Source organism: Vallitalea maricola (assembly GCF_036985595.1).
GTDB classification, from domain to species: Bacteria; Bacillota; Clostridia; order Lachnospirales; family Vallitaleaceae; genus Vallitalea; species Vallitalea maricola.
In genome coordinates this window covers 1-57,671 of record NZ_BTPU01000025.1, presented here as the reverse complement: position 1 = coordinate 57,671, position 57,671 = coordinate 1, and the positions used below count along the sequence as shown (strand labels likewise).

Below are 57,671 nucleotides of genomic sequence, written 5' to 3'. Positions count from 1 at the left end.
GTCTACAGGGATGTTATATTCTTTTGCAATTCTAATAATAATATTTTTTACGGGACATGCGTCTCCATCAACAAGTATTTTGATAATAAACCTCTCCTTAAAAAAACAATAAATTCATCTTTAGTATTTGTATTAGGTATAGGATAATAATATTATTATACAATAATATTAGATTGTTTGCTATAATATAGACAAGCCTATTTAAATAATTGCTATAGAGCCAGCAAATATTTAGTTCTAATAGGCTTATAAATGCAAGGGAAATATATTGAACTTATTGAAATGGGTGTATTGAAATGTCTTCTAATAAATTAAGTATATCAGTAAGAGAGCTCATAGAATTTGTTCTACGTTCTGGTGATATAAAGTCAGTTTTCTTAAGCTCAAGCAGAGCGGTTGATGGTATAAAAGCACACCAGAAGATTCAGAAGAGATTTAGTAAGGAATATGATGCTTATGAATCAGAAGTACCGGTAAAAGATAAAGTATTAATAGATGATATAGAATTAGAAATAAATGGGCGTATTGACGGCATTATTTTTGATGATATAATAATTATTGATGAAATAAAATCAGTAAACAAATCATTGGAAACTATTGATGAAGATTACAATAAGCTGCATATAGCACAAGGTAAGATGTATGCATATATATATGGGAAACAAAATAATATAGACAAGCTGATAGTTCAATTAACATATGTTGAGCTTGGAAGCTATGCCATAAAACAATTTCAGAATGAATTTACTCTTAAGGAATTAGAAGAATTTTATTTTAGTGTAATAAATCTTTATATAGATTTTGCTAAGAAGATAATCAGTTATAATAAGTTAAGGGATGAAAGTGTAAAAGGTCTTCAATTTCCATTTGATTCTTTTAGAAAAGGTCAAAGGAAATTTATGAATAGTGTATATAAAGTGATAATGGAAGATGAGAAATTATTTGCTAGAGCTCCTACAGGGATAGGAAAAACTATGGGTACTCTTTATCCTGCTATAAAATCAATGGAAAAGAAGAATTCCAAGATATTTTATCTTACAGCTAAGACTATTGGAAGAGATGTAGCAGAAAAAGCCATTAAGCTCCTTGAGGGCAATGGACTAAAGTTAAAAAGGGTTCTTATAACTGCGAAAGATAAGATATGCTTGAATGAAGAGAAAAAATGTGACAGTAAATATTGTAAATATGCAAAAGGACACTATGATAGAATAAATGGGGCTATTGGTGAGATGTTGACAGCAACTGATAATTACAACAGGGATACTATTTTAGAGTATTCTAAGAAATATCAAGTATGTCCTTATGAATTAACTCTTGATTTAGCGCTTTTTAGTGATTGTATCATATGTGATTACAATTATGCTTTTGACCCTAGTGCAGTACTCAAAAGATTTTTTGTGGAAGGTAACGGTAGCTATCTATTTTTAATAGACGAAGCCCATAATCTGGTTGACAGAGCAAGAGAAATGTATTCTGCTACTATGTACAAAAAGCCTATATTAAAGTTAAGGAGAATAGTTAAGGATATAGATAAAACCCTTTATAGATATTTGGGGAAATTGAATAGTTTTATGATTGAAAAGAGACGTGAATGTGAGATTGTAGGAGATTTCATGGTAGAAGAATATTATTCAGAGGATTTTGTAGATATACTTAGAGGTATCATACACAGAACTGAAAAGATATTTGTCAATCTGGTAGAATGGGAACACATGGATGAATTACTTGACTTCTACTTTGACAGCTATGATTTTGTGAAGAAAGCAGAACTCTATGATGATAGATATATAACATATTATGAAAAGATACAAGATGATGTATTGATGAAGCTTTTTTGCTTGGATCCATCAGGGAATCTAAGGGATTATATGGGAAATGCAAAGTCTACTGTGCTTTTTTCGGCTACCTTAACGCCTATGGATTATTTTGTCAAGATACTTGGAGGCAATGAAAAGAATTATGGATTGACTCTTGAATCGCCTTTTGAACAAAAAAATCTATGTTTATTAATAAATAATAAGGTATCTACAAAATATAAGAACAGGCAGAAAACCTATATAAATGTTGTAGAGACTATCTACAATACAATTAAGGGGAAAAAGGGGAACTACATCATATTCTTCCCTTCCTACAAGTATATGAATGATGTGTATGACACTTTTATTAATATAATAGAAGATGATGATATAAATATCATAAAACAAGAAAGAGGACTAAGCGAAAGTGAAAAAGATGATTTTCTAGGAGAGTTCCATAATGAGAGAGAAGATTCATTTGTAGCTTTTGCAGTATTAGGGGGTATGTTTGGTGAAGGTATAGATTTAACAGGAGAAAAACTTAGTGGTGCAGTTATAGTAGGGGTTGGGTTACCTTCTATATGCAACGAAAGGAATCTTATCAAGAATTACTTTGACAATACATCTGATAACGGTTTTGAGTATGCTTATATGTATCCGGGGATGAATAAAGTTATGCAGGCAGCAGGAAGGGTCATAAGAACAATGAATGACGTAGGCATAGTAGTCCTTATAGATGAAAGATTTGGCAGTAATCATTACAAAAGGATTTTTCCTTATGAATGGAATCATGCTGTCTATGCATCTAGTGATTTGTTGAAGGAAAAGGTTGATGATTTCTGGGAGAATTTATAATCAAACAAAAATATAAGTAAGAGGTAATCAAGGGAAATGTATTGAACTTTCTAAAATGGGTGTATAGATGTTCAAGTTCAATATATATAGTTGAAAGGATGGGTTTTAGATGAAAAAAGTAGCATTGATTTTTACAGGTGGAACAATATCCATGATGGTTGACGAAAGGCTGAAGGCTGCTATACCAGCACTATCTGATAAGGATATAATTTCAAAAGTGTCAGGTATTGAGAAAATGGCACAGATTGAGGTTATACACTATGGTGCTTATCCTGGACCACATATTGTTCCTAACATGATGTTGGACATTGCAAGAGTCACTAACGAACTTCTAAGCAGAGAAGATATAGCAGGAGTAGTAATCACACATGGTACTGATACCCTAGAGGAGACAGCATATTTTCTTGACCTTGTTATCAACTCGGAAAAACCAGTTGTTGTAACAGGTTCTATGCGTAATGGTTCAGAATTAGGCTATGATGGACCAGCTAACCTGGCTGCTTCAATATGTACAGTTTGTTCTGAGGAATCTAAGAATAAGGGTGTATTGGTAGTCATGAATAATCAAGTGAATGCAGCAGATGAAGTAACTAAAACTCATACATTAAGTCTTGACACATTCCAGAGTATGGACTTCGGTCCTCTAGGCATTGTAGACTCTGACCAAGTCATCTATTACAGAAACAGAAAAAAAGCTTCTAAGATTGTTACTGAAAAAATTGAGAACAGGGTTGCTCTTATTAAAGCTGTAGCTGGTCTTGGTTCAGAATTTATTGATTATCTTGTTGATAATGATTATAAAGGTATCGTCATAGAAGCTTTAGGTAGAGGAAATCTACCCCCAACCATGTTGGATGGTATACAGAGAGCTATTGACTTAAACATCCCAGTAGTCATAGTATCAAGATGCTCAAAAGGAAGAGTACTGGATTCATATGGATACCAAGGAGGAGGAAGACAGTTAAGGGATATGGGAGTAATATTGGGAGATAATCTATCAGGACAAAAGGCAAGAATCAAATTAATGATAGTCCTTGGAGTAACTAAAGATGTAGGTGAAGTAAGGCAGATTTTTGAGAAGGATTTATATAAAAAAATATAAGAAAAATGTTAAAAAATTGGGCTGTGCAAAAACTAGCTTTATTAGTTTGACCTTTTTGTATATAATTAAATGGGACATAAATTGATGAAAATATTAGTTGTATAATACTACTAATAAAAATAGTCAAATTATTGAAAGTTTATGCACACTTATTTCCGGGTTAATGCTATAATTATTATTGTAAAACCCCCCAATACAATATATATAAATAATAAAGTTTTTGCTACACCCCATAAGAACAAATACCTTCTCCTTAAAGAAAAAAGACAGCCGATCGGTAGGCTGTCTTTTTTGTTTTGCAGGAAAAAGCGACCTACATATACAAGGCGTAGCCTCTTTTCTTGTATGCTATGAAATCTTTACGGATATTTGGGAAGAATATAGTTAAGATAAGTTATTAAGACGACAATTATTAACTAAGCTATATTAACTTGTATAACTTATATCAGTAACGAATATAGTGTATAGAGGTGATATTAGTGAGAACTTATTATAAAAGCTGTTTTTTAAAAAGAAATAATTTTATAAAATTAATATTAAATGCTAATAATAAAAAAGTGATTGAAATAGGAAATGATGTAAGAAATAATGTAATAGTTTATATAAATACAGATGTATTTGCTTCAAAAAAAGAAGCTATAACAAAATATAATAATAGAATTGATCACTTATATAATTGGGGATATGACATTGTTGAAGATTAGTTCTAGAAAGATAAAATAAGGAGGTTTGGCTTAATCCTATGTTACATAAGACTTTTAGAAAACTTTCATTAGCACAAAAATTATTACTGTATATTGATAATAATAAACCAATACTAGATGAAAGAGCAGTTTTTAGTGATGGAACCAAGGAATATAGAATACCTTGTGAACCAAAAGCTAATGAACAAGTAAAAGTTAGGTTAAGGACCAAGAAGGATAATATAGATAAAGCTTTTGTAATCTGTAATGGCAATAGACTGGAATTGTGTATTGATGAAACTGATGAATTATTTGATTATTATGCTGGAGAAATCAGCCTTGAAAAAGAGATCATAGAATATTATTTTGAAATAAACCTCGGTAGTTTTAGATGTTATTATAATAAAAGAGGTATCAGCCGTGAACCTAATACCCATTTCAATTACAGGATATCACCTGGATTCAAAACTCCTGACTGGGCAAAAGGAGCCATATTCTATCAAATTTTTGTTGATAGATTTTATAATGGTAATGAAAGTAATGATGTTGTTGATAATGAATACTTGTATGTAGGTAACTTTACAAGAAAAATAAGTGATTGGTATAAGTACCCAGATGCTGATAGTGTAAGAGATTTCTATGGTGGGGACCTTAAGGGGATAATTGATAAACTTGATTATCTAAGTAATTTAGGTATTGATGTAATATATCTTAACCCTATTTTTGTTTCACCATCTAACCATAAATATGATACCCAAGATTATGACTATGTTGACCCTCATTTTGGTGTTATAGTCAATGATGGAGGGGAAGTTCTTAATGATGATAATCCATGTAATGAATATGCCACAAAATATATAATGAGAACTACTAATAAAGAGAACCTGGAAGCTAGTAATCAATTATTGGTGGAACTCATTGAACAAGTACATTCAAGAGGTCTGAAAATTATTCTTGATGGAGTATTCAATCATTGTGGTTCCTTCAATAAATGGCTGGATAGAGAGAATATATATAAGAATCAAACGGAATACGATATAGGGGCGTATGAATCAAAAAACAGTCCTTATACTAGGTTTTTTCATTTCCATTGTAGATGTGAATGGCCAAACAATACCAACTATGATGGATGGTGGGGTTATGAGACTTTACCCAAACTTAATTTTGAAGGATCAGCAGTATTGTATAACTATATAATGAATATAGCTAGAAAATGGGTTAGTCCACCTTATAATGCTGATGGATGGAGATTGGATGTAGCAGCAGACCTTGGGTATTCACAAGAATTTAATCATATGTTTTGGAGAGATTTCAGAAAATCTGTAAAATCGGGTAAGGATGATGCTATTATCCTTGCTGAGCATTATGATGATTCAAGGGATTGGCTTTTAGGAGATCAATGGGACACAATCATGAACTATGATGCATTCATGGAGCCTGTCACATGGTTTTTGACAGGGCTAGAAAAACATAGTGATGAATATAAAGGAGAATTGCTTAATAACCATAAAGCATTTTTTGATACTATGACTCATAATATGCAAAGCTTTTTAACTGGCTCGCTATTGACTGCCATGAATGAATTATCCAATCATGACCATTCAAGATTTATGACTAGAACTAATCATATGGTAGGTAGAACCAACAATCTTGGACCAGAGAAGGCTAATGAGAATATTAATAAAGGGATTATGAAAGAGGCAGTAGTAATTCAGATGACTTGGCAGGGAGCACCCACCATATATTACGGAGATGAAGCAGGTCTATGTGGATGGACGGATCCAGATAATAGAAGAACATTTCCATGGGGAAAAGAAGATCAAGAGTTACTTTCATTCCACAAAGAAATAATATCCATTCATAAGAGATATCAAGCCCTTAGGACGGGTTCATTGAAATATCTGTATGGAGAATGGGGAGTCATCAGTTATGGAAGATGGGATGACAATGATAAATTAGCAATTGCAGTTAATAATAATGATGAAGAAAGAAGCTTCCATATTCCTGTATGGGAATTAGGTATAAGGGATTCCCAGAGCATGGAAAGAGTTATACTTACGACTAGGGATAGTTTCAATACGGATAAGGAAAAATATGAAGTGAAAAGAGGAAAAATAAGATTAACATTACCAAAGTATAGTGCTATAATTATATCTGGTTAGAAAAAATTGGAAGGACCAGTTAAGTAATGCATATGGTTAATAACTTCCGTAAGATAGACTCTGTTCAGCTGTTTGGATTCTGAAACATTTTGTTTAATAAGAATCTGAAAATATTGCTGAATAGAGTCTATCTTACTAGTATATTAATGCAGTGTATTATTGATGGGTCTTTTTAATATATAGGAGGACTATTCATGAGTAGGATATTAATGGTTGAAGATGACTTTTCTCTAGGTATGGGAATCAAATTTGCTTTGGAAAAAGAAAATTATAGAGTAATACACGCAAAAAGCAAGAAAGAAGCTGAAGCAGAAATATTGAAAAACAGTTTTGATCTAGCTTTATTGGATATAACATTACCAGATGGGAACGGATACGAGTTGTTCACTAATATACAGAAAGTGCAGGATATACCTGTTATATTCCTTACGGCATTAGATGAAGAGGTTAACATAGTTACTGGTCTTGATATGGGAGCGGATGATTATATAACAAAACCATTCAAGTTAAGAGAACTCATTTCAAGAATAAACGCAGTACTTAGAAGAACTTCAGTTAGAGAAAAAAAGGATACCCTTACTTCAGGTGATATGGTTTTATATCCAGATAAAATGAAAATATATAAAAATGCTGTAGAGATTGAAGTAACAAAAACTGAATATAAAGTGCTGAACTATTTTATGAAAAATGGTCAGCAGATATTAAGTAAAGAACAATTACTGGAACATCTATGGGATATAGAAGGAAACTATATAGACCAAAATACGTTAGCTGTATATATGAGAAGAATAAGAGAAAAAATAGAGGACAACCCCTCTAGACCTGATTACATACAAACAGTCAGAGGTGTAGGATACATATGGAATAAAAAGGTATTATAGAAAATTGTATAACAACATTATTATTGTAGCACTAATTCATATTTATATAATTTCAAATGGAGTTAATTACAGGAGGATAAAATGATAAGATATTTCAAAAAAGAACCTTTCATATATAATATTTCCAAGATATCCTTGGGTCTAATGGCAGCTATAATCATAGTATTTTATTTGATATCCAGCAACATGGTTGAGCAGTTACATAGACAGCAGATATTGGACGATTATAATATCATAGGTGGTTTAGCTACTTTGGTTCCTGATAAGGAAAAAGAAATCGCAAATATATTTTTAGAGGGAAAAAATGATCAATATATCATGGTAGGTAAAAAGCTATTAAATAAATATGGATACACCCAGGATATGGACATCAGTTACAGCAAAGATTTTTATACAAAAGCGAAAAGTATGATGACATATAACATAATAATGATTATTTTGATTTTTATAATTATCCTGTTTTATTTTTCAAAGAGCCTTATATATATCATGAAAAAAATAGAATTATTTTCTAGAGGAATAGATAAAGTAATGGATGGGGATTATTCTGTACATTTAGCTACCAATAATGAAGGAATAGTTGATAGGATAGGATATCAATTCAATCTTATGACTAGGAGATTGGAATTAAGTATAGAAGAGATCAAAAAAAGTCGAGAACAAATAAAATCTATAGTAACAGATATATCACATCAATTTAAGACACCTCTTTCTTCCATAAAATTATTTAATTCTTTGATGCTGGAAGATGAAGTTGATAAAGAAAATCAGATAAAATTCTTGGAAAGAAGCAAAGAAGAGATAATCAAGCTTGAATGGTTGATTAATTCACTTGTTCATATATCTAGATTAGAAGCAGGAATGATTCAATTAAAAAGAGAGAATAGGGATATTAAAAAAACTGTTTTAGATGCCATAAACGGGATATATCTGTCTGCTGGTGAAAAAGGTATAAATATTAACATAGAACAATTAATTAACATAGATATAAATCACGATAAAAAATGGACAAAAGAAGCCATATTCAATCTATTGGAAAATGCTGTAAAGTATACAGAAGACGGGGGGAGTATAACTGTAAACATGGAGAGGTTAGAGACTTCGATTAAGATAGTAATCAAGGACACCGGTATAGGCATTTCCAAAAAAGAGCAATTCAAAGTTTTTGACAGGTTCTATAGAGGAGAATCCGAAGAAGTACAGAGAAAAGAAGGTTCAGGTGTAGGGTTATATCTTACAAAAAGAATTATTGAAGAACAAGGAGGTACAGTTACAGTACGTTCAACATTGAATAAGGGTACAACATTTTGCATATTATTCTTCCTTACAGATTTGTAAGATAAAATGAAATAAAAACGTAAGCTATGGAGTATATACTATTCACATGAAGATAATTAAGTCTAGTTACTTATAAGATAGAGTCAATATATAGTCTATGGAGGAATAGAAATGAATGTACTAGAGACAAAAAATCTAAAGAAGTTTTATGGAAGAGAAAATATAGTAAAAGCGGTTAATAATCTCGATTTGACAATAAAGGAGAAAGAGTTTGTTGCAATAGTTGGAACTTCCGGTTCTGGTAAGAGCACATTACTACATCTGTTAGGAGGATTGGACAGACCTACAGACGGTAAGGTTCTAATTGAAAATCATGATATTTATTCAATGAAAAATGAGCAGTTAGCAGTTTTTAGGAGAAGAAAAATAGGGTTCATATTTCAATTCTTCAACTTAGTGCCAGTTCTCAATGCTTATGAGAACATAACATTACCTATTGAGTTGGATGGTAAGAAAGTAGATACTGATTATGTTCAAGATTTGATGAATACCCTAAAAATATATGACAGAAGAGAACACCTGCCAAGTGCCTTATCTGGTGGACAGCAGCAAAGAGTTGCAATAGCTAGAGCATTAGCCTCAAAACCATCTATCATATTAGCTGATGAACCTACAGGAAATCTTGATTCAAAGACAAGTGAAGAGGTTCTAGGACTATTAAAGCTATCAGTTAAAAAATATCATCAAACATTAGTTATGATTACACATGATGATTACATAGCCCGTATGGCAGATAGAATCATTAGAATTGAAGATGGGAAAATAGTTGAGGGAGGTAGATAGTATGAGTATAATGGTAAAATTAGCAAGGAAATACGGTAAAGCCTCTAAGAGTAAGTCAAGATTAATATTATTAGCTATCATATTATCTACTTGTCTAATAACAACTATAGCAACTTTTGCAGTAAGTATAAGACAGATGAATCTAAATAATGTCATTGATTCTTATGGAAAAGCAGAAGCTAGATTTACTAATGTCAATGAGAAACAGATTGATATGTTGAAACACCATATTCAATTAGAGAAAGCAGGAGTTTTTTCTAATGCAGCTGATGTGACAGATATGAATAATTATAGTTTGTCCTTATTATATGCTGATGAAGAAGGAGCAGACCTATTATCATTTAAAGTGGTAGAAGGTATATTTCCACAAGAAGATAATGAAATAGCTGTATTGCCTTCGGTATTAGAACGCTTTGAATTACCAGTAGAGTTAGGTCAGAATATTACTATGGAATATACTACAGGTAATGGAGATTCATATAATAATAAATTCAAGGTTGTAGGAATTCTGAAAGAAAATAATATGATGGCTGTCAATAAGACAGGGTTAGGATTGATATCTGAGAGTTTTATGAGGAAAATAGACCCCCAATTAGTACATAAGGATATAGCTCTTAAATTAAAGGATGATAGTGATGTTTATAACAAGATATTAAAGATGTCAATGGATTTAGAAATTGGGGATGAAAATATTTCGTTCAATGAGATGCTTCTTAATGAAAAACGAAAAAACATAACCAACATGATACCTTTTGCAATATTGGGATTAATGGTTATTATTGCAACTATAATAGTAATATACAATATTTATTATATTTCTGTTGTGGAGAGGATACAGCAGATAGGTATGCTGTCATCTCTTGGTACATCTCCAAAGCAACTAAGAAAGATGATTATATATGAAGGTATCATATCATCAATGAAGGGTATACCATTGGGGATATTGTTAGGATATCTGATTAGTAATATATTAGTACCTATGATACCTCTTAGCAATAATATAGAAATGGTATTTCCATTATATATTATTCTTATAGCTGCGGGTGTTTCCTTGTTCACAATAAGGCTGGCATTGGTAAAACCAAGTAAAATAGCAGCTAAAATATCTCCAATAGAGGCATTACGTTATTCACAGGTAAGTACAACAGGCAAAAAGACCACTAAAAAGACTAAGCATACTAGACTAGGTGCAGTTGGTAAAATGGCTTATTTAAACCTATGGAGAAATAAAAAACGTACAATAATGACTATGCTATCTCTAACTATGAGCGGAATATTATTTATTACATTCTCATCAATCTTTAACAGTATGAGAGTAGATAATCTTACAAGCAATTACGTAGCTGGAGATTTTGATATTGTTAATACTGATTCTGGAAAAGATAATATTGATGATATGAACAATATCATAGAGCAAGTTATGGAAATGGAAGATATAAAAAATATTGTTAAAACAAGACATAAGATAGTCACAATGAAATACGATAGTGAAAAGATGGATGAGCATAAGGAGCAATATGGTAATTATGATGGAACGGTCAACTGTGATGTTTATGGATATGAAGATGTCACTCTAAAAAAATTGGCAGGTAAAATCTTGGAAGGAAACTTGGATTTAGATAAATTAAATCAAGGTAGGTATGTAATATATTCAGGAGATAAAGATGAAGATAATTATCATACTGGAGACAAAGTATTATTCAATGTGAATAAGGGTGATGATACAAGTTTTACAGAAGAATTTACAGTGTTAGCATTTACAGATATATTACCAATAAGTAATAATAGACATAGTATAGGTCCTACTTGGATAGTACATGAAAAAATAGTTAAGGAATACCTAGGTGAGAATAATTACAAAAAAATAGCTGTCAATGTTAATGAAAATTCAGAAGAAGAGGTTAAAACAGAATTAGAGGCGCTACTGGCAGGGTATAATGATGTAGAGGTAATTGAATATAAAAGCCTTTTTGATGAGTACAACAGACAAAAAAATTCCATGCAGTTCATTGGAATGGTGCTTGTTTTCGTTATTGGATTAATTGGTTTGCTAAATTTGATTAATACTATGATAACTAGTATCTTGACTAGAAAAAAAGAGCTTGGTATGCTTCAAGCCATTGGATTATCAGATAAACAGCTAAATACTATGTTACAAGTAGAAGGAATGTATTATTCGTTGATCAGTGGAGTTTTGGCATCAATATTTGGTACACGTATTGCCAAAGTCTGTTTTGAAGTATTTAGCAAAGAAGCAACATATGCCAAATGGCAAAGTCCAATAAAAGAAATAATATTGATGCTAGTTGTTCTAATAATTGTCCAATATATTTTGACTTATTTTATAACCAAAAAGCTTAATAATGAGTCCATTATAGATAGAATAATACGCGTTTAGTGAAATAAAATAACTTTTTATAAAAAATATTAAAATATTTTTAAAAAACCCTTGATTTTTTTCTGAAATAGTATATGATTATATAGAACCTTGCATTATAAGTAAAAAATTATCAAGTTAATAAACGAGAATTATCTAATATTAGATTTAATAATATAGTTCGAATTTTTATTGATGAATTATTTACAAGTAATTTAAGGAAAAATAAAAATTCGGAGGTAAGAGATTATGACTGGTACAGTTAAATGGTTTAATTCAGACAAAGGTTTTGGTTTTATTTCAACAGATGAAGGAAATGACGTATTCGCTCATTATTCACAAATTCAAAAAGACGGATTCAAAACTTTAGAAGAAGGCGAAAAAGTTTCTTTTGACGTAGTTGAAGGAGCTAAAGGTCCTCAAGCTGAAAATATCGTAAGTCTATAATTATAATAAATCGACCTAAAGATTTTATCTTTAGGTCTTTTTTATTGGAAAATTTAGTGATATAATAGTTAAGTGTATTTGGAGAGATGTCCGAGTGGCTTAAGGTGGTGGTCTCGAAAACCGCTGTGCGGCACAACCGCACCATGGGTTCAAATCCCATTCTCTCCGTTTTTGAAGAAGGACGTCCTTGCTAAACCTTGTAGGTAAAGGGGAGAGGACGTTTTTTGTTTTGTAAAGGTAGATTGTCAAGAAGTAGCTAGTAGCCGCAGTTAGGTGGTATTTGCATCGGATTGTCGTCGGCAATTAGACATCAAATCGGCGGCAAAAAGTTTATATAATGGATATAGTTTACTTAATAAGTTATATTAATTTAGGATTATGAGAGGTGAACCGTATCATAAGTGACGCACATTTCGAGTGAGAATTAATTGTTATAATAAGTTTTTTTATGTTACCATATACGAAGCATGTGGAGACTATAGTAGCACTATGCAAAAAAGACTAATTGTATTTGCCCACATACCGCTAAAAACCAAGCTTTTCATGTTTAAGACAGATATAGCCAATTATCGCAATAAGGAACTGAAAGACGAAATTATAATAAGACTTGGCTTTTGGATGTGAAATGTAGGGATATAAGAAAAATATGATATTTTATGTCAAACGTTATAGCGATGACAAATTCTAAAAAATAAATATTAATGAAAAGTATTAAAATGATGATGTGTAAATATGAAATGTCCAATGTGTGATGATGAGATGGAAGAAGGGCTTTTACAAGGCATGCGGATTAGCATGGGTGAAAAAACAGCATAAAGTATCTCTACTTCCGAAACCTGGTGAAGTTTTGTTACAAAATAATGCATTTAAAGATGTTGTAATCTCTGCTTGGATTTGTAAAAAATGCAAAAAATTATTCTTGATTATTCGAATAAAGATATACAAGAGGGGTAGATAGGTGAGAAGAGATGAATTTAAGAGGATTTAGGTTTTGGGTTGGATTTGTTTCCATTATTATTTTTGTTTGTATTGGGATGGTATTACTTTTTAAATATGTAGGCCAGGAACCGGATTTATCCTTTCTTAATCTGGATAATATGCTTTCTTGAATAAGCGAACAGGAACAGGTAAATATTGCAGTGTCTGAATATGGAAACACATACGTTTCAGGAGTAGAATTTGCAAAATAGCTGGATATAGCTAAAAATGACTGGAAAATAAAAAACGTTTCATCTCCTTACGAGCTTTCGCCGGATATTATTATTCATGTGAATGATGATACAGGGGGATCCTTTCAAATTTTGGTTAAAAGCTGAATTTGAAAGGACGGTGGGAGGGGAACGGCATCGAGGAATCATACTTTTAAACGCAAAAATGCCCGATTGAAATTTTAAGAATCTCAATCGGGCATAGTGATGCCTATTTAGTTTTAAAAAAGCATGGCAAAATATCAGTAAAGCAAGGTCTTTATTCCGCTCTACAGTTTCACAACGTACAACTTTTAGGATATATTATTCTCATGTAAATCCTCCCCAAAAAAGACGGCTACCTCTAATCGGTAACCGTCTTTTCGGTATTTCACCGAAGATTGTATTATCGCTCTTGTATTACTTAGGAATTTTGAGCGCATCCCCAGGATGTATCATACTAAAAATGGTCTTGCCATTAATCTCTGCAAGTGTATACATACTGATATTGTGTTCATTGGCAATTTTCCAGAAGCTATCACCGGCTTTTACAGTATAAGTGCCATACTCTTTTTTCTTTGGATAATCAAGGGTTACACCATTTTTATCAAACTTATAGCTTTTGCCACCGATGTTCTTAGTCTGATTTTTTACAGGTGTTCCATTTTGGTAGTACATCCACTCACCACTGTCGTTTTTTATAAAACCCTTTGCCATGCTTTCAGAAATTGCAATCTCTACAAATCGCTTTAGCATCACAGATACCTCAGCTCTTGTGGCAATGCCTTGTGGGTCAAACTTATTATCTGATTTTCCTGCAAGGATTCCTGCTGTCTGCATTTCAGTTACAGCAACTCTTGCCCCAATGCTGAGACTTGCATCATCTTCAAAGGTAATTTCCTTATGGACATTTGGAAGGTCAAATCCGATTTCCTTTGCGTAGTTATAAAGGATAACCGCCATTTGCTCACGGGTTATATTACTGTTTGGTGAAAAAGTGGTGGCGCTTGTGCCATTTACAATGCCCGCGGTTTTTGCCCAAGCAACGTAAGGTGCAAAGTAATCAGTAGACTTCACATCGGCAAATTTATTTGTTTTGTAGCTTGCTGTGTTAACTTCTGCCAGTCTGCCAAGTGCTGTGACAAACATTCCTCTTGTCATAGCTGTGCTTGGGGAGAAGGTGGTATTGCTTGTGCCACTGAATAAGCCACGATTCACCACAAAGTATATATCTTCTTTTGCCCAATGGTTTGTTACATCGGTAAACTTCACAGGGTTTTTGTAGCCGATGCCAAAGACAGAGAAATGGTTTGTTTTAAACATCATTCTTCCAGTTTTAGCATCGTAAGAGGAGTTTTCAACTACGATTGCCTTGCCATTTTGATTAATGTAGTAAATTACAAGGTTTTCAGCTTGCTCGCCTGCTTGTAGCCTGTATGGGATATATACAGTTACATAGCCGTCACCAAAGTCTGTTACAGTTTTGTTGCCACTTATGGTGAGGTTAAAAACAGGTCTGTTGCCGATTAACGCTCTGTTTGCCTGTGATAAGTTAGAGGGTTTCGCAGCAGAAATATTGATATTTCCACTTGTTTGCTTGTCGATAACCTTTAGACTTTCCACATCTAAGTGAATATCCAGTAGGCTTGATTTTAATGTTAAGCCTCTGTTATCAACAATCAAATCGCCAATATTTTGCTCTGTAGCTTTAAAGGTTACTGTGCCTGTAGCAGTGTTTACACTGCCTGTAATCTCGGTCTTTGGTGGTGGGGTGTAGCTTCCACCAGAAGAACCGCCACCGCCGCTGGAGCTGTTTCTTCTGTATTCTGCTGTTACCGTCACATCGCTTTCAGGCATGGTGAATTTCACCGTTTTGCTTGTAGCGATGCCCTCTATTAAGGTTAAACCGTCAAGCCCACTCCAACCCGTGAAGGTGTATCCGATTCTGTCGTTGGCTGTGACAATAACTTCTTCGCTCTCGGCATAATCTCCATCGCCTGTACCGTTTGTTACATTTACAGTGTAAAACTTTTCATTGACTGTCAATGTGCCTGTTCCGATGGTGATGTTATAATTTTTCGTTACTGTAGCTCCAAAGATTGGCTCTGTGGTAAAGACGATATCAAAGGTGCCTACCTTGACCGTGGTTAGCGGTGCGCCGTTTTCCTGTGGCTGCATATCAATAGCCTCCGGATTGGTTGGTGTTAGGGTATCGTTTCCTACCAAACCTACTATTTCCCATGTAAAGAACGGCATATTTCCGTTGGATTCAATGGTGAAATTCTCAGGCTTTACTGTCACTGCCTTTTTCGCCACAATTACATTAAAGGCTGCCGTATCCTGTGCGTGTGTGGCTGTTTCGGCGGTGGTTGCTGTAATGATGGCTGTACCTGCACCTACAACAGTTACTTCACCGTTTGCATCCACAGTTGCGACTGCTGTATTATTACTTGCATAGGTGATTGCACCGACTACTGTGGTTTCGGTTAGGACATTGGTAAATGCTATATCGCCGTAGGTTTTGTTGATACTTTCGTCAGCATAGGAAATATTCTGTGGCTGCTTGTCGGTGGAGGTCACTGTCACTGTAACCTCGTAATCGTTGTAGTAGCTTGCACCTGTGACAGGGATGTTCACAACTCCTGTTTGCCCTGCGGTGCTTGCAGGTGCGGTGTAGGTGAGTGTTGTGCCACTAACAGTCATGTCGGTTATAGTAATCGTGCCACTACCGTCTGTCGGTATGCCATAACTTGCACCCTCGGGCAGTGGGGGAAGTGCCACTGTTGCCCCTGTCTGCCCTGCGGCAAGCATGGTGCCTGTAGCGGTTTTAATTCCGGTGTAATTGACCTTGCTCACCGTCACCGCTTGCGTAGCAGTCATACCGCTATAGCCCAAGGTGACATAGGTATCGCCCGCCCTAAACGCAGTTCCGTTTTGATAGGTCACGGTAATGTCATTGTGACTTAGTGCAGTCGTTGCACTGCTTGTGTGGGTTGCGGTCAGCACAAGCCCTGTCTTATCAAGGGTATCACCGTGCTTGTAGGTGGTTTTTGTAGGTGGTGTAGTCACTGCAAGGCTTGTAATGGTATCCTCTACCACGGTGATAGACACTGTTCCTGTTGCGTTGTTGTAATTATCTGTATCCGTGGGAGTAAATGTCCAGTTATAGTCACTTGTTCCCTCGGTGAGGACTTGCCCATTGTCAAATGCCAATAGACCATTATTAGTGTCAGTATGGCTCAAAATCACAACCGAGGTGGTATAGATGGGGGGATTCACCACGCTTACCCCTGTAATGACAGGAGTTGTCTTATTTACAGTAAAGGTAACTGTTTTTTCTCCCCTTTGGCTATCGTCCTCATAGACCACAGTAACTTCATAATCTCCTGCACCTAATGGCTTACCGTTTGCATCCAAATCTCCTGTGGAGCCTATGGGAACAGTGTAGGTGTAGGTAAAGGTGCCTGTGCCGTCCGCTGTACCGTTAAATGTGGCCGTTTCGTGAGACAGTGCATTGCCTGTGTAGGTAGCAGTGCCGTTTGCAAAGGTGATATCGCTTGACACATCGACCTTATCCACAATATTGACCGTTAGGGTAGCACGGGTTTCATCTGCTCCTTGTCCTGTTGTGGCGATTAAGCCAAAGCTACCTGTTGTGGCTCCTGTTGCCACAGTGATAGGAATTCCGCTTGTATTGGCTACACCCGCCGATACACCATTTGGCATTGTGCCACCTTGACCCCATGTGACAGCAGTATCCATTGGCATATCAAATTGATCAAGGTTTTTAAATTGATAGCGTATGGTGCTTGAATTTTCGGTGGGTATCTTGATAGAATCGCTGTTTGCGCTCAGCCTTATTCCATCCCGATAAAAGGCGCTATCGGCAGCCTCGGGGATATAGTTGACGGCGTAAGGGTAATCGCTCATCTTTTTGTCGAGTGCCACTTCAGTTAACCCTGAGCCGTCACGGTTTGGGCTTACGTATAGCACGTTGCCAAGGCTAACAGACCTTGCAAATAGCCCTGCGGAAATGTCTGTGCCCGCTCCTGCAATGCCGATAATTTTACCTGTGCCACTGATGGTGGGAGTGACTCCTAAACCCTCCATATACAAACCATAGCTGTCACCATATGTACCTGTGGCTTCGCCACCGATACCGGTGAGCCTGCCACCGTTTACGGTGATACTGCCTTGGGTTGCACGGATACCGAAGCTTCTACTATTATTATTAGTCGCAGTTCCCCCTGTGCCGGTGACAGTAGCATTATCATTGAGCGTGATTGTCCCTGCAGAAATGCCTGCGCTAAGACTATTGCCGCTACCTGCCGTTCCCATAACACTGCCGCTGTCACTGACAGTGAGGGTATCGCTGGCAAAAATACCGTTTCCTGCAGTGACAGATGATGTGACACTGCCACTGCCACTTACCGTCAGGTCAGAGCAGGCGATACCGACAATACCACCAACACCACCCGCAGTGACACTGCCCCCTGTGACAAGGATCTCATTTGCTTTTATTGTGCCAAGGGAGGTGAGTGCATTGCCGTTTGTTGCAACGATTGTGCCACTTTCAATGGTAAGTGACCCATCCACACCAATACCTATACTTACATTGTATACGCCTGTGGCATTGCTACCTGTGGCATCGCCGCCTACGGCATAGAGTTCACCGCCCCCTTTGATGGTCAAGGGTGCATCCATGTAGATGCCTACGCTATAGGCATCGGTGGCGTCGAATCCATCCAGACGATTCTCTCCACTTAAGACAAGGGTAAGAGGGAAATTGCTAAAAAGGGCAGACTGAATCACAACACCGCTACTATTAGTTGTTGTGCCGATAGCTCCGTTGCTATAATTGGTTAGTGTCAGCGTTCCCATATCGGTGGCGGCATCATAAATATAGGAATAGCCTGTGCCACTGACCTCTGTGGTGCTGTCGGCATCAAGCGAGATGTCGTCAAGCTTTAGAATAAGGCCTGCGGTGTTGATGGCGTTCAGTCTAATATTCTTGTTTGTTACATCGGCACCGGATACCTCAAATGCGGAGATGGTGCCCGGGGTGTAGCCATCCTTGCTGACATCAATGGTGTATCTCTCCGGTGCCACATCCGAAATGGTGTAGTTACCGCTATTGTCGGTGGTGACCGCATTGCCTATAGTATTGTTACTGCTGTCTTTGAGCTGTACTGAAGCACCCTCGATTGGAGCAGAGGTATCGCCGTCTGTTACCGTGCCGCTGATGGTGTAGGTGGTGGGCGGTGTGTACGCAGGGATATCCAGTGAATATACTTGACTCTTGTTGCTGCTTTCGTCCTCAATTTGAAGATGAATTTTCAGTAGGTCTGTTGCCGCAGTTCCAGCACGCCTTCTTATTGCAGAGTGTTCTAAGTTGGCTTGGAAAATTGGTATATATGGATCTAACTGTGGCGGCGTATTCGTACTGGCAAGACTAATGGAGAAGTCATACTTCCCAATTGTGTTAGGTGTGAATTTAAGCTCAACTTCATCTGCGCTGATACGTGTGGCGGAAAAGTCCGATACGGTTGGGATGGTGGTGTCAGGAATATCCTCAAACACCGCCGTTGCCGTTACCGCCTCATCAGGCATGGTAAACTTTGCAGTGGCGCTGGTTGCGCTTGTGCTGTACACAAAGGTGACATTTGACGGTGCAATCGTCCATTCCTTGAATTGTTTGCCACTTGGGGCGGCATCGGCGGTAAGGGTGACGATTGCATCTTTCACCGCTGTGGAGGGGCTTGCTGTACCGTCTGTGACGGTGATGGCATGGCTCGTTGGTGCATATGCCGGAATATCTAGCGAATAGATTTGACTCTTGTTGCCGCTTTCGTCCTCAATTTGCAGATAGAGATTCGCATCATCGGGGGATAAGTTTACCTGTTGTATGTGTTCCACACCAGCGGATGAAATCACCGTAGGAATTAGAGGATTTTCTGGTTGCGGCGTAGTAGCGTCGGTTATTTCATAATACCACTTTCCCGTTGTGCTGGGTGTGAACTTAAAGATTATCGTGTCTTCATTGACACGTTCGACGGTAAAGCCCGACACGGTGGGTGCTTGTGTATCCTCCGTGGCAAACGCCACAGTAGGCAACATGGTCACCACCATGCAAACCGTCAGCAGCAGGCTTAAAAATCTTGCTCGTGTTTTCTTCATATCGTTTCATCTCCCTTCAAATTTTGTGTTTCTTGTTTCTCTTTGCCCTTCGCCAGCATGGTCAAAATTTCCGCCACAGTGAACGATGGCCCATCCACCCAATAAAGCCTTTTTCCGTCTGTCTGTGGGCGGTCAAACAGACGCTGTTTAATGAGCTTTTGAAAGGCGGGTTCTCCTGTCCTGTCACCCAGCTCTAAAAAAATGCTGTGGCCGTTGGAAAGTAAAATGTCGAAACAATCCCCATCCAGCGAATCCACCTTGGCAATGGTAGGCAGTTCTGCCTCTGTCGGTTTCCATGTCATATTCTATCGCCTCCTAACGAATTATTTTGTGATTCCCTTTACAAAACCATTATATGGGAGCAGAAATGCAAAAGTGGCGAGAGTGTCAAAAATGACACTCTCGCCATCGGAAAGTTTTTATCACGAGCGAATTCTTATTCTTTTTCAAAGCAGTAGCCCTCGCCTCGTGACCACTCAATCTGCCATCCGCTGCCCACGATTTTGCTGCGCAGGCGCTTGATAGTACTTTTGAGGGCGTTGGCATCCCCGCTCATAGTTTGATTCCATACCTTTTCATAGAGATATTCACCGTCAATCATGCGCTCCGGGTTCTGCACAAAAATCAGCAGCAGGGCAAATTCTTTTTTTGCCAGCAGCAGATCGGTTTCATCCAAAAGGGCAATGCCAGAAGGCACATCCAGCGTTAAGCGTCCTTTTGTGATGCGCTCTGGTACACGCTCTGCCCGGCGAAGCAGTGCCTCCACCCGTGCCAATAGAATGGGGAAGTCATAGGGCTTGGTGAGGTAATCATCGCCACCGATTTTCAGTCCTCGCAGAATATCCTCCTGTGCATTCAGCCCGGTGAGCAGCAGAACCGGTATCCCTGCGTTGGTGCTTTCCCGAAGCGCTCGCATAAAGTCAAGACCACTGCCGTCGGGCAGCATAATGTCAAGCACAATACAATCCGGGCGATTTTCTCTCAGTTTTGTATATGCCTCAGCCAAGGTCACAGCGGTATCAATGGTGTAGCCCTCCCATTCCAGCATCCGCTTGTTGCCCTGCATAATTTTCTCGTTGTCCTCCACAAGCAGTATCCACTTGTCTATATTTTTCTTTTCTATCATGCATCCTCACCTCCGAATTGTCCCTGATAGATGGGCAGGGTAAAGGTAACGGTTGTGCCGCAACTTTTCTCGCTTTCAATTTGTATTCTGCCCCCGTGGGATTCCACCACCGTCTTGCAGAGAAACAGACCAAAACCAGTGCCGCCCTCGCTCACCCCACGCTCAAACACATGGGGCAGGAGCTGGGACGAAATGCCGGAGCCGTTGTCGCTGACCGTAACGGCAATCTCGCCGCCGCTGTGGACGGCTTGCAGTTTGATGATGCCGTTTGCGGTATGGGCATTGGCGTTTTGCAGCAGATTAATGACAACCTGCGACAGTAAATCGGCATTGCCGTAAACCGTCAGCCCGTCGGAGAATTCCGCAGTAAGCGTATTGCCCTGCTTGGCAAGCAGCAGTCGTATCATTTCTGCCGTGTTACCCAGCAATGAGGAAAAATCCGCTTTGTCCTTTTCTGTACTGTCGGCAATGGCATTGAGGGATAGCATTCCCTCCACCATGCGGGAAAGGCGCATTATCTCTGCCTGTGCATCCTGCAAAAATTCCTGCGCCTCGCCATCCTCGGTCACGCCGTCCATTCGCTTGAGCAGTCCCATCACCGTTTGAATATTGACAGAAATAATGGTCAAGGGTGTTCGCATCTCGTGGGAGGTGTTCGCCAAAAACTGCGTCTTTGCCTGATTGACCTGAGAGAGTACGGCGTTCTGCTCATCCACCCGCCGCTGCTGAGCCCGGTAGAGGCGAACTTGGGCATACATGGTTGCACCAAGAGCCATACTGACCATCAAAAAATCCGTTATGTGGTTCACAAAATATGCGTGCTCCGTGGCAAGTGTAACAATACTATCCGGCCATAGGTAGGCACAGACATACATTGCACTATAAAGAGCCAGTTCCAGCACCGTCACAAGAAGTGCGGTGCGTCCCTCCAGCATAAACACGGTAAACACCACCGAAAAGACGAACAACAAAGGAGCGCCGCCGTGATAGCCGCCCATTTGGAAAAAGAGATATCCAAACAGTCCAATGAAAATGAACAGAATGGTGACAAGATAGCACCGCTTGTATTTTTGTGTCTGCTGGGCATAAACCATAAGACCGGCGGAGAGAACGGCAGTAGCGAGGACAGACAGCGTTTCCATCGCACCTGCACCGGAGAACAAATTGACCAGCCCTTCAACCAAGCTTATAACACAGCCCGCCAGTGCCAGCACATTAAAAATACGGACACGCAAATCAAGGGTGTGGTCAAAATAGGTATGTAAGAACTTGATGATTTGGTTTTTCATGTACGGCCTCCTTCACAACTTTTTCTGCGTGAGTCGGCGGGCTTTTCAGCATCCTTGGGTATCATCCATACACGACCAAACTTTTCAATTCCCTCAATGCGATTTTCCTTGCATAATTTTTGTATCCGCCTTTCTGATATTCCCCATTTATCAGCGGCAGCTTTTACTGATATGTAATCCATATAATCAACTTCCTTTCGCCAAAACAATATACATCAATTATATACGGATTGGCGAATAATAGCAATCCAGTCTCAATGTAGCACGAAATTCTACACTACCTAATATTAAATTGTATTTCGTTCTCATTTGCTCACCCGAAATGTAAAATGATATGGGGTGATATTAAAATGTACCAAGACGAAAGAAAACTTAATTTTAAGCCTTAGGTATGGCAATAAAAAAAGCTCGTGAAGCAAAAGGATGGACGCAAGAACACCTTGCTCAACTGGTAGACCTTACACCTCCTTGAAGAAGAATCTCGATCACTAATAGCCTTTAAAAACATCACATTCGCGATGAGTCAGAGTTTAATTACAGGGAATATTAGTTCAGAAGAAAGAACATGGAGAATTGATGATTCAGTTTCAAAATTGATAATAGGTTTATATGATGAGGTATCTAGTAGTCGGTAGTCAACAATATGAACACAAAGAAATATCTGCGAAATGTCTTGATGTGTGGGACTTGATGTTTGAAAATCAAATAGGATCGGCAAGAACACTGAGTCAAGAAATGATGCAACGATAAAGATGTTCAAATGTCATTACTGTTGTACTGGAGGTGTATGGAATGGATTTTCCCCAAACAGTAAAAGAGATTAGAACCAAACTGAATATGAGTCAGGAACAACTGGCTAGAGAGCTTCACGTTAGCTTTGTCACGGGTAACCGGTTGGAAAATGGCAAGAACAGTCCCAACATGCTTGCTAAGAATGCTCTATATGACTTCTGCAAGGAAAAAGGACTAAAAGAGGTGTTGATTAAGCGGTTACTGGATTACTAAACTGAAACATATTAACTTCAGTGGGTCAATGAATAAGACGACTATAAGTAAATAAATCTGTTGAAATCGTTTTTAAAAAAAGATTAGGAGGAGAGAGTTCTGTGGCAATACCAAAATATCATGAATTTATGAAACCCGTATTGGAACTATTGAAAGATAATCAAGTACATAAGCGTGTGGATATGTATAAGGTTTTAGCAATGCAGTTTCAATTAACTGAGGAAGAACTTGAAGAGTGGCTACCAAGTGGTAAACAATTGGTTTATAAAAACAGAATAGGCTGGGCACTAACTTATCTAAAAAAGGCTAGAGTGATTGAATCACCTGCAAGAGCTAGTTTTAGAATTACTGAACTTGGACATAAAGTTCTAACAGAAAATCCAGAGGTTGTAGATCAGAATTATCTTAAGAAGTTTGAAGGTTTTCAAGATTTCTTAAACAGTACTTCGGACAATACCCTTCTTGATGAAGATATTTCTGATATAGGTAGTGACGAGTCACCACAAGATTTACTCGACAGAGCCTATAAGACAAAAATAACTATTATTGGGGTCATCATTGAGGTGTAGGGGTTAGAGAATTGCTTCAACTAATAAAACCACGACAATTTAGCGAATAAATTGTTGTGGTTTTTTATACTTAGATAATAAAATTTAAGGTCACAAAGTAAGAATATATATTTAAATTTATAAATAATATCAACCCGAAAATTAGGTAAACTTGTATTCAATACTATAACACAAATCAAACTATAAGTCTAGTATTTTTTTTGTTTTTCTATAGAATAAGAGATACATTCAAATTAATAGATATGGAGGTAAAAAGTCATGGAAGCTAAAATGCATAAGGATTATATGGAAGAAAAGGAAAGATTAGAATATATCAAACAAATGATTGAAGAGGAAATAGTATTGTTAAGTAATAAAACATATACTGTATTAAATGAGGATGTTATTGCAGAGATAGTATATCTGGATAACCAGAGGATGAAAAAGCTAGAAATGTCAGCTCATAATCCCTATTTTGGAAGAATTGATTTCAGAGAAAGTAATCAAGATAAGCTAGAAAATATTTATATAGGTAAAGCATCCTTAATGGATACTGATAGTGATGAAGATGGAGTCATGTTTATTACGGATTGGAGAGCGCCAATTTCTACCCTGTATTATGATGGGAATATTGGAAGTGTGAAATATAATTGTCCAGTAGGTAATATTGGTGGGGAGTTATTGTTAAAAAGAAACTATAAGATTGAAAATGGACATCTGGAGAAAATAACAGATATTGATGTGTCGGCATTAGATGAAATGCTTTTAGAAGCATTAGAAGATAAAAAGGATACAAAGTTAAAAGATATCGTTTCGACAATTCAATCAGAACAAAATGAAATCATTCGAGCAGATTTGACGAAGTCGCTAATTATACAAGGTGTTGCTGGAAGTGGAAAGACAACCATTGCATTACATCGAATTGCATATTTAATCTATACGTATCAGCATAGATATAAACCGGATGAATTCATGATTATTGCACCCAATAAGCTGTTTTTACAGTATATAGAGGATATGTTACCAGAATTAGGTGTTGAAGATGTAGAACAAACGACTATGGAGGACCTAACAAAAAATATTGTATCAGAACACTTTTCTATAAGTGAAGATGATGATAAATTAAAGAAGATTATTGAAAATGAAAATGATAAAAATTTGGTGGTATCCTTAAGGGCTATATCTAGTATAAAAACTGACTTGAAATATAAAGATATACTTGAAAAATTCGTTGATGAAGTAATTAACGAAATACTTCCTAAAGAGGATTTGATATTTGAAGGTGTTCTAATAATAGAAGCAAGTGAATTATCTGGAATATTTTATAAGAATTATAAAAGATATTCTGTACTGAAAAGTATAAAATTAGTTAAGAAATTAATAACTGCACGATTTGAAAATAGTAAAAGTGATATAGAAGACAATATATATGCAACTATAAACCAGAGACAAATTAATCTTGAAAAAGATGAAAAAAACATAACCAATCACAATGAAGAGATTAAAAAAATTCATCTGGAGCAACAGAGTCGCATAAAAAACATGAAAAAGAATTTCATAAAACTCATGAATACTTACCTGAAAGAGCCTAAACAATCAATACTCAAATATTATGAGAAGTTTTTGATAAAAGATAAATTTATTAAAAAGCTCATTAGTGAAAAAGAATATTTAATGGATTACTTTAAAGAAATGTCCAAAAATATTCGAATAAATAAAATGGTTGAAATAGAAGACCTACCAGCTCTCATGTATTTACAACATAAATTAATAGGTGCTAAGAATATATCAAACACTAAGCATATTGTAATAGATGAAGGACAAGATTTTGGAACTTTCCAATATTATATATTAAGCGATATAATGAAAGAAGCTACGTTCACTATACTTGGAGATATTGCTCAAGGTATTAACTATCATAGAGGTACTAGCGATTGGAAAGATGTTAAACAACAAGCTTTCAAGGACCGATGTCAAATAAAGTATCTACAGCAGAGTTATCGTACTACAGTAGAGATTATGAATGCAGCTAATGAAGTAATTGGAAAAGTAGAAGATGAGAATATTATATTAGCACATCCAGTACTCAGGCATGGGGCACAAGTACAAAAAATTAAAAAAGATAGTTATGAAAATATAGTAGATTGTATTGCCACAGAATTAAATAAACTTATGGATAAGTATAATTCTATAGCAATTATATGTAAAAATAATCAGCAGTGTGAAAAAATATATGATCAAATGACGAATAAAGGAATTAATGTTCAATGGTTGAAGGACAGAGAATCAGAGTACAGTCAGCAAATTGTATTGTTACCCTCCTATCTTGCAAAAGGATTAGAATTTGATTGCGTTATTATTCCTGATGGAGGAGAAGATAATTATAAAATGAATAAATTGGATGGGATGTTGTTATATGTATGTATGACAAGGGCATTACATGAGCTAAGAATATATTATGTAAATGAATGTAGTGAGTTGTTAAAATAGGCTAGAAGGGTTTACGACTTTGAGCGTAGACCCTTTTTAATTTTATAATTACTATTATACTCTACTTATTCAATTCTAAAGGAAATGTCACTTGCCAATTCCCTTCTGTAAATAGACCACTAGTATCAAAATCTCCCAAAAGAGAATATTGCTCTATTTCAGCTTGTGGAATATTAAATACATATTCCATATAATCTATACGCTCGCCATCATCAGAAGTATCGGTAAATACAACATTATAATCGCATTTAATTTCATTACCGTTTTTATCTTTTAGGGTAAAAAATCCATGATTATCATTATTTAATGGATTGGTAACACCTATTTGAATATGTAGCATATCATCCAAATAACCAATACCTGTAAAATCTATACCCTCAACAGGGAAATTCATTGGTTGACAGGGAAGTAGTACATTTGTGGTATCTTCATCAGATAAGAATCTTTCAAAGTTTCCTCCGCCACCAATTATTTCTATTTCATTAGTTTCAGATGCTACTCTTATGGTTGAAAGGTCAATATCTAATGGTATATGGTCGTATACATGTTTACCACTAATAAACTCCCTTACTGAAAAGGTTATTTTGTCTCCTGTAATATTTTTGTTTCCCCATTCAGTCATAGAGATAAGGAACGTTGCAGTTTTCGTAGTATCTTCATATCCAACAAGTTGACAAGTGGCTGAACTATTGAAAGGACGATGAATTGAATAACTATCATACAAATCAGTGGTTTCATCAATTCTATCTCCTGTAAGATCTTGCATTGTAATATAAATTTCCGCCTTGTCTTCATGGATATAAGTAGCTACAACTTCCATTTTAATGCCATTGTCATCACAAGATTTTTGAACTGGCATAAAAAACTGTGCTACATGGGGAGAAATATGGTACATTAATTCATAAACAGAAGGTATCCTTGCTGCCAATATAGGTAACGTTGTAAATATGCAAATTGTAAGAATAGCTATTATAATTATTGGTTTACGAAATATTAATTTATGCACTCGTATCAGCCATGCTTTTCTATGTTCTTCACTTTCAAAACGTGGATGCTTATTTATATATCGTAAAAATACTTCTTGGAATATATCATCAGCATCACTTTTATTTCTCATTTGGGAGAATGCCAAACGATAGACCATATCTCAATAAAATGTTACTACATTGTCTATGCAATCATCCGTACGTAATGATTCAGGTTACATAAATTAATTTCCCCTTTCACTATTAATACCCTTTACCTATGTTAAAAAGCTACAAGCAATCTAAAAAAATATATAAGTTAAATTAATAACTAAGCAAAATGATGATTAATTACATGATGAAAATTCAAGAGAGAAATTTATGATAATAGATTAAAGATGCTGTGAAAGATGAGAATTTAAAACATTATTTCTATAATAGATAAATAGCAAAAGAAATATATAAGTATTAGTATTATAAATAAAAGACTAAGCGAGGTTCTGTTTCACAATACGATATACCCTAAAGAAAGCTTATCTTGCTATGCTGTATTAGATAAAATGTATTGTGAGACAGCCACTTTAGTCAATAGTCTGTTTCAAGATTTCAGGTTTAGTCACTATTAATTGTTGAATAATATTTGAATTTTACTTGGATATAATACCAGAATTATTCTTATAACATAGATTATAAAAATCTAAAAATTTTAATCTCGTTTCCATAGCACTGTAGGAAACATCAAATTTATTAGCAAGATATAATATATTTCTATTCAGATTTTTCCTGATAGAGATATAAGGCATGAGGATTTCACCAGCCACTATATCAGCTTCCAAATCCAATATACGAAAATCATCATCTGTTAATGAGCTAATATCAAATGAGGTATAATGATTCATGATTATATGACCTATCTCGTGAGCAATAGTAAACTTACACCTCTGTTTTTTAATACCTTGCGCATTATCAATAATTATACAATAATTTTTTGTTTTAGGGTTGTAGAAGGTATAACCTTCTTCTCCACACAAATCATCAATTTCGAATTTCCATTTCATAAGGTATACAATCTTAATAGGATCAATAGGATAAGATTTTATATTAAGGTTTTTTAAAAATGTTCGTCCTACTTGTTTGGCATATTCATATCTAGGTTTCTTAGGTACATTCACTACAACGATTCCTCCTTATGAATGATTACTCGTCCTCCAAAAAAGCTTTCATCAACTTAACCATTTTTGCTCTGGCTTCTGGTGTCAATTCTTTTGTAGCACGTCTTAATACTTTTATTCCTTCAGGAAATTCTTCCTCAAGATAATCTACTGAAGATTCTTTACCTCCTACAAGATAATCGATGGTAACACCAAAAAAATCAGCTATTTGCTTTAATGTCTCAGGATTAGGTCTTCTGTCGTCTCTTTCATATCCTGAAATTGTTGTTACTGCAATATTCAATGCATTGGCTAAATCACGCTGATACAAGCCTCTTTCATTTCTCAGATATTTTATTTTCTCTCCTAATGTCATAATTTCCCTCCTGACATGAAATTGAATAAACATTCATATAATAAAATTCTTAGTAATTTATCCTTTAATAGTATTATAATACACGTTATGAGTGATGTCAATTTGCAAAAACTTTATTATAGTAAATGTATTAAATTATTTTAATACAAAGTATTGACAAAATAGGAAAAATGAGTAATATTAATAATATAGTGCAAACGGTTGCCTTAGATAATCATATAAAGCGACTGTTACTTTATTTCAATTTACTTAAACGGTTAAGTGTTATGATTCATTAAATACAATGATATATCTGCTAACTTTGTAATTAATTATCTTGTATAAATTAATTATATTAGTGGTTATCAAGAATAAAGGCGGTGATATATGAACCATAACGTCAGTATTTTTCTTAGTTATATGAAGTTAGTTGAAGTAGAATGAAAATAGGAGGAAAATATTATGAGAAAAATGACTAAGTGTTTATCATTACTATTAACTTTTGTTGTAATTATTGGATTATTTACTGGATGCGGTAACAAAGACAAGAAAGAAGAAACTACAAGTGGTGAAAATGCTGTATCAAAAGAAGAAGGAGATTCTAATTCTGGAATAAAAGCATCTATAGTTGTACAGGTTGAAAAAGATTGGCTGTTCTATTATCGGGAAGCAGCGGAGAGAGTAAAGACTAAGAATCCTGGAGCGAATATTGAATTTAACGTAACAGGTTCTTTTGATCACCTTGATGTATTAGATTCAACAGATGTAACTAACAAAGATGTTGCAGATGTATTTGCATTTCCAGCAGATAGAGTCTATGGATTATCTCAAAATGAAGTTTTAGCAGAGTTAGATGCTAAAACAATGGCAGCTAATGTAGGTGGTTTTGATGATTATGACAACGGTCTTGGTGGTAATTTTAATGTTGATGGTCATTATTTAGCATTTCCTTTGAATATAGAGACATTAATTAATTTTTGTAATAAAGCAAATGCAGAATCTAAAGGAATAGATTTATCTAAACCTATAGAATTCAGTGAACTTGAATATAGAGATATGCTAGTAAAAGTATTTGATGCTTGGTTTGGAGTTGCTTTCACTAATTCAGTTGGAATCGAATTATTAGGTAAAGATGATTCAGGTAATTTGTATTCAGATATGACAAAAGAATTCACAGAATTAACTGAGGAACAACAAAATTTATTCAAAGTTTTATTCAACTACTGGAAAGAGCATAATGAAGCGGGAACAGATTTATGGGATAAAGAGGCTGTAGGCGGATATATGGATGCTGAATTCACAACTGGTGGTAACAATTCAATCCGTTTAGAAGGTCCATGGGCAACAGCAGGATTATCAGAAAAAGCTAGTAATGGCGAAGAACTTCAGATCTTACCAATCAATCAAGTTACTATTAATGGTAAACCATTAGCACATTGGAAAAGTGGTTGGGGACTTGGTATCAACGCAAGAATTGAAGAAGATAAAGATAAGATGGCACTTGCTCAAGCTATGATAGAAGAAATTGTTAATAGAGATTACGCAGTTGAATTATTCAAAGCTACAGGTAAAATCTTAGAAAATGTTGATGAATCAGTATATGAAGAATCAGATCTTGCAGATATGGATAAAAAATCAATAAAAGCTGTTATAGAATCTTACAAAACTGCACCAGCTAGACCATTATTCACAGAATGGGGTTCAGTATGGTCCACATGGGAAAATGCAATATTATCATGGTCAGCAGTTAAACCAGCAACCGTTGAAGATGCTTATGCTGAAGTAAAAGCTGCATTTGATGCAATGATGACTAACTTCTAGTGTATATATTGAACTTAAACATATACATTCATTCAATTAGTTCAATATATTTTCATTGATATTATAAGGTGAATAGAACTAAATTATTGCTGGTTTTATAGCAATTATTTAATTCAACTTATATAAAATACATAATTAAAGAGAGGTTAATAATTAGTCTCTCTTTAATTAGCTTTTATTGAGGTGATAAAACTCTGAAAGGCTATACAAAATTACCTAAAAAACATCTTTATATTATAATTTTAAGCTTAGGATTTATAATTTTCCTATTATCATTAGAGGTCATGATGAAAGTTAAAGATATAAATATGTTTAGCAACTGGCTAAAAGATAATAAACAATATACTATAGCAAATTTAGAGAATGCAGATTTATTCAATACGTATATATCAATTAATCTTTCAATATATTTTCAGAGAATTATTGTCCCAATAGGATTAGGTATTCATACGTATCTGGCATATATAAAGTTAAGAATCAATAAATTATTTGTATTCATATGGACTGTTTTATTGATCGGATCCATTTTATATACAGTAGTAGGATTGAAAAATCTTGCTGTATTTTCATATATGTATATTGGATTATATATTATAGTGATATTCACCGTTCTATCATTATTGACGGTTATTGAAAAATGTGAAAATCCCTGAAAGGTGTGGTATCAAACTTGAAAAGAGTAAACGAATTTTTGTACGATGATATTGGGAATGCTTATGAAAGAAAGAATCTATATCTAAAAGAAATCGCTGCACTATATAATGAATATGATGAAACAAAAGATAAAAGCTTACTGAAGAAAATCAGCAAATTAAAGCAAAACAAAAAACAGCATCCGTATGTAATAGAATTGGATAAATATATTGAGAAAGAAAAAAATTTTAATAAAGAACTAAAAGGAAAAGAAAGAAAGTACATAGACAATTTACCAAAGAATCTTTCACATAAAATGAAAAGACTTAAGATAAATCTATTTTTAAGTGAGCAGAGGAAAGATTTTTATAAAGATTACGTTGATATCAGTTATGAAGCAAAATATAAATATGAAAAATCTCTTATTGAAATAGATCAACTACCATCTGTCATAGAGCATCTAGAAGTTAATGAAGAGGAGTTAAAAAAAGCGAAGCTCAGTAAAAAGAATATTAATCCTAGTGAGCAAAGTAAATCAAAAACTGAACTGAAAGCTTATATTACTGAGCAAAAGAAAATATTAGAAGATAATATAGAAAAATTGAAAACAAAAAGAAAGCATAGACAGATTTCAAAAAAAGCATTGAATGAAGGAATTAAAGAACTGAAAATACAATACAAAGAAAATATCAATGTAAAATCTTATGAAATTCCTCTTAAGAATGCTAAGGAATTAATTAAGAATAAGAAATTTGAGATTAACCATAATTCTAAAAGAAAAAGAATGGTGTTAAATGCCAATATATCAGATTTGAGGCGAAAAATGCCAACTGAAGTGGAAAATAATGTTCCGTATAAAGGCTTTTTAACTTTTTTACTCCCAGGTGTTGGACAGTTACTTAATAAGCAGTATATAAAGGGAATGTTATTTTTTATTATAAGTCTTTTTATATATGCTGTTGCCATACCTTATGCATTAGGTTTCGGCAATTATCAAGGTAATGGAATAGCTGGACTTGTGTCTCTTGCACAGGGAGGTAGAAAAATAGATAAATCCCTGATATTTATGATTGAGGGTATCATTGCAATATTTATGATAGTCATTGGGATTATATTGATGTATGTATCTTTTAAAGATGTACATCATGTGGAAAAAGATAAAATAAAGGGAATTCGTCCTAAAAACTGGTTTGAAACAAGAACAAGTATTTCAGAAGATGGATTTCCATATATAGCATCACTTCCTGCTCTATTGGTCACTGTATTTATTGTTTTAGTACCTATAACAACTGCTATATTACTTTCATTTACAGGTATGGACCCAAAACACCAATCAAAATTTGCTTGGATAGGTCTAAGTAATTATAAGTTAATAGCGTTGGGAGAAGGAATTGCCGGTTCTGCATTCTGGTTAATATTAGGTTGGACTCTAGTTTGGACAGCAGTTGCGACTACGTTAGCGATTTTAATTGGATTTTTCTTAGCAATTCTAGTCAATAACGAAAGAATCAAAGGTAAGGTAATCTTCAGATCAATATATCTATTACCTTGGGCAGTACCTGCATTTATTACCATAATGTTTTTCAGCATCATGTTTTCGCCAAATGGAGCAATAACGGAGATAATATCTTCTATTTTTGGAAGACAGATTGTAGTTAAAAACGATCCTAATCTATCACGTATTGCACTTATTTTGATGCAAGCCTGGTTAGGCAGTTCATATATATTTTTACTGTCTACAGGTGTATTACAAGCTATACCAGGAGATTTGTATGAAGCCGCTAGGATAGATGGTGCCACAGCTTGGCAGAAGTTAAAACGTATAACATTACCAATAATCCTTTTCCAAACAGCACCATTACTAGTAGGACAGTATACTTTTAATTTCAATAACTTTTCTATAATTTATTTATTTAACAGCGGTGGACCTTTTAATCCAAGTAAATATGGTAATCTAGCTGGAACAACGGATTTACTTATTTCTTATATATTTAAGTTAACAACAGAAAATCAATATCAATCTATTGGAGCAGCGATAACAGTTGTCATATCTTTAGGGTTAATGCTATTTGCATTTATTGGTTTCAAGAACTCTAAAGCTTTCAAAGAGGAGAAATTGTAATGGGAATGTTCAAGAAAAAAAGTGATTTATATCTATCGGATAAACAACCTTTAACATTAATGGGTAAAATAGGAATATTTTTCTCTTACATAGTATTACTTTTTTGGTCATTAGCCATTTTATGGCCTTTGTATCAAATGGTTGTATCAGCATTCAATGGTGCTCAAGGACAGTATCTAATGCTGAACAGAGATTTTAATTTTTCTATCAAACACTTTAAATATTTATTTGAAGAGACTTTGTATCTAAGATGGGTAGTCAATACTATTTTTATAGCTATCACAAGTGCAATCCTAACATTGATTATAGTTTCTTTCACTGGATTCGCTTACTCAAGGTATAGATTCAAAGGGAGAAAAGCCTCTTTAATGACTATTATGTTAATTCAAACCATTCCTGCTTTTGCAGGGATTACAGCATATTTTACTATGCACTCTATTATTTCCTCAGTTATTCCATCATTTTCTAGACAAATGATGTTAATACTCATTTACTCTGGTGGGGGTATTGCAGGAAATACATTTATACTAAAAGGTTATCTTGATTCAATATCTTCAGAGTTGGACGATGCAGCTAAGATTGATGGGTGCTCCAATATGAAAGTATATAGATTGATTATAATGCCTATTGCAAGACCTATGTTAGCAATTATAGCCTTATGGTCATTCATCGGCCCTTTTATGGACTATCTATTACCAAAAGTATTGTTGACAAGCCCGGAATCCTATACATTGGCTGCTGGCTTATTTACTCTTATTAATGATTTTAGAACACTTAATCAACCAGCTTTTGCAGCTGGAGGGTTGTTGACAGCAGTACCTATTGTTATTATGTTTACGCTTCTACAAAAGCAATTAGTATCAGGTTTATCAAAAGGTTCGGTAAAAGGTTGATTATATATTGTATTAATTTTATACATATAAACAGGAGGCATTATGAAAGTAAAATTTAAAAACATTGGTAAAAAGTATGAAGGTAGAGAAGATTTTACGTTAAGAAATATTAATCTGGATATAGAAGATAAAGAATTCTGTGTAATTCTAGGACCGTCTGGCTGTGGAAAAACCACACTACTTAGAATGGTTGCAGGATTAAATTCTATTACTGAAGGAGACCTTTTATTTGATGGCTTGAGAGTCAATAAAGTGGCACCAAAAGACAGGGATATTGCAATGGTATTCCAATCATACGCATTATATCCTCATATGACTGTCTATGAAAATATGGCTTTTTCATTATCTATGAGAAAAGAGAGGAAAAAAGTTATACATGATAGAGTTATGGAAGCTGCTGAAGTACTTCAAATAAAAGATTATCTATATTCCAAGCCATCTGATATATCAGGAGGACAAAGACAGCGTGTTGCATTGGGACGTGCAATGGTTAGAAAACCAAGCGTATTTTTAATGGATGAACCATTATCCAATCTTGATGCAAAATTAAGAGAACATATGAGAGTCGAACTTGTACGTTTACATAAGACCTTGGGTACAACATCCATCTATGTAACCCATGACCAAACTGAAGCAATGACCATGGCTACCAAGATTGTGCTTATGAATGATGGAAAAATACAGCAGGCAGGAAAACCAGAGGAGTTTTATAACAAACCTCACAATATATTTGTAGCAAAATTCATTGGTTCACCAACCATGAACCTCATCAAAGGTAAAATGTCAAATGGTATGTTTATCTCAGATGATAAAGTCATAAAGATAAAACCAAATAATGATGACTTAGAATTTCTGAAACCATATGAAAATAAATCAGTGACTGTTGGACTTAGACCTGAAAGATTCACCAGTGGTAAGGGATTAGAAGATACTTTTGAATGTACCATTGATGTTATTGAAATGCTGGGAAAAGAAAAGATACTCTATACCAAAACTAAGACTGATAAAGATATCATTATTTCTACACCAGGACATCATGTATACAATGAAGGGGAACGTCACTCATTTGGTTTTGATCTATCTGCAATACACTTTTTTGATACAGAAACGGAGATCAGAATTAATTAAAAAAGAGAATAATATCTGAATTGACTAGATTATTATAGGAAAATAATCAGGCTTTGTCAAAATAACAATATAAAAACAATTTAAAAGAAATTGATTAAGAGCATCAGGAGGAAAACATAATGAATATTGCAGCAATCTATCATGAAGCGAAAAGTAAATATGCATATGCATATGATAAAGAAACGGTTCATATAAAAATTCGAACAGGAAAAGATGAAGTAGATGAAATAAAATTAATATATGGAGACCCATTCCACTATGGTCCAAAAGAAGATGAAGTTAATATAAGTGAATGGAAGGCAGATAGTTCATTAGGTATACCTATGTTAAAAGAATATTCAACAGGTATCCATGACTATTGGTTCTGTGAGATTAAACCAAAATGGAAAAGAGCTAAATATGCCTTCCTGATTAAAAATAAAGATACAAAAGTAATTTTTGGCAGCAGGGAAATTATTGATTTGAATATTGTTGACGATAAGAAAAGAATATATAACTTGGAAAATTTCTTCAATTTCCCTTATGTGAATCATGAAGACATTTATGATGCTCCTGAGTGGGTGGCGGATACTACATGGTATCAGATTTTTACTGAAAGATTTTGTAATGGTGATTCATCCATCAACGATGAGAATGTATTAGAATGGGGAAGCATTGATAATGTTACCAATGATATGTTTTTTGGCGGAGACTTAAGAGGTGTCATCAACAAATTAGATTATATAAAAGAAATGGGATTCACAGGAATTTATTTTACACCAATATTCCAATCTCCTTCTAGTCACAAATACGATATAGAAGATTATTATAAAATTGACTCTCATTTTGGGACTAATGATACCTTTAAAGAACTAGTACAGGAAGCTCACAAAAGAGGGATTAGAATAATGCTTGATGCAGTATTTAATCACTGTGGATGGAGACATCCTTATTGGCAGGATGTTGTTAAAAAAGGAAGAGACTCCAAATATTATGACTGCTTCTATATAAATGGAGATTCTGTTGTCAATTTCCCTCTAGATGATAATAATGATCCAGATATAGATAATATGACATATGAAAATTTGGTCAACTTTAATTATGCTACTTTTGGTTTTACACCTAGAATGCCAAAATGGAATACAGATAATGAAATAGTTAAAGAGCATCTATTGGGAGCAGCCAAATATTGGATAGAAGAATACGATATAGATGGATGGCGATTAGATGTATCCAATGAAGTATCTCATGAATTCTGGAGAGAATTCAGAAAAGAAGTAAAAGGTGTAAAAAAAGACGTTGTAATTATCGGAGAAAATTGGGATGAAGCCTTCCCATGGTTACATTCAGGACAATTTGATTCAACTATGAATTATGACCTATTAATGCCTATTTGGTCCTTTTTTGGGAAAAATAATAATGTACATATAAAACCATCTCATTTTATAGAATCAGTTAATAGAGTACTAACTACATATCCTAAAAATATATTGAAAAATATGTTTAATCTAGTAGACAGCCATGATACAGAGAGGATTTTGACAGTCTGCTATGAAAATGCTGATAAAACAAATCTAGCATATTTATTCCAATTTACATTCCCAGGGACTCCAAGTATCTACTATGGAAGTGAAGTAGGAGTAAATGGAAATACTGACCCTAACAACAGGAAGTGTATGGTTTGGGATAATAATAAACACAATGATAAGATAAAAAATCATCTTAAGACATTAATTAACCTTAGAAATACTTATAAAGCTTTTAATAGTACAGAACTTAGATGGGTTGATTACGATAATGAAAAAGAATATCTAATCTACAAAAAGGTAAGTGATGAACAAGAATTATATATCATCATGAATAATAGTAACCAAGAGCTTAATATTACATTACCAGAACAACTTATGAATAAAAAGGTAGAAGATATCTATAACCAACAGGAAATGAATCTATCTTATGAAGTTGTAATGAAAGAAAATTCATTTTTAATTTTAAGGGTTTAATAATATATTTATTTGTGTTTTAATTATTATATAGTATAATATATGAAATAATTTTTATAATAAATAAGGAAATATGTTGAATTAAATAATATAATCTAAATATAATTAATCCAACAGATAAAGGTGATATAATGAAAAAGGTTACGCTGAAAGATATTGCTGACCATGCTGGCGTGTCAGTAGCATCAGTTTCTTATGTACTTAATAACAGAACTGATCAGAAGATTAGTCTTAAAACAAGAGAGAAAATCCTGGAAGTGGCTTATGAATTGAACTATGTTCCTAACATAGCTGCCAGGACTCTTGCCAATAAAAAATCTTCTCTTATAGGTATACTAATCATTACTAGTGAAAAGGAAGACCCTTGGGAAAAATTCTTATATACAGATTTGGTGAGAGAGCTGGAAAAAGTAATGAGAAGGAATAACTATGATGTTATTGTAAGTACTATCAGCGTTACAAAACCTGAAATTGACATTATATCAAAGAGAGTTTTAGAAGGTGTATTTTTAATTAATGTAAGGGGAGATATATTCTATAAACTATCAACTAAAATATCCGCACCCATGATAATAGTTGACAGTTTAATTGAAGATAGATATTTTCATAAGATTACTTGGAACTTTTCTAAGGCAATAGCATCTATAAAAAAGACATATAATAGAGAAGAAATCTTTCTTGTGACCAGTAGATTTAATGATAAGAGAATTATGGAATATATCAGAGATGATTTTAATAAGGAACTTATCCATGAAATGGATTCTGTAAAAGAATTAGAATGTTTCCTTGAGAAAAATAAGGATAAAAAAGGTATAATTATAAATGAATTTATTGGCGATATGGCTTCCAGATTCATTGATAATAAGAATATCTGTGTTATATCCATATGCGGCAGTGATTATTTACTGGATAAAGATATAAGAACAGTTGTATTCAGTAATAAAAAGAAAGCTGTATTAGCATCTAATCAACTATTTAAACTGATAGATAAGCAATATAATGATAATAAATATATTTATGTTAACCATAATAAACCTAAGTAATTATGGTTAACATAGGTATTTCTTTGTTTGTAGTATTATCAAGGCTATTCTATAAATTTGACTACGCATTTTGAGTAAATTAATCATAAAATTGTCAAATTGTTCATTGACAATACTCATAATGAGTAGTATAATATTATTACGGTAATAATAATAAATGTACTTATCTCGTTTTATATTACAAAATTAATGAAATATATTTTTTTATACTTAACTACTCGTTTTGAGTAATCATAATTTTCCTTTAGAATATTGAACTTATAATAATAGTTAAGTATAAAGAAATATCAGAACAAATTGGAGGTTAATGAATGAATATTTTATATGGCTCTTATGAGGATTTATTAAAAAGAATATCTGTTATAGAATTAAGATTGGAATCTTATAAAAAAGAGAAGGAATTGCTTGTAAATGTATTAGAAAGTGGAAAACAAAGTGTTATAAAAGTCAAGGATGAGAGAATATCATACATGACTTACTTAAAGGAAATTAAGATAATGGATTCACATATATTACTGCATGAGGAAGAACTTATCCGTTTGATAAAGGAAAAAGAGAAGATAGATACTATAATGGGTGGGTTAGAAGGAACTAATGAGAGAGTTTTTTATTATAGAATTGTCAAAGGTATGACCCAAGAACAGACCGCTGAAAAATTATATATGTCAGCTAGACAAGTACAGAGAATCGAGAAAAAGTTGGAAAATGGGATTATGGCTTGTTAAGCAGAGGAAAAAGCCCCTGCTTAAATCTATCCTTAATCAAATCTTACTATTCCCATCTAAAAAATTTAATTGAAATAGCGATACAGATTACAGCTATAAGAACCATTATAATTATTGGCAAGACAGTAGTATCTGTTGATAAACCTAGAGAGGTTGATTTTAGAATTTTTATTCCTTGTGTCAGAGGTAAAATATCCGATACTTTCTGAAGTGCCTCAGGCATAACTTCATATGGCAAGGTAGCACCTGAAAAAATAAGCATGGGAAAATACAAAATGCTTGCAATTATACTGGCGCTTTTTACATTAGGTGCAATTCCTCCTACCATCATTCCAATACTGAACATAGATAACATAACCAAGATATAACCAATAAAAAACTGTAGCCATGAACCATTAAACTTGAAATCGAAGAATAATGTTGCAGCCAAATAAATCAATAATAGTGAGGTAATTGAATATAGGGTGTAAATAACTACCTGTACTAACAATATCATTGTAGGACTTATTGGAGTGACTTGAAAACGTTTTAGAATTTTTTTGCTCCTGTAATCTGATACCACAAGAGGTAATCCCATAACACCACCAGCACATATGGAAATTGTAATAAGTGCACCGAAAGATTGTTCTAGGAAAGTAAAATCAGCACCGTCAAAAGCTGGTTTGTTTCCGTATATGATACCAAGAATTATTAACACAACAAGGGGCATACAGATAGCAAAAATAAACATATCCATTCCCCTCAGAGATAATTTTAATTCTGTTTTAAGCATTGTTCGAAATGTTTTCATATTCTTTATCCTCCTCATCTGTATACCAAAGGTAAGCATCCTCAAATTTTTCACAAGGACTTTGGGCAATTGCTTCACTAACAGTTCCATAGAATACTATTTCTCCCTTTTTTAAGATACAAATACTATCACATAAGGCTTCAACCTCGTCCATAAAATGAGAGGTCAACAAGATAGTCAGTCCTTTTGTTTTTAAACTGGAAAGTATTTTCCAAACATCACGTCTGGCTCTAGCGTCTAATCCAGTGGTCAATTCATCTAGAAAAACTATTTCTGGTTCTGGTATAAGAGCAAGAATGATAAAAAGTCTTTGCCGCTCGCCCCCTGATAATGTACTAACTGGGCTTTTTAACTTATCAAAGATTCCAAATTCTTTTAATAAGTTATGGTAGATTGCTGTTTTTTTATAAAGTGATTGTGTGACCTGGCACAACTCACCCACTGTAATTCTATCCTGATAGTTTGCTTCCTGAAATTGAACACCCACCTTTTCGAACAGTTCTTTTCTATTCTTTTGTGGATCTACCCCAAGAATGGAAACTGTTCCACTATCAAATTTTTTTGTACCCAAAATGCACTCAATAGTTGTTGTTTTTCCCGCACCATTGGCACCAAGTAAACCGAATACTGTCCCTTTTTTGACTGATATACTTACGTTTTTTACCACAGGCAACTCATTATAGGCTTTAGAAAGCTGATTCACTTTGATTGCTTCTTTCATGTGTTTATCCTCCTTTTGTTGAACTTTACAAAAAAAGAATAACACCAATGCAAAGGTTGGTGTTATAGTGGAGGGTATGCAAATCTAATTTTTATATCGTTTAACTGTTGAATAATGGTTTTTGCATTGTTTTCAGCTTCATGTAAGGAAATAATAAGCTTATCACATACAGATATAATATCATCTGTTGCTTTTGGGGTATTAAGTACTTCTTCGATATTTACCTCTGGATTGTAGGATAATGCATTTAACATACGTAGAATGGCTTCAAGTGAATAGTTGGCACAGCGTAGGGAGCGAATGATTTTTAATCTTTTTATATCTTTATTTGTATAAATACGATAACCGTTTTCTGTTCGTTTTACGGATAATAATCCATTCATTTCCCAATTTCTTAGAGACCCCATTGAGATACCAAGATATTTTGATACTTCTTTCCTTTTCATTTTCAAGATTTTTATATCCTGTTTTCCAGATAATAGTTGTTTCACAATGTTGACGGCTTCCTCAGCATTTTCTTGTTCTTGGTGTATTTGATATAAATATTCGTGTGTGAGGGTAAGGGCATAATCAAAGTTTCCAGAAGCTGCTGTCTTAATCATGGTAACTATCTTTTTTCGCAAACCGTTTTGTAATACTTCTATTTGTAACGCTGTCCTAGCAAGCTTAAAAATAACGATATGCAAATCAGTGAAAATTCGATAACCATTTGATTGGCGTTCTGGTTTTGGGATAAGCCCTAATTCTTCATATAATCTAACTGTATTAGGATGTATTCCTATGATATCTGCTATTTGGGATGTTCTGTAAGTGTTCATTATAATCACCTCAATATATTTATTATTGTACCATATATAAAAACCCTGATGTTATAGTGGAGGGTTATATTTTATTTATGACGTGTTAATGTCGTTCTGGTCAATGTTATCATCTAGTTGAAGTCATTATCTTTCAAAAGAATTGTACCAAAAGGGGGGAGAAAAATTAACATCATATACAATTCATACGAAGATTTACAACAAAGGATCATAGTCCTAGAAACCCTATTAGAATCCTATCAAAACGAATCTGATACCATAGAAAAATACATATCATTACAGCAAGAAAGATTACAGCAGTTAAAACAAGAAAAAGAAAAAGTGGACCAAGAGTTTTCTAAGACACAAGGAAAAAATAATAAAGTTTTTTATTATAGAGTTATAAAAGGCTTAACCCAAGAGAAAACAGCAGAGAAATTAGGTATGTCATCAAGGCAGATTCAAAGAATTGAGAAAAATTATAAAAAAGTTATTAAATGACGTGTTAATGTCGTGTTAGGTAATGTTATTATATATACAAGCCAGTCAGCTAAGACAAAAGCTGCTGTCTAAACGATCGTTTTTAGTAATGCATTACGAAAATAAAATATGTGACAGGATTAATAATTAATCTTACATATATAGGCTGGGAGGGAAACAGATGATTAACAAAGTAAAAAACGCTTTGAAAGTAAAGTTAGAAAATCTATATCCTAATTATAATATTTACCTAGAAGACAAACCAATATCAGAAATCGTTAAACCAGCTCTAAGAATTAAAGTAGAAGAAAAAACTGCTTATAATCAGAGAGATATAATAAAACAAAACGTAAAGCTAGATATTGTAGGTTACTTAGATGACTCTAATAAAAATGAAAAATATTGGGATATATCAGACAAACTTGACGAAGAGCTAGGGTATCTAGAAATAGAAAATACTTTGATAAGAATTGGGGAAAGAATAAGTGAAATAACAGAAGATACGTTACATTACAGATTTTCTATTCAACTTAAGACATTAAAACCAAAAGACGCTGTGGATTCTATTATAAAAGGTATTAACAAAAATGTTGAATTCAAGTAAGTAACGCTAAATCACATATTTATTAGATCACTTATCAGAAACTGAGAAACATAACATTTGAAAGGAAGGTGCTACAAATGGGTGGAACATGGACTACTCAAAATAAAGTAAGACCAGGAGTATATATTAATTTTCAACAAACAAGCATGGAGACAGACGAATTACATAGGGGTATCATAACAATGCCTTTAAACCTTGACTTTGGTCCTGAACAAGAGGTAATAGAAGTATCACAGAATACGGATACGCTTCCTATTTTCGGAGAAGAATTATATAACTTAGTACCAATCAGAGAAGGTTTAAAAAGAGCTGAGAAAGTTTTAGTTTATAGGTTGAATACTATGGCAGATGGCTCAAAAGCTGCTGTAACAGAAGGTAATTTGACTGCAACTGCAAAATACACAGGTACAAAAGGTAATGACTTAAAAATTACAATAGAAGCAGAAGGTGAAAACTTCAATGTTAAAACTTTTATTGGAACTAAACTTGTAGATATCCAACAAGGAGTAAAGACTGTACAAGACTTGCAAGACAATGAATTTGTTGTATTCAGTGGTTCAGATTCATTGACTGCAACAGCTGGTGCAAGCTTAACAGGCGGTACTAATGGTACAGTTGCTTCAGAGAATTATACAGCATACAGAGAAGCTATTGAAGTATATTACTTTAATACATGCGCATTATACGATGTGACAGATATAGGTATAAAAGATGCATTCAAACAATGGATCAAAAGACTTAGAGATGATGAAGGTAATAAAGTAGTATTAGTAGCTGAAAATTACAGTAATGCTAATTATGAAGGAATTATCAGTGTCAAAAATGGTGTAGTACTTGAAGATGGTACTACATTAGAAGCTAAGAAAGCAACTGCTTGGGTAGCAGGAGCAACAGCAGCAGCTAACACTAATAAATCATTAACATATGATTTCTATGACGGAGCTGTAGATGTAGACAAGAAATATAACTATTCAGCTATAGAGTCAGCTATCAATGACGGAGAATTCTTATTCACTGGTTATGATGGAAAAGCAAGAGTAGAGTACGATATTAACACATTACATACTTATACAAAAGATAAAGGTAGAATGTTCAGGAAAAACAGAGTCATTCGTACATTGGATGCAATCAATAATGACATTACCAAAGTTGGAAATGAATATTTCATTGGTAAAATAAGCAACAATGAAGATGGCAGAAACCTTCTTAAGAATGAAATCATTAAATGCCTGCAAAAATACCAGAACAATGATTCTATCACTAACTTAGATACTGGAAAAGATGTACAAGTATTAGCTAGTACAGATACAGATGTTGTTGTAGTAAGAATAGCTGCACAACCTGTAGATGGAATGGAAAAACTGTATATGACTGTGGAGGTGAAATAATATGGCGATTTTAAAAGCACAAGATATTATATCAGGAAGAGAAGGAAAAGTCTTTAAGACAATCGACGGCGTTGTAAAAGAAATGGCTTATATTAAGAAAATCGATGCCAAGATTGAAAAGAATAAATCAGAGATTAAAGTTCTAGGCAGTAGAGCAACTCATAGTAAAGCTACTGGCTGGAAAGGTACAGGAAGTATGACTATCTATTATATAACAAGTGAATTCAGACAATTGATGCTTGATTATATAAAAACAGGAAAAGATGTATACTTTGACATTCAAGTAGTGAATGAAGACCCAGCAAGTGAAGCTGGAAAACAAACAGTTGTACTAAAAAACTGCAATATTGATAGTGTTATCATAGGACAACTTGATATTGATAAAGATGTATTAGATGAAGAATTAAGCTTTACATTCGATGATATTGAAGTATTAAATAAATTTAATGTCGTAGAATAGGTTAAAGTTTAAAAAAAAACAAACACAACTATTTTCATATGTGTAAAGGGAGGCTTTTGCTTTCCTTACTCTATGAAGATATAAAACAATTAGAGGAGTGAAGAGAATGAGTAGTTTACAAGCATTTTTAAATGAAAATATTATTGATAATATCACAGAAGAGGTACTAGTTTCTAATAGATTCAAAGACAAAAAAGGCAGCTTATTAAAATTCAAGATAAGAGCCATTACAGACAGTGAAATGTCAGATATCCAGAAAATATGTATGCGTACAGGTAAAAAAGGAAAAGTTGATTTTGATGTAAGCAAATTCAATAGATTAATTGCTATAAAAGGAACTGTAGACCCTAAGTTTGAAGAAGCAGATAGTATTAAAAGTGTTGGTTGCGTAACACCAGAAGATTATATCAAGAAAGTTATGTTACCTGGAGAGATTGCTACATTAGCAGATCAAATTCAGACTTTATCTGGTTATACAGACCTTGAGGAGTTAAAAGAACAGGCAAAAAACTAATTATTGAGGGAGATTCAGATGCTAATTATGCTCATTATCTACTACATAAAATAAACTTACTCCCTCAACAATTTGTAGATTTACCAAGACGTGAAAAAGCTTTTGTAATGGCTAGTGTAGATTTACATATAGAAGCTGAGAAGAAGGCTTATAATAAGACACGTTAATGAAGGTGGTGAATACATGACGGCAATAACAACAATAAATAATTCAGTAGAGATGTTGAATAAATTAAGTACTACAATAGAAAAAAATATAGCTACATTCAATACTTATAAAGATAAGATTGAAGAAGGATACAAAGTTATTGATAAGATGAAGAAAGGATTCAAACTCTCTGATAAAATTAAAGAAATTAGTAATGTAAAGGAAACAATGGAAAATCCTATGAAAGGTATCATTAATAAGATGAATCAATTGATAGGAAAGAAAAATAAAGAATCAGAAAGCAAAACAGAAGCAGGAGAAAAAGGTTCTACTAAGAAGAAAAAATGGTTTTCGGGTATTCCTGTAGGAATTGAGAAAGCAACTAGTTATATAAAAAAATTCTGGGAAACACCAATAGGGAAAAATATTAAGCTAGGTATTACACAGGATGAAAAATTTTCAAATACGGTTAATAAGATAAAAGAAAAATGGAATAATACATGGGTTGATATGGGTGGTAGGATTGCAACAGCCATACAACCGGTTTTAGAAAAAGTATTAGCATTTTTTGATAGTAAAGAGTTTGTAGCGATGCTTGACCTGATAATGGTAATTATAGAAAAAATAATTGGTGGAGTTATGATGCTATTAGATTATGTGAAACCATTAATGGATATGATTAATTCTATGTTATCTGTAGTGATTGAGAATTCTCATATTGTTTTGGCTGTTCTAGGAGCTGTTGCATTAGCAATTGGAGCAATAACATTAGCAACGACCATTCATAATGCAGTTATGGAAATACGTATAATTAAAGAAAGAATTTTAAAAGCTATACAAGAAGCCAATCCGACTATGATAGTAATTAAAGCTATTATAATTTTAATTACAATTCTTATAACACTTATTGCAACTATGGAGCCTGTCAGAACAGCAGTTGCCAATTTAACAAGAGGTTTCTTTGATTTCGTTGAATGGGGAATAAATGGTCTGATAGAAGGTCTTGCATCGGCAGCAGAAGGAATAATTAGATTTGCTGGTGATGGTATCAATACATTCTTGAATATATTTGTTAATCCATTCATAGATGGGATCAATATAATTATTTCTGGACTTAATAGGCTAGGCGCAAATATAGGTAAAATAGATCATCTAAAAGTCGATTTCAGTGGAGCAGCTGAAGCAACAGGAAAATTTATCAGAAAAGGTAAAGTTGATTTAAGTGGTGCAAAAGAAGCTGTAGCAGGGGCTATAGAAAACTTCTCAGCAGACGAATTAAAAGAAAAGTTAGGTATAGCACAGTTAGAAAGTAAAGTTGAAGGAACAGGACAGTTACAAAGTAAAGCTAATGGAACAGGCAAGAGCAAAGATGTAGGGGTACAAGTTAATAAGATAAATGATGATGTAGACATTGCCGATGAAGATGTAAAACTTATGAGAGACGTAGCAGAACGCGAAATGATACAGAATTTTGTAACCTTAACTCCAACAGTATCAATGGGCGATATGACTGTCAATGAAAATGCAGACGCAGATAGACTTCTTGGGAAAATAACCGAAGCTCTTGTAACAGAAGTCACTAATTCAGCACAGGGGGTGTATGCATAGATGTATAAATTTTATATAGGACTATTAGATAATAGTGAAGAAGAAATACTACTCCCAGTCAATCCAGAAGAGATTAATGTCACTCAGTCAGGGAACACAGAAACCTATAATATCTACCAGTTTGGTGAAGTAGTCAGATCAGGTGATAGAAAACTTTTGAAAATAAGTATCAGCAGTTTCTTTCCATTAGAAGAAGCACCATTTGTAATGACGAATAACTTAGAACATCCAAGTGTTTATGTGAACAAAATATATAGTTGGAAACAGAACAATAAGATTCTAACATTCAAAGTAACAGGTGGATATTACCCTATAGATAGACTATGGATGATAGAAGACTTTGAAATAACTGAAAAAGCAGGAGAAGTGGGGGATATCTACTATACCATGAGCCTAACAGAATACCGTGAATTCAAAGCTAGACGAATAACACTATCTAATAACAATGGCAAAATGGCTTATACCAAAGACTATCAAGGCGCAAGACCAGTAACTAAGGTAATACCTAAGACTTACATAGTAAAAAAAGGTGATACCCTATGGAAAATAGCTAAACTACAACTGGGAAACGGTAACTTGTACAATAAAATAGCTCAGATAAATAACATAAAAAACCCTAACCTGATATATCCAGGACAGAAGCTGAAAATACCTCAAAACGAGGTGAGACTATGATTAATCTAATTATGCAAAATACATCCAATGGCAATATCCATGATATTAGTCAGTTGGTGACCAGCATTACATGGGATACAGTTAGAGTAGGAAAAGCCTCTGAATTATCTTTTACCTTAGTCATAGAAAAAGGGTTAGAAATAAGTGAAGGAAGCATTATATACTTCAAAAAAGATAACATTGGTATATTCTACGGTTATATATTTAAAATCAAAAGGTCATCAGATGAAACTCTCAGTATCACAGCTTATGACCAAATAAGGTATTTGCTTAATAAGGATACATACGTATTCAAGAACAAAAGAGCAGATGAAATCATAAAAAAGATTGCTACTGATTTTAACATTAAATTAGGAACAATAGAAAATACTGATTACAAAATACCTCTAATGGTTGAAGATGGGCAGACACTTCTAGACATTATATATAAGACCTTGGACAATACTTTGATTAACACAGGTAAAATGTATGTATTATATGATTCCTTTGGAAGTATAACCCTTAAGAATATAACAAGTATGTTTACAGATCTGATTATTGGAGATAGCAGTCTATTGACAAGTTATTCCTATGATAGAAGTATAGATGGAGATTCATATAATAAGATAAAGCTATATAAAGACAATAAACAAACTGGTAAAAGAGAAGTATTTATTGTAAAAGATAGCAGCAATATTAAAAAATGGGGACTTCTCCAGTACTATGAAAAAGTCAATGACAAGTTAAATGAAGCACAGATTCGGAAAAGGGCTAATCAGCTGCAATCTGTTAAAAATAGAGTAGTAAAAGGATTAAGTCTTGATTGTATTGGTGATTTATCTATAAGAGCAGGAAATTCAATATATGTTGATATAAAAGGCATAGACCTTAAACAAAGATTTATTGTTGACAATGCAAAACATAACTTTAGTAACAATCAACATACAATGAGCTTAACATTGAAGGTGATATAGATGAGTAATACACAGAAATTTATTGGGGCATTAAAGCAGATTAATCAAGGGGTAAAAGATAACAGCCAAGATGTAACTTTTTACTATGGACAAGTTATAAAAATACATCCCTTACAGATACAAGTGGACCAGAGATTTATACTTGATGAGGATTTCTTGGTTTTGACAAGCACAGTAACTGTTAATAATGCATTGCATATTGGGGATAAAGTAGTACTTTTAAGAGCACAAGGTGGACAACAATACATTGTGCTAGATAAGGTGGTGGCGACATGATACCTATAAGCGGAACAAATATAAAGGATTTTGAAGAAATAATACCACAAACAAAAACCTATAAATTAAATTTGTTAGAAGGAAAAATAAATGATTACATTGATGGTATTGATGCAATAAAACAAGCTGTATTCAAAATCTTGGAAACAGCTAGGTATCAATATCTTATATATGATTTTTCTTATGGATCAGAGCTAAATGGATTAATAGGAAAAGATAGCGATTATATAGAGATGGAACTAAGACGACGAATAAGAGATGCACTAACTACCGATGACCGCATTACTAACATTACTGATTTTGTATTTTCCCATGAGGGAGAAAGTATGTCAGTAAGATTTAAAGTCATCAGTGTTGAGGGTTCTTTTGAAAGCGAGGTGATGGTTAATGTTTGAGCATATGACCTATGAATTAATTGTGGATGATGCAATGTCAAAAATACCAGATACGGTAGATAAGAGGCAAGGAAGTATTATATATGATGCAATCGCCCCAGCCTGCGCTGAACTGGCACAGTTATATATCGACCTTGATACAGCATTAAAAATGTCCTTTGTAACTTCATCAAGTGGTGAGTTTTTAGATAGAAAATGTGCTGATTTTGGTATCTATAGGAGAAATGCTACTAAAGCAATTCGAAAAGGTGCATTCACAGGGGTCATTCCTAAGGTTGGTAGTAGATTTGGTCTAGGTGATCTTACATATGTTGTAAAAGACAATAGTGGTGGAATAGAAAATGTAACCCTAGAATGTGAGCAAGAAGGACTAAAAGGTAACTCAGATACAGGAACACTTATCCCTATAGAAGAAATAGAAGGATTGATGTCAGCAGTTTTACAAGATGTCATTGTTCCAGGTGAAGATATGGAAACTGATGAATCCCTACTTGATAGACAGCAGGAAAAAGTCAAGAAATCTGCCACTTCAGGAAATATCTATCACTATCAAAAGTGGGCTAAAGATATCAAAGGTGTTGGAGCTGCTAAAGTAATTCCAAGATGGAATGGAGACTATACAGTTAAAGTAATAGTTGTAGATACCCTAATGCAGCCAGCATCACAAGCATTAGTTGATAAGATTCAAGAGTATATTGACCCGAATAAAGAGGGAAAAGGTAAAGGTACAGCTCCAATAGGAGCAAAATGTACAATAGCAGCAGCAGCATCACAGAGTATAGATTTAACAGCTACAGTAATAGATGCGAATAAAGATGATGTAAAAAATATATTTACAAAAGAACTAGGTAGATATTTTACTGATTTGATATCTGATAACTGGCAGGATAAAGATAATTATTCAATCAGCTATGCCAAAGTAGGTGCTATACTTCTAGATGCTATCTCACAAGCAGGTGGAAGTGATTATTCTAACCTAACTATTAATGGTGGTACAAGTAATGTTGTATTAACAAACAGGGTGCCAGTAATAGGGACGGTGACTCTAAATGAATAATACAGACTTAATGCAGTATCTACCTGATTACTACTCTGGTATAAGAGAATTTCAGTTAATAATGGAAGTGGAAGATAAAAAGTTTGATGACTTGAAAGCGCATATGAAAGAACTCTATAATCAAATGTTTTTAGATACTGCTACTACAGGACTTAGCAATTGGGAAAAAGATACTGGGATACAAGATAGTAATAGTAAAGATACCGATGAAGATAGGCGTTCTAGGATACGTAGTAAAATACGTGGAATAGGTAAGATAGATGAACAACTGATAAAAGATGTAGTAGATTCTTGGACTAATGGTGATGTTGAAGTAACCTTTGCAGATGGGAAAATAAATATAAAGTTCAATAGTTTTTATGGTATACCAAGTAATATGAAAGCTGTAAAAGAAGCTATTGAACAGATTATTCCAGCCCATCTGGGAGTGAAGTATAACATTAAATATCTGTTGGTAAAAGATATACATGACAATAGAACAATCAACGAATTACAAAATACGAAATTAAATCTATTCGAAGGAGGTGTTATCTAATGTCAGATTACACATCAAAACTTAATCTCTATAAAGTAGATCCAGCTATAGATGGAGAAGATACGTTTAATATTAAAAGTATGATGAATGATAACTGGGATAAGATAGATGAAAAAGTGGGGAATATGGATGAGAAGTTAAGTGGCGTAGAAGATAATGCCAATAATTATAATCATCCAGATACACATGATGCAGATATGATAAAGATAAAAGATGAAGGTGGTAAGTTTACTGGGGATAATGTTGAGGATGCTTTGGGGGAAGTTGGTTCGCAGTTGACTGATATTGCGAACGTAATAGTGGCAAGTGGAACAGGTACAGCTATAACGTTAAATATGCCTAGTGTAACAGCTTATAAAACAAATATGAAGCTAACATTTATTGCAAAAGCAAATAATAATGGAAACACTACAACAATTAATATTAATGGCAAGGGCGCTAAAAGATTGTATAAACCTAATATTACAGTAGCACCAAACATTAAAAGTGGCAAACCTTACACCGTATGGTATAACGGAACACATTTTTTCTTGCAGGCTAGTGCAGAGGGAAACGCTCTTGCTGAACATGTACTAGCTGGTAAAACGTTCAGCAATGATGATGCTACAGAGATTATAGGAACTATGAATTTAAATAATTTGATTGCTAGTAATATAAGACAAGGAATTAATATTAACGGAATTGTTGGCAGTTTAAGAGAAGGACTTAAAATGGCAACTGGAAAAATACATAATTTGGGGATGGCAAATGGGGACTCACATTATGTTAAAATTTCAAATTTGGTGTTTAGACCTAAAATAGTTATAACAACCTCTAAAATCACAGCAGCAGAAGGTAGTACTAGTTACAAGCCAAGAATCGGTTTTGCAGTATATAGTGAATATCAATATTTCTATAATCATGGCTATACCACAGAAGGGAAAATTCACTATTCATCTTCACACGGTGCTTTTGCAGGTGTGAGTGTTGGTGGAAATAGTAGTATGTATGAAAGTAATTGGATTACCATTAATGATAATGGATTTGAAAGTACAGATATTGCTCCTTATGCAAACCGTGGGAGTACAACAGCTACAATTGAATGGGTAGCAATTGGATAAATAAGAGAAAGAGGTATATATTTATGGAAAGAGGTAATTTAATAATCTATGATTCTAAAGGTAAAATATGGTATCAATCTGGTGAAGCAGATGGTGACATTTTGCCACATGTATATCCTGTAGGGATTCCTTATATAGAAATTCCTTATGGAACTATTACTAATAAAAGAATTGTTTCAATAGATGTCAGTGTCACCCATCATGTGCCTATTACGGAAGACATTGAGGTAAAGCCTACATATGAGGAGCTTGAAAATCAATTGCTTTTGAATGAGAATAACAATGTAGATATATTTTAATGATTAATGAAATAATAGTTGGAATTATAGCAGAAAGAATTATTAAAAAGAGATTTAATCCAAAGACGAACGAAGTATTTACAATATATGATATTATACATGCTGGATATAAGATAGCTATTGAGAACTATATTATAGAACATAGCGAAGCAGTTTAGTGCGTCATAGGATGCAATTACGTATTACAATTAAAAGTTATCTAAGAAAGTATTCTGGATATAATTATAATATTCAAATTTGGTAGATCATTACCAAATAATAGGCGGGATGTAGCATAAAAAGCTATGTCCTTTATGCCTTAAAACTATACTCAAGAGATGTATAGTAAGCATTTTTTTGTTGAAAAACATATACTATAGTAAAATATCATAGGGGAATTATATATGTATAAACAAAAGTATAGAAATGTTACTAATGACTGTAAAAAGAAAGAAAAAGAAAGAAATAAATTATTAAAAAAAATAAAAGATAGTAAAAAAACTGTTATAAAAGGTAGAAAAGATTTAATGAATACAAATCTTACTGAGGAACAACGTAAGGAACTTAGGAAAAAAATTATGCAGGCTGAAGAAAATCTAGAGACGAATCTAGAGATAATACAAGAAAAAGAAGAAGAGTTATTTAATAATTGCCTTGCGTGCAGGATACTTGAAGGTGGATATTGGAATACTGGATTCAAATACATCCATTGGTCATATTTCAATGCTTGTAACATTAAAGAGTTTAAACAAATGGATGGTATTATTTATGATGATGAAGGTAAAAAGATAAAAGGTGATTATATTAAGCTAACAAGTGTAAATCTTACTGGTAAGCTTATTATATCTGGAGAGGCAAAAATGAAAGGAGAAGTAGGTAAATTCCAGTTAAAAATGATAAATGCACAGCACTTTAAATTAAAAGTTTTTAAAACAACTGTCAATTATATTATTTATGATTGCTATAGAAAATATATTGTAGAAAGCATTGATAATAAAATATACGGGTAATTATTATAAATAGAATAATTAGAGAATCTGCTTTTGTAATATAGAATCCTTAATAATCAATATTTGAACATAACATCCTGTGAAGGGTGTTTTTATTATACTAAATAACAAATATATAGATTGAAAAGCATAATTTAATATTAATACAAATGATATCTTAACAATCATATTTATTTAATTTAGTTAAATAAAAACAACATCACTTCGTGTTAATGTCGTGCTCCCCCATGCTAAAATAAACTTAACCCAATATCTTATATAAGAAATACCCACACAAAAGGAGGTTGAAAATGAACAACGTTGTCACACAAAAAGAATTCTATGAAGCAATACAAAAGGTTACCAAAGAAACCAATGATCTTACCATTGCAATGACAGAAACAAAAACCCTAATAAGAGATTACAATGGACTTAGACAAGTGATTAATGACGTAGATGATAGAGTCCAAAGACTAGAAGATCATACAACCAATAAAAAAGCATACAGAGAATACATCGGCTGGATAGTAGGTCTAACTGCAACTATCCTAGCAATAATAAGCAACCTGGGATAAACATGTAAGAAAGGAGGTAACACCATGAAAAGAATCCTACAAAAACTAACCAACACAAAGACTGTCTTAGGAATAGCAAGCGCTGTTATCCTGATACTTACTAACCTTGGATTACAGGTAGACAATGAACAGATAATGACAATAGTAAAAGCTCTATGTACAATAGGCATCCTATTAGGAATAATGAACGATGGCGGCATGAAAACCACAGAATGGAATCATTAATAAGTTTACTAACTTAGAACTACGCTAAACCTCTAATTTTCCGCGTAGTTCTTCTTCTTTTACATAATAATTCAACAAACCCATGAAAAAATATTTTGTAAAAAATCATGAAAATTATATTGTATTAGCTATTATGTTATATAAAATCACAAACTATTTGATATATCGTTAACAAAAAATTTACGTTAAAAAATATTTCGCTGATTTTTATAAAAAAAATAATATCATGATTATATAATATTTTAACTAAAAATGCCTCTCGACCAAACCTTTTATTTATCGACATATTTCTGTTATTTCCTACCTTTTATCACTCTTGAAATTATTTTCCCTTTGTCCTAAAATACTACGTGAATCGTTTGAATAATAAAAACATATAGAAAGGATGAACGATTATGAAAAAAATATCTAGTATCATGTTTTTGACAGTTATGTTATTAATCTCAGGAAGCTTATCAGCAAATGTTTTTGCCGCTGCTCCTGCTCAAAAGGTAACATGCAAGGTTGTTTACAACAGTTGGTATGAACCAAGTCTTTATACTGAAGCAGTAATACTTCATTATGGAGTTAACGGATGGAACGAAATAAAAGACGTACCAATGACTTGTAAATATGGATATGATGAAAATCATAATTTTAAAGTATGGTATGAAGCAGATGTTGAAGTAAATGAAAATGATACCATTGATTACTGTTTCCACATCCTATACAACCGTGGAGGAGCAGAAGGATTTTGGGAAAACAATGATGGAAATGATTTTCACATGGTAGCTAAATAATTAAGACTTAACTCCCCGATTTTATTGGGGAGTTTTCAGGAGGTATAAAACATGAAAAAATCAAAAATAATATCAAAAGCTTTGGTTCTCCCACTAGCATTAGGTCTTATGACCAATACAGGGCTAGCAGCTCCAAGAACCAATGATAATGCTGCTTGGAATGTAAACTATAGTCAAGATGGTTCTAATCCAGCAGGTTATTACGGTCAATGGGAAGGACATAGCTATTTTCCTTCACCAAATGATTGGAGAACAGTTCCAATGTACCAATTCATTACAGATAGATTTGCAGATGGAGACCCATCAAACAATGAAGGCAAATATGGCGGATATGACCTTTATAAAGTTGATGCTCGTCACGGTGGAGATTTTAAAGGAATAGCTGATAAATTAGATTATATAAAATCTCTAGGCTATACAGCTATATGGATTTCACCAGTATTTCAAAACAGATGTAACTCGTATCACGGATATGGAGAAATAGATTTTACGTTAGTTGATGACAGATTTGGAACAATAGATGATTTTAGAGAAATGGTAGATGCAGCACATTCAAAAGGAATGTATGTAATTGTTGATATGATTGTTAACCATATGTCTGACTTATATTACTTTGAAGGACACCAAAATGAAGGTGCACCATTTAGACTTCATAATGGCGAATATAGATTAGTACCTAGAGATCCAAACGAAACTTATCAAGATTTTACTGTAGATAATACATTTATACCTGAAGGACAGTACTGTGATGTGTATGATTCCGGGGGGAATAAAAAGACTGATTCTGGTATGGGAACAGGTTCTTTCTGGAATAGTGATTTCCATCATAATGGTGATCTTACAGATTACGGTGATGCATGGTGCAACCATTTAGGAAAAATCTATGGTTCATTAGATGACCTTAGAACAACTCATCCTCGTGTTCAAGATAAGATTATTGCTATGACAAAATCCTTGATTGCAACAACAGACATTGATGGTATTCGTATGGATACCCCTATGCAGGTACCTCTTTACTTTTTTAAGAGATGGGCTCCAGCAGTAAAAGATTATGCAGCAAGTCTTGGAAAAGATAACTTCTTTATATTTGGTGAATTCTATTGTGATCGTGGACGTGGTGCTACAATGGTAGGAAGAGGAAAAGAACCTTCTCAATGGGGAAATCCTTATTCATTTATTGATAATACATATACAATGGATGGTGGTATCAACTATCAGATGTATTTCAATTTCTTCATGCCAGCAATCAAAGATCAAGCTTATGGTAAGTTGAATCAGTGTAAGGTTCAATATGATAAAGACAAGGAAGCCTATGATTTCTGGGATCCACAAAAAAATGAATCAAGATATACAATGCTTAATTTCTATGATAATCACGACCAATGGAGAATGGCAAGTGCAAACGATGGTTTCAAAAAATCTAACCTTGCAAGTAGTGTAATTGCATTATGGCCTGGTGTACCTCTTTTCTATTATGGAGATGAACAAGGATTTTCTTCAGAAGGTACTGCTCTTGGCGGTATATCACGTGAAGATTTTATGAGCAGTGTAGCATGGTATGATATTAATTGTAAAACAGATACTAATCCAGCTGTAAAAGATAACTTTGATATGTGTAATCCTTCATATCAATATGTTCAAAAAATCATGAATTTAAGAAGACAATATCCAGCACTTCAAAATACAGATGAATTGTATGAAAGATGGTGTCAACCAGATGCAGGCAATGGTGTTTATGTATATAGCCGTGTTTGGGGAGACCAAAAGAACTGGGTAATGGTTGCATTTAACACTTGGTCAGACAATATAGAAGCAAAAGATTTCCATACAGGTTGGAATGAAGGTGACGAAATTGTTAACGCAATAAACCCATCTGAAAGATATCGTCTTGGTGAAAACGGTAAGATGAGTTCATTATGGGTTGGACCTTATGAAACAAAAGTTTTTGTTAGAGCTGATAATTTACAAAGTCTAGATCCTGTTGTAACATCAGTAACACCAGAACATGATAATAGAGTAGATAGTGATACACAAACTATTTCTGAGAAATTCAGTAAAGAAATGGATGAAAACAGTGTAAAAGACGCATTCCGTTATGATGGTAATGCAGTTTCAGCATCCGATTTATCCTATGAGAGTAATAATAAAACTCTTACATATATAACAAACGTCAATGATGGAATACATTCAGTAGAGATACTAGAAAATGCTAAGAGTACAGATGGAAAACATTTATATGGTAAATTTGAGTCTAGATTCAGAAAAGGAATAGATACTAATCCAATAGCTAATCCATCAAAATATTGGACTATTGATGAGAATTTAGTTAGAGATGCAGATTCTAATGATATTGTATTACATCATTCAGCAGCAGGTGCAAAATACTTAAGAGTATCCAATGATGACGGAAACACATGGAGTCAATGGATGCCATATGCTGGTGAAACACAATGGAGTATTAATGATAATACAGAAAAGGTCGCTGTACAATATTGGGCTGATAATAGCGCAGCTTATTTTGTGCAAGACACAGTTAGATAAGATATAGTATAAAAACAGAGAGACTATCATATCAAAAATGAATAGAATAATATGATAGTCTTTTTGTTGATATTATATTTGTGTTTTTTATTGTGGTAATAAATTGAGACTCACAAAACTAGATATCAAAAAATAATTTAAAATATTTTTTAATATGTATTAGTTAACTAAGCAATAATATTTTAGTACGTATTAACGATGTATATTAAGGAAGAAATTATACCGATATTATCAAAGTTAATAGTATTATAATAAGTAATAAAACAATAAATAAAAAACTTTTTTATGAAAAATGCTTGACACATTTCTAATAATTTGTTATTATAGTCTCCGACGCAGTTTTGAACAATGAAAAATAAATAGTATATTAGACAACAAAACTTTAGTATATAAAGTTTTACCCAAGAAAATTCCTTAGTAAATTAATGGATAAGACGATAGTCTATAAAATATAAGCCAGAGCAATCTGGTCAAGATTAAAACTTTAACATGAGAGTTTGATCCTGGCTCAGGATGAACGCTGGCGGCGTGCTTAACACATGCAAGTCGAGCGAGAAGCTATCTATTGAACCTTCGGGTGATTTAGATAGTGGAAAGCGGCGGACGGGTGAGTAACGCGTGGGTAACCTGCCCTATGCAGGGGGATAACACATTGAAAAGTGTGCTAATACCGCATAAGACCACAGAGTCGCATGACTCAGTGGTAAAAACTCCGGTAGC

Annotated in this window: 55 protein-coding genes, 1 tRNA gene and 1 rRNA gene (1 of these 57 running past the window's edge); 45 read left to right on the top strand and 12 right to left on the bottom strand. The window is 33.8% G+C overall.

Annotation, left to right across the window (positions count from 1 at the left end):
* Positions 1 to 78 carry the 5' portion of a YaiI/YqxD family protein gene (locus AACQ14_RS08195; protein ID WP_339363155.1) on the bottom strand. 372 nt of this gene lie to the left of the window's left edge, so the window shows 78 of its 450 coding nt (coding positions 1-78); it begins with the start codon at positions 76 to 78; its stop codon lies beyond the left edge, outside the window.
* A gap of 218 nt (positions 79 to 296) precedes the next feature.
* Here AACQ14_RS08195 and AACQ14_RS08190 point away from each other — a divergent pair, with 218 nt between their 5' ends.
* The 12 genes from AACQ14_RS08190 (at position 297) to AACQ14_RS24750 (ending at position 13,382) form a co-directional block, all read left to right on the top strand.
* Entirely contained in the window at positions 297 to 2,651 is a 2,355-nt protein-coding gene (locus tag AACQ14_RS08190; RefSeq protein WP_339363087.1) for an ATP-dependent DNA helicase, read from the top strand.
* A 109-nt stretch (positions 2,652 to 2,760) separates the two neighbouring features.
* Positions 2,761 to 3,753, top strand: coding sequence for an asparaginase (locus tag AACQ14_RS08185; protein WP_339363085.1), 993 nt, complete (start codon positions 2,761 to 2,763; stop codon positions 3,751 to 3,753).
* Positions 3,754 to 4,232: 479 nt separating this feature from the next.
* Positions 4,233 to 4,457, top strand: a complete 225-nt coding sequence (locus AACQ14_RS08180) for a hypothetical protein (RefSeq protein WP_339363084.1) — start codon at positions 4,233 to 4,235, stop codon at positions 4,455 to 4,457.
* A 38-nt stretch (positions 4,458 to 4,495) separates the two neighbouring features.
* Complete coding sequence (locus tag AACQ14_RS08175) at positions 4,496 to 6,598, top strand: alpha-glycosidase (RefSeq protein ID WP_339363083.1); 2,103 nt, start codon at positions 4,496 to 4,498, stop codon at positions 6,596 to 6,598.
* A gap of 194 nt (positions 6,599 to 6,792) precedes the next feature.
* The gene (locus AACQ14_RS08170; protein WP_339363082.1) at positions 6,793 to 7,479 is read left to right on the top strand and encodes a response regulator transcription factor; all 687 of its coding nucleotides are present in this window, start codon (positions 6,793 to 6,795) and stop codon (positions 7,477 to 7,479) included.
* Between the two features lie 81 nt (positions 7,480 to 7,560).
* Positions 7,561 to 8,817 carry a sensor histidine kinase gene (locus AACQ14_RS08165; protein WP_339363081.1) on the top strand — a complete coding sequence of 419 codons (1,257 nt, stop codon included), beginning with the start codon at positions 7,561 to 7,563 and terminating at the stop codon, positions 8,815 to 8,817.
* Positions 8,818 to 8,928: 111 nt separating this feature from the next.
* Positions 8,929 to 9,600 carry an ABC transporter ATP-binding protein gene (locus tag AACQ14_RS08160; protein WP_339363080.1) on the top strand — a complete coding sequence of 224 codons (672 nt, stop codon included), beginning with the start codon at positions 8,929 to 8,931 and terminating at the stop codon, positions 9,598 to 9,600.
* Between the two features lies 1 nt (position 9,601).
* On the top strand, positions 9,602 to 11,998 hold the full coding sequence (locus tag AACQ14_RS08155) for an ABC transporter permease (RefSeq protein ID WP_339363079.1): 2,397 nt from the start codon (positions 9,602 to 9,604) through the stop codon (positions 11,996 to 11,998).
* Positions 11,999 to 12,226: 228 nt separating this feature from the next.
* Positions 12,227 to 12,424, top strand: a complete 198-nt coding sequence (locus AACQ14_RS08150; protein ID WP_113673201.1) for a cold-shock protein — start codon at positions 12,227 to 12,229, stop codon at positions 12,422 to 12,424.
* A gap of 80 nt (positions 12,425 to 12,504) precedes the next feature.
* A tRNA-Ser gene (locus AACQ14_RS08145) sits at positions 12,505 to 12,592 on the top strand.
* Positions 12,593 to 12,913: 321 nt separating this feature from the next.
* Entirely contained in the window at positions 12,914 to 13,048 is a 135-nt protein-coding gene (locus AACQ14_RS08140; RefSeq protein WP_339363078.1) for a hypothetical protein, read from the top strand.
* A gap of 127 nt (positions 13,049 to 13,175) precedes the next feature.
* The gene (locus tag AACQ14_RS24750) at positions 13,176 to 13,382 is read left to right on the top strand and encodes a PF20097 family protein (RefSeq protein WP_353514017.1); all 207 of its coding nucleotides are present in this window, start codon (positions 13,176 to 13,178) and stop codon (positions 13,380 to 13,382) included.
* Between the two features lie 649 nt (positions 13,383 to 14,031).
* On the opposite strand, the gene AACQ14_RS08135 is transcribed toward AACQ14_RS24750, so the two are convergent.
* The 5 genes from AACQ14_RS08135 to AACQ14_RS08115 form a co-directional block, all read right to left on the bottom strand.
* Positions 14,032 to 19,788, bottom strand: a complete 5,757-nt coding sequence (locus tag AACQ14_RS08135) for an S-layer homology domain-containing protein (RefSeq protein WP_339363077.1) — start codon at positions 19,786 to 19,788, stop codon at positions 14,032 to 14,034.
* Complete coding sequence (locus tag AACQ14_RS08130; protein WP_339363076.1) at positions 19,785 to 20,090, bottom strand: hypothetical protein; 306 nt, start codon at positions 20,088 to 20,090, stop codon at positions 19,785 to 19,787. The genes AACQ14_RS08135 and AACQ14_RS08130 overlap by 4 nt, the downstream gene beginning before the upstream one ends.
* Before the next feature lie 134 nt (positions 20,091 to 20,224).
* Positions 20,225 to 20,914 (bottom strand): response regulator transcription factor, encoded by a 690-nt coding sequence (locus AACQ14_RS08125; protein ID WP_339363075.1) that lies wholly within the window; start codon positions 20,912 to 20,914, stop codon positions 20,225 to 20,227.
* On the bottom strand, positions 20,911 to 22,203 hold the full coding sequence (locus AACQ14_RS08120; RefSeq protein WP_339363074.1) for a sensor histidine kinase: 1,293 nt from the start codon (positions 22,201 to 22,203) through the stop codon (positions 20,911 to 20,913). Before AACQ14_RS08120 ends, AACQ14_RS08125 begins: the two co-directional genes overlap by 4 nt.
* Positions 22,200 to 22,385 (bottom strand): helix-turn-helix domain-containing protein, encoded by a 186-nt coding sequence (locus AACQ14_RS08115; RefSeq protein WP_339363154.1) that lies wholly within the window; start codon positions 22,383 to 22,385, stop codon positions 22,200 to 22,202. Before AACQ14_RS08115 ends, AACQ14_RS08120 begins: the two co-directional genes overlap by 4 nt.
* 430 nt (positions 22,386 to 22,815) lie before the next feature.
* Between AACQ14_RS08115 and AACQ14_RS08105 the strand changes: the two genes are divergently transcribed.
* The 4 genes from AACQ14_RS08105 to helD all read left to right on the top strand — a co-directional run bounded on the left by AACQ14_RS08105 (position 22,816) and on the right by helD (position 26,246).
* Positions 22,816 to 22,953 carry a hypothetical protein gene (locus AACQ14_RS08105; RefSeq protein ID WP_339363073.1) on the top strand — a complete coding sequence of 46 codons (138 nt, stop codon included), beginning with the start codon at positions 22,816 to 22,818 and terminating at the stop codon, positions 22,951 to 22,953.
* Positions 22,954 to 22,995: 42 nt separating this feature from the next.
* Complete coding sequence (locus tag AACQ14_RS08100) at positions 22,996 to 23,208, top strand: helix-turn-helix domain-containing protein (protein ID WP_339363071.1); 213 nt, start codon at positions 22,996 to 22,998, stop codon at positions 23,206 to 23,208.
* Between the two features lie 101 nt (positions 23,209 to 23,309).
* Positions 23,310 to 23,777 (top strand): winged helix-turn-helix domain-containing protein, encoded by a 468-nt coding sequence (locus AACQ14_RS08095; RefSeq protein WP_339363070.1) that lies wholly within the window; start codon positions 23,310 to 23,312, stop codon positions 23,775 to 23,777.
* A gap of 258 nt (positions 23,778 to 24,035) precedes the next feature.
* The gene (gene helD / locus AACQ14_RS08090; RefSeq protein WP_339363069.1) at positions 24,036 to 26,246 is read left to right on the top strand and encodes an RNA polymerase recycling motor HelD; all 2,211 of its coding nucleotides are present in this window, start codon (positions 24,036 to 24,038) and stop codon (positions 26,244 to 26,246) included.
* A gap of 61 nt (positions 26,247 to 26,307) precedes the next feature.
* On the opposite strand, the gene AACQ14_RS08085 is transcribed toward helD, so the two are convergent.
* The 3 genes from AACQ14_RS08085 to AACQ14_RS08075 all read right to left on the bottom strand — a co-directional run bounded on the left by AACQ14_RS08085 (position 26,308) and on the right by AACQ14_RS08075 (position 28,738).
* Positions 26,308 to 27,390, bottom strand: a complete 1,083-nt coding sequence (locus AACQ14_RS08085; protein WP_339363068.1) for an RNA polymerase sigma factor — start codon at positions 27,388 to 27,390, stop codon at positions 26,308 to 26,310.
* Between the two features lie 468 nt (positions 27,391 to 27,858).
* A complete protein-coding gene (locus AACQ14_RS08080) occupies positions 27,859 to 28,383 on the bottom strand; it encodes an ImmA/IrrE family metallo-endopeptidase (RefSeq protein ID WP_339363067.1) in 525 nt (174 codons plus the stop codon).
* A 25-nt stretch (positions 28,384 to 28,408) separates the two neighbouring features.
* On the bottom strand, positions 28,409 to 28,738 hold the full coding sequence (locus AACQ14_RS08075; RefSeq protein ID WP_113673211.1) for a helix-turn-helix domain-containing protein: 330 nt from the start codon (positions 28,736 to 28,738) through the stop codon (positions 28,409 to 28,411).
* Between the two features lie 441 nt (positions 28,739 to 29,179).
* Here AACQ14_RS08075 and AACQ14_RS08070 point away from each other — a divergent pair, with 441 nt between their 5' ends.
* The 8 genes from AACQ14_RS08070 (at position 29,180) to AACQ14_RS08035 (ending at position 39,064) form a co-directional block, all read left to right on the top strand.
* On the top strand, positions 29,180 to 30,538 hold the full coding sequence (locus AACQ14_RS08070) for a sugar ABC transporter substrate-binding protein (protein WP_339363066.1): 1,359 nt from the start codon (positions 29,180 to 29,182) through the stop codon (positions 30,536 to 30,538).
* A gap of 287 nt (positions 30,539 to 30,825) precedes the next feature.
* Positions 30,826 to 31,191, top strand: a complete 366-nt coding sequence (locus AACQ14_RS08065) for a hypothetical protein (RefSeq protein WP_339363065.1) — start codon at positions 30,826 to 30,828, stop codon at positions 31,189 to 31,191.
* 17 nt (positions 31,192 to 31,208) lie between these two features.
* The gene (locus AACQ14_RS08060) at positions 31,209 to 33,293 is read left to right on the top strand and encodes an ABC transporter permease subunit (RefSeq protein ID WP_339363064.1); all 2,085 of its coding nucleotides are present in this window, start codon (positions 31,209 to 31,211) and stop codon (positions 33,291 to 33,293) included.
* A complete protein-coding gene (locus AACQ14_RS08055; protein WP_202975192.1) occupies positions 33,293 to 34,186 on the top strand; it encodes a sugar ABC transporter permease in 894 nt (297 codons plus the stop codon). Before AACQ14_RS08060 ends, AACQ14_RS08055 begins: the two co-directional genes overlap by 1 nt.
* Positions 34,187 to 34,225: 39 nt before the next feature.
* The gene (locus tag AACQ14_RS08050) at positions 34,226 to 35,314 is read left to right on the top strand and encodes an ABC transporter ATP-binding protein (RefSeq protein WP_353514018.1); all 1,089 of its coding nucleotides are present in this window, start codon (positions 34,226 to 34,228) and stop codon (positions 35,312 to 35,314) included.
* A gap of 119 nt (positions 35,315 to 35,433) precedes the next feature.
* Positions 35,434 to 37,296, top strand: coding sequence for a glycoside hydrolase family 13 protein (locus tag AACQ14_RS08045; RefSeq protein ID WP_339363062.1), 1,863 nt, complete (start codon positions 35,434 to 35,436; stop codon positions 37,294 to 37,296).
* A 131-nt stretch (positions 37,297 to 37,427) separates the two neighbouring features.
* The gene (locus AACQ14_RS08040) at positions 37,428 to 38,339 is read left to right on the top strand and encodes a LacI family DNA-binding transcriptional regulator (protein WP_339363061.1); all 912 of its coding nucleotides are present in this window, start codon (positions 37,428 to 37,430) and stop codon (positions 38,337 to 38,339) included.
* Positions 38,340 to 38,650: 311 nt separating this feature from the next.
* Positions 38,651 to 39,064, top strand: coding sequence for a hypothetical protein (locus tag AACQ14_RS08035; protein ID WP_339363060.1), 414 nt, complete (start codon positions 38,651 to 38,653; stop codon positions 39,062 to 39,064).
* A 46-nt stretch (positions 39,065 to 39,110) separates the two neighbouring features.
* Here the strand turns inward: AACQ14_RS08035 and AACQ14_RS08030 are convergent, their stop codons facing one another.
* From AACQ14_RS08030 to AACQ14_RS08020, 3 genes are all read right to left on the bottom strand, one after another.
* The gene (locus tag AACQ14_RS08030) at positions 39,111 to 39,854 is read right to left on the bottom strand and encodes an ABC transporter permease (RefSeq protein WP_339363059.1); all 744 of its coding nucleotides are present in this window, start codon (positions 39,852 to 39,854) and stop codon (positions 39,111 to 39,113) included.
* Positions 39,829 to 40,575, bottom strand: a complete 747-nt coding sequence (locus AACQ14_RS08025) for an ABC transporter ATP-binding protein (protein ID WP_339363058.1) — start codon at positions 40,573 to 40,575, stop codon at positions 39,829 to 39,831. Before AACQ14_RS08025 ends, AACQ14_RS08030 begins: the two co-directional genes overlap by 26 nt.
* A gap of 62 nt (positions 40,576 to 40,637) precedes the next feature.
* Entirely contained in the window at positions 40,638 to 41,393 is a 756-nt protein-coding gene (locus tag AACQ14_RS08020) for a MerR family transcriptional regulator (RefSeq protein WP_339363057.1), read from the bottom strand.
* A 117-nt stretch (positions 41,394 to 41,510) separates the two neighbouring features.
* On the opposite strand from AACQ14_RS08020, the gene AACQ14_RS08015 reads away from it, so the two are divergent.
* The 21 genes from AACQ14_RS08015 to AACQ14_RS07915 form a co-directional block, all read left to right on the top strand.
* A complete protein-coding gene (locus tag AACQ14_RS08015; RefSeq protein WP_339363056.1) occupies positions 41,511 to 41,873 on the top strand; it encodes a helix-turn-helix domain-containing protein in 363 nt (120 codons plus the stop codon).
* 160 nt (positions 41,874 to 42,033) lie between these two features.
* Positions 42,034 to 42,456 carry a phage tail terminator family protein gene (locus tag AACQ14_RS08010; RefSeq protein ID WP_339363055.1) on the top strand — a complete coding sequence of 141 codons (423 nt, stop codon included), beginning with the start codon at positions 42,034 to 42,036 and terminating at the stop codon, positions 42,454 to 42,456.
* 77 nt (positions 42,457 to 42,533) lie between these two features.
* A complete protein-coding gene (locus tag AACQ14_RS08005; RefSeq protein ID WP_339363054.1) occupies positions 42,534 to 43,844 on the top strand; it encodes a phage tail sheath family protein in 1,311 nt (436 codons plus the stop codon).
* Position 43,845: 1 nt separating this feature from the next.
* A complete protein-coding gene (locus tag AACQ14_RS08000) occupies positions 43,846 to 44,304 on the top strand; it encodes a phage tail tube protein (protein WP_113673226.1) in 459 nt (152 codons plus the stop codon).
* A 106-nt stretch (positions 44,305 to 44,410) separates the two neighbouring features.
* Positions 44,411 to 44,818, top strand: coding sequence for a phage tail assembly chaperone (locus AACQ14_RS07995; RefSeq protein ID WP_273328005.1), 408 nt, complete (start codon positions 44,411 to 44,413; stop codon positions 44,816 to 44,818).
* A 183-nt stretch (positions 44,819 to 45,001) separates the two neighbouring features.
* Positions 45,002 to 46,573: a hypothetical protein gene (locus AACQ14_RS07990; protein WP_339363052.1), complete on the top strand. Its 1,572-nt coding sequence runs from the start codon at positions 45,002 to 45,004 to the stop codon at positions 46,571 to 46,573.
* A complete protein-coding gene (locus AACQ14_RS07985) occupies positions 46,574 to 47,248 on the top strand; it encodes a LysM peptidoglycan-binding domain-containing protein (protein WP_339363051.1) in 675 nt (224 codons plus the stop codon).
* Entirely contained in the window at positions 47,245 to 48,201 is a 957-nt protein-coding gene (locus AACQ14_RS07980) for an XkdQ/YqbQ family protein (RefSeq protein WP_339363050.1), read from the top strand. Before AACQ14_RS07985 ends, AACQ14_RS07980 begins: the two co-directional genes overlap by 4 nt.
* A complete protein-coding gene (locus tag AACQ14_RS07975) occupies positions 48,202 to 48,477 on the top strand; it encodes a DUF2577 domain-containing protein (RefSeq protein ID WP_339363049.1) in 276 nt (91 codons plus the stop codon).
* Positions 48,474 to 48,872 carry a DUF2634 domain-containing protein gene (locus AACQ14_RS07970; RefSeq protein WP_339363048.1) on the top strand — a complete coding sequence of 133 codons (399 nt, stop codon included), beginning with the start codon at positions 48,474 to 48,476 and terminating at the stop codon, positions 48,870 to 48,872. Before AACQ14_RS07975 ends, AACQ14_RS07970 begins: the two co-directional genes overlap by 4 nt.
* On the top strand, positions 48,865 to 49,929 hold the full coding sequence (locus tag AACQ14_RS07965) for a baseplate J/gp47 family protein (RefSeq protein WP_339363047.1): 1,065 nt from the start codon (positions 48,865 to 48,867) through the stop codon (positions 49,927 to 49,929). The genes AACQ14_RS07970 and AACQ14_RS07965 overlap by 8 nt, the downstream gene beginning before the upstream one ends.
* Positions 49,922 to 50,464, top strand: coding sequence for a putative phage tail protein (locus AACQ14_RS07960; RefSeq protein WP_339363046.1), 543 nt, complete (start codon positions 49,922 to 49,924; stop codon positions 50,462 to 50,464). Before AACQ14_RS07965 ends, AACQ14_RS07960 begins: the two co-directional genes overlap by 8 nt.
* Positions 50,464 to 51,564, top strand: coding sequence for a hypothetical protein (locus AACQ14_RS07955; protein ID WP_339363045.1), 1,101 nt, complete (start codon positions 50,464 to 50,466; stop codon positions 51,562 to 51,564). The genes AACQ14_RS07960 and AACQ14_RS07955 overlap by 1 nt, the downstream gene beginning before the upstream one ends.
* Positions 51,565 to 51,587: 23 nt before the next feature.
* Positions 51,588 to 51,863, top strand: coding sequence for a hypothetical protein (locus tag AACQ14_RS07950; protein WP_339363044.1), 276 nt, complete (start codon positions 51,588 to 51,590; stop codon positions 51,861 to 51,863).
* A complete protein-coding gene (locus tag AACQ14_RS07945; protein WP_339363043.1) occupies positions 51,863 to 52,021 on the top strand; it encodes a hypothetical protein in 159 nt (52 codons plus the stop codon). Before AACQ14_RS07950 ends, AACQ14_RS07945 begins: the two co-directional genes overlap by 1 nt.
* A 225-nt stretch (positions 52,022 to 52,246) precedes the next feature.
* A complete protein-coding gene (locus AACQ14_RS07940) occupies positions 52,247 to 52,852 on the top strand; it encodes a hypothetical protein (RefSeq protein ID WP_339363042.1) in 606 nt (201 codons plus the stop codon).
* 290 nt (positions 52,853 to 53,142) lie between these two features.
* On the top strand, positions 53,143 to 53,406 hold the full coding sequence (locus AACQ14_RS07935) for a hypothetical protein (RefSeq protein WP_113673238.1): 264 nt from the start codon (positions 53,143 to 53,145) through the stop codon (positions 53,404 to 53,406).
* A gap of 24 nt (positions 53,407 to 53,430) precedes the next feature.
* Positions 53,431 to 53,631 (top strand): hypothetical protein, encoded by a 201-nt coding sequence (locus tag AACQ14_RS07930; protein ID WP_113673239.1) that lies wholly within the window; start codon positions 53,431 to 53,433, stop codon positions 53,629 to 53,631.
* A 395-nt stretch (positions 53,632 to 54,026) separates the two neighbouring features.
* Positions 54,027 to 54,410, top strand: a complete 384-nt coding sequence (locus AACQ14_RS07925; protein ID WP_339363041.1) for a carbohydrate-binding protein — start codon at positions 54,027 to 54,029, stop codon at positions 54,408 to 54,410.
* Positions 54,411 to 54,461: 51 nt separating this feature from the next.
* Positions 54,462 to 56,951 carry an alpha-amylase family glycosyl hydrolase gene (locus tag AACQ14_RS07920; protein WP_339363040.1) on the top strand — a complete coding sequence of 830 codons (2,490 nt, stop codon included), beginning with the start codon at positions 54,462 to 54,464 and terminating at the stop codon, positions 56,949 to 56,951.
* A 485-nt stretch (positions 56,952 to 57,436) separates the two neighbouring features.
* Positions 57,437 to 57,671, top strand: a 16S ribosomal RNA gene (locus tag AACQ14_RS07915); the annotation flags it as partial.

What these genes read in the sequence shown, in the direction of transcription:
- AACQ14_RS07950 (WP_339363044.1), top strand. Translation starts at nt 51,588, where the DNA reads ATGGAAAGAGGTAATTTAATAATCTATGATTCTAAAGGTAAAATATGG.
- AACQ14_RS08040 (WP_339363061.1), top strand. Translation starts at nt 37,428, where the DNA reads ATGAAAAAGGTTACGCTGAAAGATATTGCTGACCATGCTGGCGTGTCA.
- AACQ14_RS08030 (WP_339363059.1), bottom strand. Translation starts at nt 39,854, where the DNA reads ATGAAAACATTTCGAACAATGCTTAAAACAGAATTAAAATTATCTCTG.
- AACQ14_RS07990 (WP_339363052.1), top strand. Translation starts at nt 45,002, where the DNA reads ATGACGGCAATAACAACAATAAATAATTCAGTAGAGATGTTGAATAAA.
- AACQ14_RS07960 (WP_339363046.1), top strand. Translation starts at nt 49,922, where the DNA reads ATGAATAATACAGACTTAATGCAGTATCTACCTGATTACTACTCTGGT.
- AACQ14_RS08065 (WP_339363065.1), top strand. Translation starts at nt 30,826, where the DNA reads ATGAAAGTTAAAGATATAAATATGTTTAGCAACTGGCTAAAAGATAAT.
- AACQ14_RS08155 (WP_339363079.1), top strand. Translation starts at nt 9,602, where the DNA reads ATGAGTATAATGGTAAAATTAGCAAGGAAATACGGTAAAGCCTCTAAG.
- AACQ14_RS08000 (WP_113673226.1), top strand. Translation starts at nt 43,846, where the DNA reads ATGGCGATTTTAAAAGCACAAGATATTATATCAGGAAGAGAAGGAAAA.
- AACQ14_RS08130 (WP_339363076.1), bottom strand. Translation starts at nt 20,090, where the DNA reads ATGACATGGAAACCGACAGAGGCAGAACTGCCTACCATTGCCAAGGTG.
- AACQ14_RS08120 (WP_339363074.1), bottom strand. Translation starts at nt 22,203, where the DNA reads ATGAAAAACCAAATCATCAAGTTCTTACATACCTATTTTGACCACACC.
- AACQ14_RS08025 (WP_339363058.1), bottom strand. Translation starts at nt 40,575, where the DNA reads ATGAAAGAAGCAATCAAAGTGAATCAGCTTTCTAAAGCCTATAATGAG.
- AACQ14_RS08075 (WP_113673211.1), bottom strand. Translation starts at nt 28,738, where the DNA reads ATGACATTAGGAGAGAAAATAAAATATCTGAGAAATGAAAGAGGCTTG.
- AACQ14_RS08125 (WP_339363075.1), bottom strand. Translation starts at nt 20,914, where the DNA reads ATGATAGAAAAGAAAAATATAGACAAGTGGATACTGCTTGTGGAGGAC.
- AACQ14_RS07965 (WP_339363047.1), top strand. Translation starts at nt 48,865, where the DNA reads ATGTTTGAGCATATGACCTATGAATTAATTGTGGATGATGCAATGTCA.
- AACQ14_RS07925 (WP_339363041.1), top strand. Translation starts at nt 54,027, where the DNA reads ATGAAAAAAATATCTAGTATCATGTTTTTGACAGTTATGTTATTAATC.
- AACQ14_RS07970 (WP_339363048.1), top strand. Translation starts at nt 48,474, where the DNA reads ATGATACCTATAAGCGGAACAAATATAAAGGATTTTGAAGAAATAATA.
- AACQ14_RS08005 (WP_339363054.1), top strand. Translation starts at nt 42,534, where the DNA reads ATGGGTGGAACATGGACTACTCAAAATAAAGTAAGACCAGGAGTATAT.
- AACQ14_RS08055 (WP_202975192.1), top strand. Translation starts at nt 33,293, where the DNA reads ATGGGAATGTTCAAGAAAAAAAGTGATTTATATCTATCGGATAAACAA.
- AACQ14_RS07945 (WP_339363043.1), top strand. Translation starts at nt 51,863, where the DNA reads ATGATTAATGAAATAATAGTTGGAATTATAGCAGAAAGAATTATTAAA.
- AACQ14_RS24750 (WP_353514017.1), top strand. Translation starts at nt 13,176, where the DNA reads ATGATGAGATGGAAGAAGGGCTTTTACAAGGCATGCGGATTAGCATGG.
- AACQ14_RS07940 (WP_339363042.1), top strand. Translation starts at nt 52,247, where the DNA reads ATGTATAAACAAAAGTATAGAAATGTTACTAATGACTGTAAAAAGAAA.
- AACQ14_RS07955 (WP_339363045.1), top strand. Translation starts at nt 50,464, where the DNA reads ATGTCAGATTACACATCAAAACTTAATCTCTATAAAGTAGATCCAGCT.
- AACQ14_RS08165 (WP_339363081.1), top strand. Translation starts at nt 7,561, where the DNA reads ATGATAAGATATTTCAAAAAAGAACCTTTCATATATAATATTTCCAAG.
- AACQ14_RS08190 (WP_339363087.1), top strand. Translation starts at nt 297, where the DNA reads ATGTCTTCTAATAAATTAAGTATATCAGTAAGAGAGCTCATAGAATTT.
- AACQ14_RS08100 (WP_339363071.1), top strand. Translation starts at nt 22,996, where the DNA reads ATGGATTTTCCCCAAACAGTAAAAGAGATTAGAACCAAACTGAATATG.
- AACQ14_RS08010 (WP_339363055.1), top strand. Translation starts at nt 42,034, where the DNA reads ATGATTAACAAAGTAAAAAACGCTTTGAAAGTAAAGTTAGAAAATCTA.
- AACQ14_RS08045 (WP_339363062.1), top strand. Translation starts at nt 35,434, where the DNA reads ATGAATATTGCAGCAATCTATCATGAAGCGAAAAGTAAATATGCATAT.
- AACQ14_RS07930 (WP_113673239.1), top strand. Translation starts at nt 53,431, where the DNA reads ATGAAAAGAATCCTACAAAAACTAACCAACACAAAGACTGTCTTAGGA.
- AACQ14_RS08105 (WP_339363073.1), top strand. Translation starts at nt 22,816, where the DNA reads ATGAGGTATCTAGTAGTCGGTAGTCAACAATATGAACACAAAGAAATA.
- AACQ14_RS07980 (WP_339363050.1), top strand. Translation starts at nt 47,245, where the DNA reads ATGATTAATCTAATTATGCAAAATACATCCAATGGCAATATCCATGAT.
- AACQ14_RS08160 (WP_339363080.1), top strand. Translation starts at nt 8,929, where the DNA reads ATGAATGTACTAGAGACAAAAAATCTAAAGAAGTTTTATGGAAGAGAA.
- AACQ14_RS08185 (WP_339363085.1), top strand. Translation starts at nt 2,761, where the DNA reads ATGAAAAAAGTAGCATTGATTTTTACAGGTGGAACAATATCCATGATG.
- AACQ14_RS08070 (WP_339363066.1), top strand. Translation starts at nt 29,180, where the DNA reads ATGAGAAAAATGACTAAGTGTTTATCATTACTATTAACTTTTGTTGTA.
- AACQ14_RS07985 (WP_339363051.1), top strand. Translation starts at nt 46,574, where the DNA reads ATGTATAAATTTTATATAGGACTATTAGATAATAGTGAAGAAGAAATA.
- AACQ14_RS07935 (WP_113673238.1), top strand. Translation starts at nt 53,143, where the DNA reads ATGAACAACGTTGTCACACAAAAAGAATTCTATGAAGCAATACAAAAG.
- AACQ14_RS07995 (WP_273328005.1), top strand. Translation starts at nt 44,411, where the DNA reads ATGAGTAGTTTACAAGCATTTTTAAATGAAAATATTATTGATAATATC.
- AACQ14_RS07975 (WP_339363049.1), top strand. Translation starts at nt 48,202, where the DNA reads ATGAGTAATACACAGAAATTTATTGGGGCATTAAAGCAGATTAATCAA.
- AACQ14_RS08035 (WP_339363060.1), top strand. Translation starts at nt 38,651, where the DNA reads ATGAATATTTTATATGGCTCTTATGAGGATTTATTAAAAAGAATATCT.
- AACQ14_RS07920 (WP_339363040.1), top strand. Translation starts at nt 54,462, where the DNA reads ATGAAAAAATCAAAAATAATATCAAAAGCTTTGGTTCTCCCACTAGCA.
- AACQ14_RS08135 (WP_339363077.1), bottom strand. Translation starts at nt 19,788, where the DNA reads ATGAAGAAAACACGAGCAAGATTTTTAAGCCTGCTGCTGACGGTTTGC.
- AACQ14_RS08020 (WP_339363057.1), bottom strand. Translation starts at nt 41,393, where the DNA reads ATGAACACTTACAGAACATCCCAAATAGCAGATATCATAGGAATACAT.
- AACQ14_RS08150 (WP_113673201.1), top strand. Translation starts at nt 12,227, where the DNA reads ATGACTGGTACAGTTAAATGGTTTAATTCAGACAAAGGTTTTGGTTTT.
- AACQ14_RS08175 (WP_339363083.1), top strand. Translation starts at nt 4,496, where the DNA reads ATGTTACATAAGACTTTTAGAAAACTTTCATTAGCACAAAAATTATTA.
- AACQ14_RS08140 (WP_339363078.1), top strand. Translation starts at nt 12,914, where the DNA reads ATGCAAAAAAGACTAATTGTATTTGCCCACATACCGCTAAAAACCAAG.
- helD (WP_339363069.1), top strand. Translation starts at nt 24,036, where the DNA reads ATGGAAGCTAAAATGCATAAGGATTATATGGAAGAAAAGGAAAGATTA.
- AACQ14_RS08170 (WP_339363082.1), top strand. Translation starts at nt 6,793, where the DNA reads ATGAGTAGGATATTAATGGTTGAAGATGACTTTTCTCTAGGTATGGGA.
- AACQ14_RS08115 (WP_339363154.1), bottom strand. Translation starts at nt 22,385, where the DNA reads ATGGATTACATATCAGTAAAAGCTGCCGCTGATAAATGGGGAATATCA.
- AACQ14_RS08085 (WP_339363068.1), bottom strand. Translation starts at nt 27,390, where the DNA reads ATGGTCTATCGTTTGGCATTCTCCCAAATGAGAAATAAAAGTGATGCT.